Origin of the sequence: Sutcliffiella horikoshii (genome assembly GCF_021991925.1) — a bacterium.
Classification (GTDB): domain Bacteria; phylum Bacillota; class Bacilli; order Bacillales; family Bacillaceae_I; genus Sutcliffiella_A; species Sutcliffiella_A horikoshii_F.
The window spans coordinates 1-57,671 of record NZ_RXZI01000013.1 but is presented as its reverse complement, the minus strand read 5'-3'; the positions used below and the strand labels follow the sequence as shown (position 1 = coordinate 57,671).

Genomic DNA, 57,671 nt, shown 5'->3' with positions numbered 1-57,671 from the left:
AGCTCCGTAAGATTACCATTCCGAAAATATTTTCTTAAAACATAACAAAGTTGAAAAGTCCTCTGAGGGCTTTTATTTTTTGGCTCTTTTCGTAAACGTAGTTGTTTTTACGTACTCAAAAAACGACCGTCAAATTGCTTACTTTCTTGCTCTTTTCCCAGTTGTGCTAAAAATACTACTTGCATATTAAGAGTATGTAAGCAACAACCGATTGTCCACTAATGAATACGAACAATCCTTGAGAAAAGAGCCTATTTTTTTATTCAGAAAGCAGGGCAACTATAAGTCTAACGGTCTATCCGTTATAATGGTAGTAGATCAGCTTATAAAGGTTAAGCAGGAAAAGGTTAGTTAGAAGGTGGGCTAATGTTGGACCAAAAAAGGACACCGCTTTTTTCAGCGCTTAAAAGGCATTGGGAGGCTTCTCCGTTATCCGGACATGTGCCTGGGCATAAATTCGGGGATGTTTTCCCTGCTGGAGCAAGGGGTTATTTTGAGGATATATTGAAGTTGGATGTAACGGAAATCTCAGGGTTGGATGATTTACATGACCCTGAAGGTATTATAGAAGAATCACAAAAATTGGCGGCGGAACTTTACGGGGCAGAGGAAACCTTTTTTCTTGTGAATGGGTCGACTGTCGGGAATCTTGCAATGATTATGAGCACATGTACGAGGGGCGGAAAAGTGCTTGTACAGAGAAATTGCCATAAATCCATACTGAGTGGTGTGGAGCTGGCTGGTGCGGAGCCTATTTTTATATCGTGTGAAGTGGATGAGCGTATGGGAGTGGCTGTCTCCATCAAGCCCGCTCGGTTAAAGGAAGCTTTGGAAACCATTGATGGCATAGAAGCGGTTGTTTTAACAAATCCAAATTATTATGGTGTCGCCATGGAATTGGATGAGCTGGTTGCGATGATTCATGCGTATGATATACCGGTGCTAGTGGATGAAGCACATGGTGCACACTTTGTTCTGGGGGAGCCTTTTCCTAAAACGGCATTGGCCTCTGGTGCGGATATTGTGGTTCAATCTGCACATAAAACCTTGCCGGCCATGACGATGGCATCCTACCTGCATGTGCAGGGGGAGAGGGTAAAGAGGGATAGGGTTGCTTATTACTTAAAAATGCTGCAGTCGAGCAGTCCTTCTTACCCGTTGATGGCGTCTTTGGATTTAGCGAGGTTCTATCTTGCTTCCTTGAATGAACAAGATGTGAAACATGTATACGATGACATACTAGCCATCCATCGGGAGCTTGAGAAAATCGAAGGGGTGGAAGTGGTTGTTCCAGAAGGTGGACGGAAGGTGGATCCACTAAAGTTGACGCTTCGGTCTTCCACTGGATTAAGTGGGTACGCCCTACAGGAGCTTCTTGAAAAAGAAGGTCTCTATGTCGAGTTGGCAGACCCCCAGAATGTATTAATTATATTGCCACTGGCGGTTCAAGATAGAAAACATGATATGATAGAGAGAATAGTACGAGCATTATTGGGCCAAACAAAGGATGAACTAGAAAAGGCACGGCTGGTCATTCCGGCATTTCCTGCAGAAATAAGCCGATTGGCCATCCCTTTTGGGGAGCAATACGCCTATAAAGTGGTCAAATGCAGCTTGGAGGAGGCAGTCGGGGAGGTTGCGGCTAAACCGGTTATTCCATATCCTCCAGGTATCCCCCTGCTTTTAAAGGGGGAGAGGATTACACGTGCCACATTGGAATCTATCAAGGTACTAGATCAGCTCGGTGCCAGATTTCAAGGAAGCGAATGGTTAAAGAGAAATTATATGTTCATATATAAGAAGGAAAAGGAGTAACAAGCTTGTGAAGGGATTATTTATTACATTTGAAGGGCCAGAGGGTGCGGGGAAAACGTCTGTCATCCAGAAGTTGGCAAAAGAACTGGAGGATCAGGGGTATCCCATCATCTTGACAAGGGAGCCTGGAGGCATTGCCATTGCAGAGCAGATCCGAAGTGTCATATTGGATTGTGATAATACAGAAATGGATGCGAGGACAGAGGCATTGCTTTACGCTGCGGCCCGTCGCCAACATTTAGTGGAGAGGGTCATTCCGGGCTTGAAGGAAAATAAGATTGTCCTGTGCGACCGTTTTATTGACAGTTCTTTGGCCTACCAAGGATATGCACGAGGAATAGGGGTAGAGGATGTGCTCGGCATCAACGAATTCGCAACGGAAAAAATGATGCCATCTTTGACCGTATACTTTGATATTGAGCCCGAAGCAGGACTTGAGCGAATTGCAGCGAATAATAAACGTGAAATCAATCGCTTAGATCAGGAGAAGCTTGATTTCCATTACAAAGTAAAAGAAGGCTATGATCTGGTGAAGGAGAAGTATCATGACAGATACGCTGTTGTCGATGCATCCAAAGATTTTGAGGCCGTTTGCGAGCAGGTAAGGGAAATTCTCGTTCCTTTTTTTACAGAGCATGGATTTTAAGGAATGGAAATATTTATTCCTGACGACGAAGTAATGAAGTAAGACATATTTAATGGTAAAATAAAGGAGGCGCTATATATGAAGATGATAATGGCCGTTGTTCAAGATAAAGATAGCAATAGATTAATGAATGCCTTGGTAGAAAACAATTTCCGTGCCACCAAACTCGCTAGTACCGGTGGATTCCTGAAATCGGGAAATACGACCTTTATGATCGGTACGGAAGATGTTCGTGTACAAAAGGCTTTGGATATTATAAAAGACAACTGCCAGCACCGTCAGCAGTTGGTCGCACCAGTATCACCCATGGGGGGGAACGCGGATTCCTATGTTCCTTATCCAGTGGAGGTTGAAGTTGGCGGCGCCACCGTTTTTGTATTGCCGGTGGAGCATTTTCACCAATTTTAATATGGGAAAGTAGCTCAGGGGCTGCTTTTTTAGAAGCCTGTTTTCACCACTAAGGTATGGGCCAAAGGAAAGGGACGTTCAGCATTGAAAATATCAACCGATCTCAGAACAAGTGTAGATAAAGGAAGAGTGGATTCAAGAGGCGGCAGCACCTCTAACATTGCCTTTGGTGAGGTCATGCAAAAGCACTCCAATAAATTGCATTCCGAGCAACTTCACCGGTTAATGAAGGATATGGAAATGGTAGGGGACCGTTTGGGAAATTCACGTTCTTTTCAGGACTTGGCAAAATATAAAACACTGGTAAAGCGTTTTATGGAAGAAGCAGTTGAGTTTGGGATGGAGTTGAACCAGTCCCACCATTGGACATATGATGGACAGTCCAGACATCTTCATGTGGTGAAGCAGGTTGATGAAGCGCTGATTGGTTTAACCGACAAGGTAATGAATCAAGAGGAACCAAGAATAAACATATTGAGCAGTATTGGTGAGATAAAAGGACTGCTCATCAATTTATATATGTAAGTTAGTGAGTGATGATGGTGATTAAAAGTTGGTCTGATCTACAAAGCCAGCCTACTGTTGCAAGGATTGTAACAAATAGTTTAGAGCGGAACAGGATTGCTCATGCTTATTTGTTGGACGGGATGAAGGGCACGGGAAAGAAAGAGGTCAGCTATCTTTTTGCCAAAAGTCTGTTATGCAAGGACCGAAAAGGGGTCAATCCTTGTCAGGCCTGTTCTAATTGTAAGCGGATAGATTCTCGCAACCATCCGGATGTACATGTACTTGAGCCGGATGGGAATTCTATAAAAAAGCAACAGATTCAATATTTGCAAGAGGAATTCACTAAAACAGGCTTGGAGTCTAAGAGAAAGATTTATATCATTGAGCATGCAGATAAAATGACTACAAATGCGGCCAACAGCCTGCTGAAGTTTCTTGAGGAACCGAACCAGGAAACGTTCGCATTCTTGCTGACAGAAAACGTCAATCAGATGCTGAACACCATCATTTCAAGGTGCCAACCCCTTTCGTTCCGGGCTTTAACGTCAGAAGGCCTGGTGGATAAGCTGATGGCAGAAGATATTTCGCTTCCTTTGGCAAAGTCGGCTGCGTCCCTGACAAACAGTTTAGAGGAAGCAGTAGAATTATGTCGAGATGATTGGTTTGCGCTGGCTAGAAATTTAGTGATAAAATTGTATGAAGCGATATTTAATCGCCCTCAAGCATCATTGCTGTTTATACAAGAAAAGTGGATGCCCCATTTTTCCGATCGAAAACAGCTCGAGATAGGTTTAGATTTAATGCTATTCATTTATAAAGATATGCTGTATGCTCAGTTATCCAAAGAGGAGCAGATGGTGTTTGTCGACGAAAAGGAATTGATCCAGAAGTTGGCTCTCCAGACGACTCAACAACGAGTGACCGAGCATTTATCCTATATATTACAAAGCAAGTCTCGGTTAGCATCGAATGTGAATCCGCACCTTCTCATGGAACAATTAGCGTTAAACTTGCAGGAGGGATATTAGTTTGTATGAAGTAGTGGGAGTTCGTTTTAAAAAAGCAGGGAAAATATACTATTTTGACCCAAATGGGCTTGATATAAAGGATAATGAGTTTGTCATTGTCGAAACGGTAAGAGGCGTGGAGTTCGGAAAAGCTGTCATCGGTCAAAAGAAAGTCGACGAAAATGATGTCGTACTCCCGTTGAAAAAAGTGCTCCGTATTGCTGACCAAAAAGATCGTCTTATTGTCGATGAAAATAAGAAGGCGGCAAAAGAAGCGTTTGATGTTTGTTTTACAAAAGTGAACGACCATGGTTTGGATATGAAGCTGGTGGATGTGGAATATACATTCGATCGGAATAAAATCATTTTCTACTTCACCGCAGATGGCCGAGTGGACTTCAGGGAGCTCGTAAAGGACCTTGCCTCCATTTTCCGCACCAGGATCGAACTCAGACAAATCGGAGTCCGCGATGAAGCAAAACTACTAGGCGGTATCGGTCCATGTGGGCGCATGTTGTGCTGTTCCACATTCCTGGGTGATTTTGAACCGGTATCCATCAAGATGGCAAAGGATCAAAACCTGTCCCTGAACCCTTCCAAGATATCCGGGTTGTGTGGCCGTTTGATGTGTTGCCTGAAGTATGAAAATGATGAATACGAGTCCGCTAAAGAGCAATTACCGGATCTGGATGAAGTAATCAAAACACCGAACGGAGTAGGACGTGTGGTCGGACTGAATCTTCTGGAACGCGTGCTGCAGGTGGAGTTATCCGGAAAAGATCGAGTGGTGGAGTATTCTCTAGATGAATTACTCCAAGAAGGAGCCGTTTCGCAAGCCACAGATTAAGAGGTGGAAAACTTGGACAAGAAGGAAATATTTGATTCTGTCAGCAATATGGAAGAACAGATCGGACATTTATATAAACAGCTTGGCGATTTAAAGGAGCACCTAGCCCTTATTATCGAAGAGAACAACAGTGTGCTGGTGGAAAATAGCCATCTTCGTAAGCGTCTCGAACAGATGACGAAAGAAGAGGAGCAAGCTTCCACCATCAAACAGAAGCACAAGAAAAAACAACAGGAGCAAAATAAGCAAACCGATGTAGGAGAGGGCTATGATAACTTAGCCAGGCTGTACCAAGAAGGGTTTCATATTTGCAACCTGAATTTCGGCAGTCCGAGAAAAGAAGGGGACTGTATGTTTTGCTTGTCTTTCCTAAATAAAAAGTAAAAAGTCGCTTTTCCGTTAATCGGATGGCGGCTTTTTGTTTTGTGAAAATATACAAGCAAAAGCTTAAGTATTTAGAATCTATAGATTTTGATTGGAACACAGGAGAAGACTCCGGCGGGAGGTAGCGGCCACTGAAAAACCCAATAACTTATCTTTTTTATAAATTTCTAGCTGTTGATTGCAGCAATAGGCGAAGACTCCTGCGGGGGGATAGCGACATTCTTGAGACCCCGCAGGGCGTAGCCCGAGGAGGCTCAAGGTCGCCCTCTGGATAAGCGAAGCCGTTTGCAGAAATCAACAGCGGTGTTAAACAGATTATCAGAATTATGTACTTTTTCAGTGGCCTTGGGAGGTAGCGGTAGTCTTAAGGCCCCTGAAGCGTTGTGAGAAGGTTAAAGCACTACCACGCGGAGAGTCGCTAAGCCCAGTGGAAATCCAAAAGCAGCGATTAACAGAAACTAAATATATTCGCTCCATCGCATCTTATGTTTTTCCCAGGGATTACGTTATAATAGGGAAAGATTATGGTACGAAAGGGTTTTGTTAGATGGTAGATCTTATAGGTGATGAGCGGCTCGATTATTTATTTGCGGAGAATTTACGGATCATACAGAGCCCATCCGTGTTTTCCTTCTCCTTAGATGCGGTTCTTTTGGCACAGTTTGCGTATGTTCCGATTCAAAAAGGCAATATCATTGATTTATGTACAGGCAATGGGATTATCCCTTTATTGTTAAGCAAAAGGACAAAAGGTTCCATAACGGGTGTGGAGATCCAAGAACGCCTTGCTAATATGGCGAAAAGAAGCATTGACTACAATGGATTGACAGATCGTTTGAGTATTATGAACATGGATCTAAAGGACTTGCCCGCCCTGATAGGAAACAAAAAGTACGATGTGGTGACATGCAATCCTCCTTATTTTCCGTTGACAGAGAACGAAGAGAAAATAAATAGTAATAAGCATTATGCAATAGCAAGGCATGAGATAGAATGTACATTAGAAGATGTAGTCCGTGTTAGCAGTCATGCTGCTAAGCAGGGTGGGAAGGTGGCATTTGTCCATCGTCCAGGACGACTTCTCGATATCATCACTTTAATGAGGAAATATCGCCTAGAGCCAAAGCGCTTGCAATTCGTCCATTCCAAACTCGGAAAGCCGGCAAATACACTACTGATCGAAGGCATAAAGGACGGAAACCCAGACCTAAAAATCCTTCCACCACTCCTTGTATACGATGAGAACGGCGAATACACCATCGAAGTAAGAAAAATGCTTTTTGCGGAATAAAATATAAGCAAAGTTCTTTTATATACTAGACGCTGAGTAAGTAGCCTAAAATAAATGAGGGATCCAACATGGAATTATGGCAGCAAAACAGTTTTTCAGAATCATATACACAAGGAAGGCTATATTTGATTCCAACACCTATAGGTAATTTGGAGGATATCACCTACAGATCACTTAGAATGTTGAAGGAAGTAGACTATATAGCAGCAGAAGATACAAGACAAACCAAAAAACTATGTAATTATTTTGATATAGCAACACCGCTTATCAGTTATCATGAACATAACAAAGAACAAAGCGGCAGGAAAATAATCGACCTCTTAAGAGATGGGAAGGACATAGGCCTTGTTAGCGATGCAGGCATGCCATCCATATCAGATCCTGGTTATGAAGTAGTAGTGGAAGCACTCGAAGAAAATCTTTATGTGGTACCACTCCCAGGAGCAAATGCTGCTCTTACGGCTTTGGTCGCTTCCGGTCTGGTCTCACAGCCGTTTTATTTCTACGGCTTTCTGGATCGCCAGAAAAAAGAGAAGAAAAAAGAACTCGAGCGGCTGAAAAAGCTTATGGATACATTTATTCTTTACGAATCCCCCCACCGCTTGAAGGATACACTCAGCTTAATGCTTGAGATCCTTGGGGACCGGTCGATTGTCGTAAGCCGGGAGCTCACAAAGAAATTCGAAGAGTTCACAAGGGGCAGTATCTCTGATGTACTGGCTCTCTATGAAGAGCAAGGAATCAAAGGGGAATGTTGCATTATAATAGAAGGAAGTGGTGAAGAAGCCAAAGAGGAGGAAGAAGCCTGGTGGAAAGAACTTTCCCTTTTAGAGCATGTGCAACAAGTGATGGACAAAGATGGCTGTTCCTCGAAAGAAGCCATCAAACAAGTATCCAAAGAACGTAATATACCAAAGCGAGATGTGTACCAAGCATTTCACGTTGAATAGTAATTAAATTTAAACCTCCATGAAGAGAAAGGAACCAGTGCTTAAAGAATAGGCGCTGGTTTTTTTATGGATGGATTAGTTTGGAGGGCGGCTCATGAAGACAATTGGGTGATGAGACCTATATTGAACGTGTCTTCATCATCAGAAAGGGTTTCTTGGCACACACAGCCTTCTTCATCATAGTTAAGCAAAAAAAGAGGGTGCCGCAGCACCCTCTTTTGTGTGTCATTTAATTATTTTGTTTGCAAGTTGTTTTGGATCTCTTGGATAATTTTCTCTGCACCTTCACGGCTTAAGATGATTTTTCCATCAGCAAGTGTAAGGTTGTTGTCAGAAACCTCACCAGTTACTTGGCAAGTCATGTTTGGCTTGTATTTTTTCAAGATGATCTTTTCGTCATCTACGTAGATTTCTAAAGCATCTTTCTCAGCGATTCCTAACGTTCTGCGAAGCTCGATAGGAATAACCACGCGGCCTAACTCGTCAACTTTACGTACAATACCAGTAGATTTCATAAGAAAAATACCCCTCTCTCAAATTAAAATTATTTAATATTAATAATCTATCATTTTCGTCATTATTCGACAAATCTAACGTGATTTAATCATAACAATATTTACAAAATCCGTCAACAATTATGTTTGAAAATATTTGTATTTCTTTTAAAAAATGTATTCCAAAAGCGGGAAAACCGCTCTATAATAAGGGTTTACTGGAATGAGGGTCTGGTTAACACTTACAATAAATGACTAATTTTCAATAGAATACAAGTATTATTATAATCATTATTCGACAAAATTCAACTGTTGTTTCGACAAATTTTTCGACAAATGTCGATTTGAAGGATGATGGATTATTAAGTGGAATGGAATTGGGAGGGGATGAGAAAAAGTTTTTGTTCAATCCTTAACAATACCGGCCCAAACCATGTATAATAGGTATAAAAAATAGGTTATGATGTTGATATATATAATTTTAGAAGTAAACGCTGATCGCTCTCGTCCATCGGGCGGGAGTTTTCTACTTTTATATGTTTCGATTATAGGGAGGTAATTTTTGATGGTAGACGATAAAAAAACTTTTTACATTACAACACCTATCTATTACCCGAGTGGTAATTTACATATTGGCCATGCCTATACGACAGTGGCAGGGGATGCGATGGCCCGTTACAAACGATTAAAAGGGTATGACGTGATGTACTTGACAGGTACAGACGAGCATGGCCAGAAAATCCAGCGTAAAGCGGAAGAAAAAGGTGTTACGCCTCAACGCTATGTTGATGACATTGTTTCAGGAATCAAAGACTTATGGGAGAAGCTTGACATTTCCTATGATGATTTCATCCGCACAACAGAAAACCGCCATAAAGAAGTGGTGGAAAAGATATTTAAGCAATTGCTCGATCAAGGGGACATCTATCTTGATGAATACGAAGGCTGGTATTCGGTACCTGATGAAACTTACTATCGTGAACACCAACTTGTCGATCCGATTAAGGAGAATGGCAAAGTAGTAGGTGGAAAGAGTCCAGACAGTGGACATCCGGTGGAATTGGTAAGGGAGCAATCCTACTTCTTCCGCATGGGCAAGTATGTGGACCGTCTGCTTCAGTATTATGAGGAAAACCCTGAGTTCATCCAACCGGAATCCCGCAAGAACGAAATGGTCAATAATTTCATCAAGCCTGGCCTTGAAGATCTTGCGGTATCCAGAACATCCTTCGATTGGGGCGTCAAGGTACCTGGGGACCCTAAGCATGTTATTTACGTTTGGATTGATGCGTTGTCCAACTACATCACAGCGCTTGGATACGGTACAGATAATGACGAGAAATACATGAAATACTGGCCAGCCGATGTTCACTTGGTAGGAAAAGAAATCGTCCGTTTCCATACTATTTATTGGCCGATCATGCTGATGGCGCTGGATCTGCCATTACCGAAGAAAGTCTTTGCACATGGTTGGTTGCTCATGAAGGACGGCAAGATGTCCAAATCAAAAGGAAATGTAGTGGATCCTGTTACCCTGATTGATCGTTATGGTCTTGATGCACTGAGATATTACCTGTTAAGGGAAGTACCATTTGGAGCGGATGGCGTTTTTACACCGGAAGGCTTCGTGGAAAGAGTGAACTTTGACTTGGCCAACGACCTTGGGAACCTGTTGAACAGAACGGTGGCCATGATTGACAAATATTTCAGTGGTGAGATTCCTGTTTATAATGGGAAGGTGACAGAGTTTGATCAGACGTTAAGTGAGCTTGCGGTAAATACGGTTCAGCAGTATGAGAATGCCATGGAGAACATGGAATTTTCCGTAGCGTTATCCTCTATCTGGCAACTTGTAAGCAGAACAAATAAATATATTGATGAAACACAGCCATGGGTTCTGGCGAAGAGTGAAGAGACAAATGATCAATTGGCTTCTGTTATGGCCCATCTGGCAGAATCATTGCGTTTCATCGGAATCCTCTTGAAACCGTTCCTGACAAGAACACCTGGAAAGATATTCGCACAACTGGGTGTGGATGATTCACTTGCAGCATGGGAAAGCTTATCAAGCTTCGGGCAGATCCCTGCTGGTACGAAAACAGTGAAAGCAGACCCTATTTTCCCTCGTCTTGATGTAAAAGAAGAGGTGGAGCATATCAAACAAGTAATGCAACCAGCTGCTCCTGCTCAAAAAGCGGAAGAAAAAGTGGTCGAAGAGGCGCCTCCAACATCCGAGGAAATTACATTTGATGATTTTATGAAAATAGATTTACGTGTTGCAGAAGTGACACATTGTGAGCCTGTGAAAAAAGCAGATAAGCTTTTAAAACTTCAATTAGATCTTGGCTATGAAAAAAGACAGGTGGTTTCCGGAATTGCCAAGTTCTACAAACCGGAAGAGCTGGTAGGAAAGCGTGTCATTTGCGTAACGAACTTGAAACCTGTTAAACTTCGTGGTGAGCTCTCAGAAGGAATGATCCTTGCAGGACAAAAGGATGGAGTGCTATCCTTGGCTTCTGTTGATGCAGCCTTACCTTTAGGTGCAAAAGTAAAGTAATTAGTTTTTGGATAAAATAATTTTTATAATGGAAGAGGTGTTTCACGTGTAACAACGGGTTGCACCTCTTTGTTTCTTTAACGATATATTATTTGTTTATATTATTTTAAAAAAGTACATGATGGCTACTTGTTAAAAGTCCTTCTGGGTGTTCGCTTTCCGCGGGGCGCTGCTTGAGCCTCCTCACAACGCTTCAGGGGTCTCAAGTCTACCGCTACCTCCCGCCGGAGTCTCACACCTTGCACTACAGGCAACAGGGAGGTACCTTAATTTATGTAGGTGGAACTACCGAATTTTAAAAAACAGGAGGGTTACATATGTTATTTGATACACATGTCCATTTGAATGCGGATCAGTATGAGGAAGATTTGCAGGAGGTAATTGATAGAGCCCGTCAGGATAAGGTAGACAACATGGTAGTGGTAGGATTCGATCGTAAAACCATAAACCGGGCAATGGAACTTGTGGAGAAGTATGATTTTCTTTATGCGGCTGTGGGGTGGCATCCTGTTGATGCTATAGACATGACGGATGAGGATTTGGCATGGATCGAAGACCTTGCTTCTCATGAGAAGGTCGTGGCAATCGGGGAGATGGGCCTTGATTATCATTGGGATAAATCACCGAAAGATGTGCAAAAGGAAGTATTCCGCAAGCAAATTAGACTGGCGAAAAAAGTGAAGCTTCCGATTGTCATCCATAACAGGGACGCAACGGCGGATGTGGTGGAGATACTGAAGGAAGAAGAGGCGAAGGAAGTAGGGGGCATCATGCATTGCTTCACTGGAAGCTTGGAAGTGGCAAAGGAATGCATGGATATGAATTTCTACATATCATTCGGAGGGCCGGTCACTTTCAAAAATGCAAAAAAACCGAAAGAAGTAGTCAAGGAAATCCCGATGGATAAACTGCTAATAGAAACAGATTGCCCTTATCTGACACCTCATCCATACCGAGGAAAAAGAAACGAACCGGCATATGTTCGTCTGGTTGCAGAACAGGTAGCGGAACTGAAAAATGTAACAATAGAGGAAGTAGCAGAAAAAACAACAGCAAATGCTAAGAAATTATTCGGCATAAATTGACAAAGAAACATGTCAAAAATCGCTGATACTTGTCCAAATTCGAGTAAAAACAAATAAGTTCTACCTATCTTCTTCTCTTCATAGGATAATCGTGTCGATAGTTTTCACTTCCCTTTTGTGAGAATTTTCTGCATAATAGACATTACGGTCGAGCCGATGGTAAGGGTTGACAAGTTACATAACTGTCTATATAATCCATTCGAGGAGAAGGAGGCGTTTTTTTACATGTTAAATAGCATGAAAAAACTGTTTTCTGGTTCGTTGAGTAAGACGAAACTGGCGATGGTTATTACTAGTTTCATAGTCTTCTCAACTATACTTGGCTTTGGTGTCTTCCATGGCACAAAGGCTGCTGTAACAGTGAATGTGGACGGTGAGGAAGTCACGGTACGCACACACGCAAAAACTGTAGCGGATATTCTGAAAGAGCTGGACATTAAAGTCCATCCCGAGGATCGACTGGAACCTTCAAAGGATACCGTGGTCAGTGACGCCATGCAGATTGTCTGGAATCCGGCGAAAGAAGTGAAACTTGTCATCGATGATAAGGAGCGCTCCATCTTTACGACAGCAGAGACAGTACAAGAATTCTTAGCAGAAGAAGATATAGATATACAAGAGCACGATAAGGTAAGTCAAGGTTTAAATACCCCAATCAAGGATGATTTAGTCATTGCCATCGAAAAGGCATTTGAAGTTACCTTGAATGTAGGGGGGGAAAAGCAACAAGTATGGTCTACTTCGACTACGGTCGCTGACTTTTTAGAACAGCACGATATCACAGTAAATGATCTTGACCGAGTGGAGCCTAGTCTAGAAGAATTGGTAGCAAAAGATGCTGTAGTAAATATTACTAGAGTTGAAAAAGTCACCGATGTAGTGGAAGAGCCTATTGAATTTGGTGTTGTAACAAAAAATGATGATACCCTCGATAAGGGGAATGAGCAAGTGGTCCAGCAAGGTCAAGAAGGGACTGTTGCGAATCATTATGAAGTCATTTTAGAAAATGGCAAAGAAGTGTCCCGTGAATTGGTGAAAACAGAGACGGTGAAAGAATCCTTGGATCGCATCGTTGCTGTCGGAACAAAAGCTCCGCCACCACCACAGCCTAAACCTCAACAGGTTGTGTCACGTAGCACGGAAACAAGCTCTAAGGAATTTTATGTTTCATCAACGGCATACACGGCATACTGTAATGGATGCAGTGGTGTAACAAGCACGGGAATTAATTTACGATCTAACCCAGGAGCAAAAGTGATTGCAGTAGATCCTAGTGTCATTCCTTTAGGTACAAAAGTGTATGTGGAAGGCTATGGATATGCTGTTGCTGGAGATACCGGTGGTGCGATCAAGGGCCACAAGATCGACGTATTCTTCTCGGATAAGGATGCTGCTTATCGTTGGGGAAGGAAAAAAGTAAAAATTAAAATTCTAGACTAATTGGCTAGAGATTCAGCAGGGGTTTTTTTAAGCCTCTGCTTTTTTATGTTTGTTCTGGTAAAATAAATATTAGTCAAGAAAGACAAAATAAAGTAGAATACATACTATTGTTTGTTTTTACATCTTCGTTTCAATAATTAGACGTTTATCATAGAGGAAAAGTTTCACCCTTTTGGAGGAAAAAATGAAAATAAAAGAAATTATCGTGGTGGAAGGAAAAGATGATACAGTAGCTATCAGAAGGGCTGTGGACGCAGATACCATTGAGACGGGCGGTTCTGCCATCAACGAGGAAATTTTAAGCCGAATCAAACATGCACAGGACACAAGAGGGGTCATTGTATTCACAGATCCTGATTACCCTGGCGAAAAAATCCGCCATACGATCAGACAAGCCATTCCCAACTGTAAGCATGCTTTCCTGTCAAAAGATAAAGCACGCGGTAAAAATGGAAAAGGAATCGGTGTGGAGCATGCCACCGTGAAGGATATCCAAGAAGCGCTTGAAGGACTGCATCAGGAATATGAGCAGGAAACAGAAAAAATCCCGTTTGAAGCGCTTGTTTACTATGGACTGGTTGCCGGCCCTGCGGCAAAAAGTAGGAGAGAGCGACTCGGTACGGAGCTTAATATAGGCTATACAAATGGCAAACAATTGCAAAAGCGCCTGCAGATGTTTCATATTTCTTTGGATAGATTGAAACAAGCGATAACGAAAATAGACCAGGAGGAGCAATAAATGCATAAAGATATTGCCACACCGAAAAGAACGAAGGAAATACTGGATAAGTACGGCTTCTCTTTTAAAAAGAGCTTAGGGCAGAACTTTCTCATAGACACCAATATACTGCGCAACATCGTGGAATATGGAGAGGTATCGGAAAAGACCGCGGCGATTGAGATTGGACCGGGGATCGGTGCGTTGACGGAGCAGATTGCCAAAAGGGCGGGCAAGGTCTTCGCTTTTGAAATAGATCAGAGACTCCTGCCAATTCTAGAAGACACCCTATCTCCATATGACAACGTGACTGTCATCCACAAGGATATCCTTAAAGCGGATGTAACCGCGCTGATCGGGGAAGAGCTGAAGGCATATGAGGATGTAAGAGTGGTTGCCAATCTTCCCTATTACGTTACTACCCCAATTATCATGAAGCTGTTGCAGGAAGGATTGCCACTAACAAGCATTACCGTCATGCTGCAAAAAGAAGTGGCGGAGCGGATGGCTGCGAAGCCTGGATCCAAGGAATACGGATCCCTGTCCATTGCCGTACAATATTATACGAAAGCGGAAACGGTGATGATCGTCCCGAAAACGGTCTTTGTCCCACAACCGAATGTTGACTCTGCAGTCATTCGTTTAATTGTACGCGACGAGCCGCCTGTAAGGGTAAAGGATGAGGAATTCTTCTTTGAAGTGGTCCGCGCAAGCTTTGGACAAAGAAGAAAGACGATCCTGAACAATCTTACCAGTCATCTTCCGGACGGCAAGGCGAAAAAACAGGATATAGAAGCGGCGCTTTCCAATAGCTCCATTGATCCAAAAAGGCGTGGAGAGACCCTTTCCATTGAAGAGTTCGGTGCATTGAGTGATGAGCTATATATGGTGTTTAAAACAGAAACGGCCTGATAAGGGCCGTTTTTTTGATGATTAGGCATTGATAGGGGGCGGATCGGGCTGGACTTGGCGAGTTTTAGAGAGCTGGTTGATGAGGGAGATGCCTGTATTTTGGCTGTGAAAGTGGTTCGGACATTTATTTTGTTTGTTTGGACAATTAAGCCTGTATTTTCAAGAGGTTCGGACAAAGTACTGGGTAGTTCGGCCACTTTTTACTAGATGTTTGGACATTGTAATTTTAGGTTCGGTCAACTATCGGAAAACTTTTGACAACTATGCAAAGTCTTTGGACAAGAACCCGAAAACTTCGGACATTCGAGAGAAATGCCTCTAAGAATGATCCAAAACACCATTCATCGCGAGCACCACCGGCAACTAACCATGCTTCCTCTCTTTCTAATCTCAAGTGTGCTACAACCTGCTACACACCAAGAAAAACGCTCACACACGTTCGGCAAACTGCATACTCTAGGTTAGATAGACCGTTGGGGTAAATGCCTTCTCCCAGTTGGAGGGAAAATATGATGCTGAAAATTGGAGACATTGTTGCGCGAAAGTCTTATAATTATGATCTACTTTTTCGCGTGATGGATATACAGGAGAATGAATTAAAACAGCGAGTAGTTTTATTATATGGGGAAGATGTCAGGCTGATGGCTGATGCCCCATACGATGACCTGAAAGTGGTGGACGGAAAAGAGCAGATGACCAGAAAGCAAAGAGCGGAGTCCAAGGTGAACAGGTCTTTACAGCTCTTGCAACAAGACTACCAACTTATTCGGGAAAAAAATGAATACGAGGCAACAGGTGGCTATAGTACAGAGCAGGACTATTTTCAAGTGCCAGGAAAGGTTTTGCATTTGGATGGAGATCCTTTGTATTTAAAAAAGTGTCTGGAACTCTACGAGCGAATTGGCGTGCCTGTCCATGGGGTGCATGCGAACGAGAAGGAAATGCCCCTTAAAATCACCGAACTGATGGAAAGATATCGACCTGATATTCTTGTTGTCACAGGGCATGATGCCTACTCAAAGAGCAAAGGGAAAGCCTCTGATATCAAAGCATATCGGCACTCATGGCATTTTGTGCAAACGGTGAAAGAGGCGAGGAGGATCCAGCCGAACCTGGATCAGCTGGTCATCTTTGCAGGAGCATGCCAGTCCCATTTTGAATCGTTGATACAGGCAGGAGCTAATTTTGCAAGCTCCCCCTCCCGAGTAAATATTCATGCTTTGGACCCTGTATATATTGTGGGCCGTATTTGTTTTACCCCATTTATGGAGCGAGTGAATGTCTGGGATTTATTGCGGAATACATTAACAGGTGATAAAGGATTAGGTGGAATAGAAACAAGGGGGGTCCTGCGAACGGGAATGCCATTCAGGCCATACAAGGAAGATGAAGATGAAGAAGACGAAAACTCTTAACGATGAAAAGTTAAGGGTTTTTTGTCGTATTTCCACCACTATATCAACCTGTCCAATCCCTTGATTTATAAGGATATGTAGCTGTTTTGAAATTTTATACATAATATTACCGATTATTGTACAAAGTAAATGTAGACATATGAAGATAATTGTAGACAGAAATATATTGACAGGTTGCTTTTGTGGTTGTTATAATTTTAAGTTTTATTTGATTTTTGGTTAAAATTATGTTACACTAGTTATAGTATAGTGAGGTGGAGTAAAATGGGAAAAACGTTAGTAGATATCAAAAGAACGTTAGATTCTAATTTAGGTAAAAAGTTAACTCTTCGTGCTAACGGTGGTCGCAGAAAGACAATCGAACGTATTGGGATATTAGCAGAAACTTATCCATCAGTATTTGTAATAGAACTAGATCAAGACGAAAATGCTTTTGAACGTGTATCCTACAGCTATGCAGATGTCCTCACAGAGACGGTACAACTTACATTTTTCGAAGAAGGAAATATGGCCATAAGTGGGCAGTAGACAACTATGTTTGCTGCTTTTTATTTTGCCCAGAAGCAACATAGCTGGTGATTGGAGCGACTCCTGCGGGAGGTAGCGGTAGATTGAGACCCCTGAAGCGGTGTGAGGAGGCTCAAGCACCGCCCCGCGGAAAGCGAAGCCTGGCGCGAAGATCAACAGCGACGCTTAAAGTAATCCATACAAATACATATATATCCGCTTATAAAAACACAAAAGCCTCCCAATACTAATGATGTCGCAACTATTGATCATTAAAGGGGGCTTTTATCATGAGCAGACGACGAAGCATGATGTCTCATCAGTTAAAAGAAGAACTCGCAAAAGAGCTAGGCTTTTATGATGTGGTTCAACGTGAAGGCTGGGGCGGAATAAAAGCGAAGGATGCCGGCAATATGGTCAAACGTGCAATAGAATTGGCGGAGCGACAACTTGTACAAAACCAGCAGAAATAATGGCGAATGCAAAACCGAAGTGGGAACCACTTCGGTTTTTTGGCAAATGCTTGAATAAATAGTAGCCAGAAACATAATATTTCCCATCCATGGAGATATTTCTAACCTGGAATATGGTACAATACATAGATAATTGGAGACGAATAAAGTAGGTGAAGAAAGTGAGACTGTTAGAAAAAGCACCAGCGAAAATCAACCTGTCGCTAGATGTGCTACATAAGCGTCCAGATGGATTCCATGAAGTGAAAATGATCATGACCACCATCGACCTGGCGGATAGAATCGAACTATCAGAGCGTAAGGATGGTCAAATCAGTATCATTTCCCATAATCGCTATGTGCCGGACGATAATCGAAATTTGGCTTATCAGGCTGCCTCTCTATTAAAAGATAGGTATAACGTGCAACAAGGTGTATCCATTGCCATTACAAAGGTGATACCGGTTGCGGCGGGATTGGCTGGCGGAAGCAGTGACGCTGCAGCGACTCTACGAGGTTTAAACAAGCTGTGGAAACTGGGCCTGACGCTCGATGAGCTTGCAGAGATTGGAGCAGAGATTGGTTCTGATGTTTCTTTTTGTGTCTATGGTGGTACCGCTCTTGCCACAGGAAGAGGGGAGATTATCAAACATATCCCTGCACCTCCTCATAGCTGGATTGTGCTTGCCAAACCGACCATCGGAGTTTCAACGGCGGAAGTGTATAACAACTTGAACCTTGATAAAGTGACACATCCGGATGTGGATGGGATGCTTGAAGCGATCTATGAGAATGATTATGCAAAAATGATCGGACTTGTAGGCAATGTTTTAGAAAGCGTGACACTTAAGCTTTATCCAGAGGTGGCACATATTAAGGATCAGATGAAGAAATTCGGTGCAGATGCAGTATTGATGAGTGGAAGCGGACCGACTGTCTTCGGAATTGTCCAATATGACTCGAGAATGCATCGTATTTACAATGGACTAAGAGGCTTTTGTGACCAAGTATTTGCCGTCAGAATTCTTGGGGAGCGGAACAGCCTTGATTAAATCCGTATATTAATGTTATATTTACATTAGAATATTCGGATTTTAGGAGGAAGAAGCATGAAATTACGTCGAAGTGGTCGTCTTGTGGACATGACACATTACTTGCTGCAACATCCACAAGGGTTAGTTCCGCTTTCCTTCTTTGCAGATCGTTATGGGTCAGCGAAGTCTTCCATCAGTGAGGATTTGGGAATCATTAAACAAACATTCGAACAGCAGGGGATAGGCACGCTCGTTACTGTACCTGGTGCTGCGGGTGGTGTGAGATATATTCCATATGTAAGCCATGAGGAAGCGGAAACATATCTGGAGGAACTTTGTGAGATGATCGCAAAACCGGAAAGGTTACTGCCTGGGGGCTACCTTTATATGACTGATATACTGGGGAACCCGAAAGTGTTAAACAAAGTAGGAAAGATGTTCGCAACGGCATTTAGTCATAAAAAAGTGGATATTGTCATGACCATGGCCACGAAAGGCATTCCACTTGCTCATGCAGTGGCAAGCTTCTTAAATGTACCGGTTGTGATCGTCAGACGTGACAGCAGGGTGACGGAGGGTTCCACGGTAAGCATCAATTATGTGTCAGGTTCATCCAAGCGGATCCAAACCATGGTTCTGGCGAAACGAAGCTTGGAAACTGGCTCCAATGTACTAATCATCGATGACTTCATGAAGGCCGGTGGGACGGTCAGTGGAATGGTGAATTTGCTTGCTGAATTTCAAGCGAACGTAGCTGGCATCGGGATCTTAGTAGAGTCAGAAAACATCGAAGAGCGCCTCGTCGATGACTATGTATCCTTGGTCAAGCTGGAGAAGGTAAGTGAAAGAGACCGACAGATTGAAGTGCAACAAGGGAATTACCTTGAACATGTCAAGGAAAATATTACATTAAAATAGGCTCTGTTAAATTAATTCTTGCAGCAACCTAGCTGTTGATTGGAGCAATAGGCGAAGACTCCTGCGGGGGGATAGCGACATTCTTGAGACCCCGCAGGGCGTAGCCCGAGGAGGCTCAAGGTCGCCCTCTGGATAAGCGAAGCCGTTTGCGGAAATCAACAGCGGTGTTTAACATAGCCTTAAAATAAAGGGAGTGTAAGAAATGAAAGTAGTTCATACAGACGCTGCTCCAAAGGCAATAGGACCATACTCACAGGGAATCATCGTCAACAATCTGTTTTACAGTTCCGGACAGATCCCGTTAATGCCGAACGGCGAATTGCTAGAAGGGGATGTAAAAGCACAAACGCATCAGGTGTTCCAAAACCTGCAAGCGGTATTGGAAGAGGCCGGAGCATCTTTGGAAACGGTAGTGAAAGCGACCGTTTTCATTAAAGATATGAATCAATTCGGGGAAATCAATGAAGTGTATGGGGAGTACTTTCACACGCACAAGCCTGCAAGATCTTGTGTAGAAGTGGCCCGGTTACCGAAGGATGTCCTAGTAGAAATCGAAGTAATCGCCCTAGTTAAATAAAAACTATTCTTTTTCCACCACTTTGCCCAAAATTTTCAAAAAAATTTTTGAAAATAAGAAGGAGTTCTAGAAAATTTAGAGAATTTATAATACTAAGTTTTTTTATTGGGACAAAAGGTGGTGAACAGAATGGAAGTAACTGACGTAAGATTACGCCGCGTAAATACCGATGGTCGCATGAGAGCTATCGCATCCATCACATTGGATCATGAATTCGTTGTTCATGACATCCGTGTAATCGATGGAAACAACGGCTTGTTCGTTGCGATGCCAAGTAAACGTACGCCCGATGGAGAATTCCGTGATATTGCGCATCCGATCAATTCCGGAACGCGTGGAAAGATCCAGGAAGCGGTTCTAGCAGAGTACCACCGCTTAGGCGAATTAGAAGTAGAATACGAAGAAGCAGGTGCTTCTTAATCGATAGAAGGTGAAACAGGCTGTTTTAAAATGCGGCCTGTTTTTCTTTTTGGGGAGAAAAGGGTGTGGGAGATCCCTTTAGAGCAGGTAAATGTCACAATAACCTTCGGAAATGTCGCAATAACCATGAAATTAGTTACAATAACCCCGGGAAAACTCACAATCACCATGAAAATAGTTACAATCACCCCATAGTATCCTTCATCGCCCCTGTAGAAGTTTCAAAAATCCCACGAAGCCAACAAACTTTCATAAGATGAAACGCCCATACCGTCTCCTTTTTTGTCAAAAAAATGTACTTTCGCGTACTTCCTTGAAATGGGCACAGTTTTAGGATATATTCGTAATGGATAATTAGGTGAAAATGGAGGCCGTTATGATAAATCGATATGCCGTAATATTAGCAGCTGGTCAAGGTACACGGATGAAATCAAAACTATATAAAGTGTTACACCCTGTTTGTGGCAAGCCGATGGTACAACATGTTGTCGACCATGTTTCTGCACTGAACTTCGAGAAGATCGTGACAGTGGTTGGACATGGAGCGGAAACGGTAAAGAGCCACCTTGGAGAAAAGAGTGAATATGCCCTCCAGGCAGAGCAACTCGGAACGGCACATGCTGTCATGCAAGCAGCACCGGTGTTACAGGATAAAAAAGGGGTAACCTTGGTTATTTGTGGAGATACTCCACTTATCACACCGGAAACGATGCAAGAACTGCTTGACTTGCATGAAAACACGGGAGCGAAGGCTACGATTCTGACAGCTTATGCAGAAGACCCTACTGGTTATGGACGCATTATCCGTAATGGTGAAGGACATGTCGGAAAAATCGTGGAGCATAAGGATGCAAGTGAAGAAGAGCGTAAGGTGACAGAAATCAATACTGGCACATACTGCTTTGATAACGAAGCTCTTTTTACAGCGCTCAACAATGTATCTAATGATAATGTACAAGGTGAGTACTACCTACCCGATGTCATTGAGATCTTGAAAGAACAAGGCGATATCGTTTCTGCCTACCAGACTTTGGACTTTGATGAAACACTTGGAGTCAATGATAGAGTAGCGCTTTCGCAGGCCGAAAAAACCATGAAGAAAAGAATCAATAAAAAACATATGATCAATGGAGTAAGCATCATCGATCCAGACAATACGTATATTTCTGCTGATGCGGAGATTGGTAGGGATACTGTCATCAACCCTGGTACCGTCATCTTAGGGGCTGCGAAAATCGGGGAAGATTGCATCATCGGTCCAAACTCTGAAATTAAGGACTGCGAAGTCGGAGACCGTACAACCATTCGCCAATCTGTTGCACATGACAGCGCAATTGGGAACGATGTAAATATCGGGCCATTTGCTCACGTCAGACCGGATTCCAACATTGGGAATGAAGTGAAGCTTGGAAACTTTGTAGAAGTGAAAAAGGCGACCTTCGGAAACGGAAGCAAGGCTTCTCATCTTAGCTATATTGGAGATGCGGAAGTTGGAGCGGATGTGAACCTTGGTTGTGGTTCCATTACCGTCAACTATGATGGGAAAAAGAAATATTTAACTAAGATTGAAGATGGTGTTTTTGTAGGCTGCAACTCTAACTTGGTGGCACCTGTGACTATCGGCAAAAATGCCTATGTTGCAGCAGGATCTACCATAACGGAAGATGTACCTGGAGAAGCACTGTCGATTGCTCGTGCTCGCCAAGTGAACAAAGAAAACTACGTAAACAAACTTAATAGTAAATAATCCCCTGTTTCATAGAGTTTTACAGCTGTTGATTGAAGCATAGGGCGAAGACTCCTGAGGGAGATAGCGCTAGGTGGAGACCCCGCAGGCAAAGCCGAGGAGGCTCCACCAGCGCCCCTAGGAAGCGAAGCCCGGAGTGGAAATCAACAGTGTTGCAATAACGAAGTCACTTAAAAAAGCCATTAAATAAACCTAGCGGAGGGTTCTAGTTATCATGCCAAAGTATGCCGATTCTAATTTAAAGATTTTTACGTTGAATTCCAATACAGCCTTAGCAGAAGAAATTGCACAACATGTGGGTGTTCCAATCGGAAAATGCTCGGTAGCTCGTTTCAGTGATGGAGAGGTACAGATCAACATCGAAGAAAGTATCCGTGGTTGTGATGTATATGTCATCCAATCTACAAGCGCACCAGTTAATGAACATATCATGGAGACACTTATCATGATTGATGCACTTAAACGTGCTTCTGCCAAAACGATCAATATTGTGATGCCATACTACGGTTACGGCAGACAGGACCGTAAAGCACGAGCTCGTGAGCCGATCACTGCAAAATTAGTGGCAAACCTTCTTGAGACTGCTGGAGCAGACCGCGTCATTACACTAGATCTGCATGCACCTCAGATCCAAGGTTTCTTTGATATCTTAATTGACCACTTAATGGGTGTTCCTATTTTAGCGGAGTACTTTGACAGCAAAGAACTAGAGGACCTTGTTATCGTTTCACCTGACCACGGTGGGGTAACGAGAGCAAGAAAATTAGCCGATCGTCTAAAGGCACCGATCGCCATCATTGACAAGCGCAGACCTCGTCCGAACGTCGCGGAAGTCATGAACATTGTTGGTCATATCGAAGGAAGAACGGCAATCTTGATTGATGATATGATTGATACTGCCGGAACCATTACATTGGCGGCGAATGCCCTGATTGAAAATGGAGCAAAAGAAGTATATGCATGCTGTACACATCCAGTCTTATCAGGTCCGGCAATTGAACGTATCCAGAATTCTAAGATTAAAGAATTGGTAGTCACTAATACTATTTCTTTACCGGAAGAAAAGAAGATTGAAAAGATTACACAACTATCCGTGGCAGAACTTATTGCAGAAGCGATTATTCGTGTGCATGAAGAGAAATCCGTCAGTACTTTATTTGATTAATCGTCAAAATTATGTTTAACCTTCCGTAAATTGGGGAAATTGAATGAGAGACAAGTATTTTATTTCCCCAGGAAGGTGATAAGAATGTCAGTATTACATGCAAATGAACGTACAGAATTCAGAGGATCTTCAAAAACCAAAATCCGTGAGGAAGGATTAATTCCAGCGGTTGTTTACGGGAATGATACAGAAAATAAATCTATTACTGTTGATAGTAAGGAATTTATTAAAACGATTCGTGAAACAGGACGAAACGGCATCATTTCGCTTGAAATTGGCTCAGACAAACGCAAAGTAATGCTTTACGATTATCAGGTCAATCCCCTGAAAAGCCTAGAATTCGTACATTTGGATTTCCATGTCGTTGATTTTAAATCAGAGATTGATGTGGATGTTACAGTGCACGTTACAGGTGATGCAAAGGGAGTGAAGGATGGAGGAGTCCTGCAACAAGTTCTCCATGAAGTATCCATCAAAGTACTTCCAAACAACGTCCCGGATTCCATTGACGTGGATGTAACGGAACTTGACGTAAATGAAAATATCACAATCGGTGACTTAAATACATCGGGTAAATATAGCTTCAATCATGAAGATGTTGAAGTGGTTGCTTCCATCTTACCTCCACGACAAGAAGAGGAAATCGACTCTGGCGAAGAGCAAGAACCAGGCGAGCCTGAACTTGTAGAAGGTAGAGAAAACAATGAAAGCACAGAGGAGGAGGCGTAACCTTTAAGGTTACGTCTTTTCTCTTGTTAATGGAAAGTTGTTACTTGGGTAGTAAGCGGAATAATGGAGTTTTCTTTATCCCCCCCCTTCCTATTTCCTTTTCGCTCCATGTTCAAGTAAAATGGTAGATAGCGAATAGGTTTGTGGGAGGTATCCATGAAAAATTTTTTGCGATCCTTATTTAGTAAACAGGAAGAGGCTTCAGGAGGAAAAATAATGAAAGTTTTTGTAGGGCTGGGAAATCCAGGCCGTCAATACGAAGAAACAAGGCATAACATCGGCTTTATGGTAATAGATGAATTAGCGGACAAGTGGAATATCCCCTTGACGCAATCCAAGTTCAAAGGAATATTTGGACAGGGTGTCATAAACGGGGAAAAGGTACTGTTGGTGAAGCCTCTTACATATATGAACCTCTCAGGGGAGTGTGTTCGCCCGTTATTGGACTTCTACAAGCTGGATGTAGAAGATCTGGTGGTGATCTATGATGACCTTGATCTGCCTGCTGGGAAGCTGCGCTTGCGCCAAAAGGGCAGTGCAGGGGGGCATAACGGGATCAAGTCCTTAATCCAACACTTGCAGACACAAAACTTCAACCGGATCAGGATGGGTATCGATCGTCCAAAGAATGGTCCGTCCATTTCTGATTATGTATTAGGCAAATTCCATTCAGAGGAACGTCCCGCAATAGATGATAGTATTAAGAAAGCGGCCGAGGCGTGTGAAGAAAACTTGTCCAAGGATTTTCTCCAGGTAATGAATACATTCAATCAGTAATAAAATGTATAGGTGACTTTCCCGTAGTTTGATACATGAAGTCCGACTTTGTATAACAATGTTTCCCTCTGTTTATACTAATGGTAAAAGAGGCCATTTTTTCTCGTTTGGAAAGTGCCTTTAGAAAGTGGAGGGAAGATGATGGCTATCCATTATCATTGCAGGCATTGCGGCTATAAAGTCGGGACCATCGAATCCAAATCGGTGTTCACGGAAGAACTGGGTTTTCATCAACTAACAGATACCGAACGACATGAAATGATAACATATCAACAAAACGGTGATGTACATGTTAAAACGATTTGTGAGGATTGCCAGGAGGCGCTTGATCGCAACCCTGATTGGCATGATCAAGAACGGTTCATACAATAGATTAGCTTTGGTGGAAAACCAAAGCCTTTTTGCGTCTAAGGAACGAGAAAATAAATGTAGGGAAGCGATCGAGAGAGGAGGGTGCTGACATGAAAGGGTTCATTCCATATTTTAGTGAAAATGATGATTTCCAATCGGTTCTTGTCGGTTTGGAGGAAGGCTTGCAGGAACAATTGGTTTCTGGAATATCCAATTCCGCACGATCCATGTTGATCGCGGCGTTATATGAAGAGAGAAATGCGCCGATTTTGCTTATTACTCATAATCTGTACCATGCTCAAAAGGTATATGATGACCTAGCTGGTTTTCTACCTGATGATGAACTATATCTGTACCCAGTAAATGATGTATTGGCTGCCGAAATCGGCATAGCAAGTCCGGAACTAAAGGCACAGCGGGTCGAAGCGCTTAATCACTGGGCCTCTAAAAAGACTGGCATCGTTATTGCACCTATTGCGGGCTTGAAGCGTATCCTCCCTTCAAAGGAAAAATGGCAGCAAACCATGTTGACCATTGAAGTGGAAAAGACGATGGAGCTCGATAACCTGGCAGAACGTCTGGTGCGATTTGGTTACCAGCGTGTAGGGATGGTGGCAACCCCGGGAGATTTCAGCATCAGAGGGGGAATTATCGATATTTACCCGATTACAGAAGAATATGCGGTGCGGATTGAGCTTTTTGATGATGAGGTGGAGTCCATCCGCTATTTCACAGTGGAGGATCAACGCTCTCAAAAGAGTATGGATCAAGTCACGATCGGACCTGCCACTGAAATGCTCCTTACTGATCAGGAGCTTATCAATGGACGTGAAACCCTGGAAAGTGAATTGGCGAAAAGCCTTAAAAAAGTAAAAAATGAAAAAGTGAAACAGCTGCTAACAGAAAACATTTCGTATGAAATCGAACAGGTTCGCAATGGCCAAGTGTTTTCAGAGCTGTATAAATATCGTTCTTTCTTTTATAGCAGTCCAGCTAGTTTACTAGATTATCTTCCTGAGGGCGGATTGGTCATCATGGATGAGGTCAGCCGTATCCATGAAACGGCCGAGAGTCTGGATAAAGAGGAAGCGGAATGGCTTGTGGAGCTTTTGGCAGAAGGGAAAGCAGTACATGATCTCACGTTCTCGCATTCCTTTGCTCAGATTGTACATAGCAAAAAACAACCGTTCCTTTATTTATCGCTGTTCTTAAGGGCGGTACCACATACGCACCCGGAGAATCTAATCAGTATGTCCTCCAAGAGCATGCAGCACTTTCATGGGCAAATGCATCTCTTGAAATCGGAAATAGAGCGCTGGAGAAAGTCGAATTATGCCATCGTGGTGCTTGCGTCCAACCAAGAGCGGATGGAAAAGCTGGAGACCGTTTTTGCAGACTATGAAATGGATATCCGGAAACTATCGAAAGGGTCCGCTTTTGCTCATGGCGAAGTTCAGCTTGTAGAGGGTGATTTGCACTCCGGTTTTGAATTGCCGATGCAAAAGCTTGCGGTCATTACAGAGGAAGAGCTTTTCAAAAAGAAAGCGAAAAAGCCGAAGAACAGGCAGAAACTCTCCAATGCGGAGCGGATTAAAAACTATACGGAATTGAATGTTGGCGATTATGTTGTCCATATCAACCACGGTATAGGGAAGTATTTGGGAATTGAAACACTTGATATCAATGGTCTTCATAAAGATTATATTCATATTAAATATCAAGGCTCCGATAAGCTCTATGTACCTGTTGAGCAGATAGATCAGGTGCAGAAATATGTGGGGTCCGAAGGAAAAGAACCGAAAGTCTATAAGTTGGGCGGAACGGATTGGAAAAAGGTCAAAAATAAGGTGGAATCTTCTGTTCAGGACATTGCCGATGACCTTATCAAGCTGTATGCCGAAAGGGAAGCAAGCGTGGGGCATGCTTTTTCACCGGACGGAGAGATGCAACGGGAGTTCGAGGCGACCTTCCCTTATCAGGAGACAGAAGATCAGCTCCGCTCCATCCATGAAATCAAGCTCGACATGGAAAGAACGCGTCCTATGGACCGCCTGCTATGCGGGGATGTGGGCTATGGGAAAACAGAGGTAGCCATCAGGGCCGCTTTCAAGGCAATAACAGATGGCAAGCAGGTGGCCATATTGGTGCCAACGACCATCCTGGCCCAGCAACACTATGAAACCATCCGGGAAAGATTTCAAGACTATCCGATCAATATCGGCCTGATGAGCCGCTTTCGTTCTAGAAAACAACAGACGGAAACGATGAAGGGTCTTGCGAATGGAACCGTCGATATCGCCATTGGCACCCATCGATTATTATCAAAGGATATTAAATATAAAGACCTAGGATTACTCATCATTGATGAAGAACAGCGTTTTGGTGTTACACATAAGGAAAAAATAAAACAGCTGAAAGCCAATATTGATGTCCTTACATTAACAGCAACTCCGATCCCGCGGACACTTCACATGTCCATGCTTGGTGTACGAGATCTTTCCGTCATTGAAACACCGCCTGAGAACCGCTTCCCAGTCCAAACCTATGTGATGGAGTATAATGGCAATCTGGTGAAGGAAGCCATTGAACGGGAACTCGCACGCGGAGGTCAGGTTTATTTCTTATATAACAGGGTGGAAGATATCGAGCGGAAAGCGGATGAAATATCCATGCTCGTCCCAGATGCCCGTGTGACATATGCCCATGGAAAAATGACAGAAAATGAATTGGAATCTGTCATGATTCAATTTCTTGAAGGAGAAGCGGAAGTGCTTGTCAGTACGACCATCATCGAGACAGGTGTCGACATTCCGAATGTGAATACCTTGATTGTCTTTGATGCCGACCGCATGGGATTGTCTCAGCTTTATCAGTTAAGAGGTCGTGTTGGGAGATCCAATCGTGTGGCATATGCCTACTTTACCTATCGAAAAGATAAAGTGCTGACGGAAGTGGCCGAGAAACGGCTGCAGTCCATCAAAGAGTTCACAGAGCTTGGTTCTGGATTCAAAATCGCTATGCGTGACCTGTCCATCCGTGGAGCGGGTAATTTGCTTGGTGCCCAACAGCACGGCTTTATCGATTCGGTCGGATTTGATATGTATTCCCAAATGCTTAAAGAGGCGATCGAGCAGCGCCAAGGGCCGAAAGATACGAAAAAGACACACGAAATCTCCATTGACGTGGAGCTTGATGCCTATATTCCGGAAACTTACATTTCAGATAGTAAGCAAAAAATCGACATGTATAAGCGTTTCAGGGGACTCGAAGAACCGCAAGACCTCGCAGAGCTTCAGGATGAAATGAAGGACCGTTTCGGGAACTACCCAAAAGAGGTCGATTATTTGTTCCAAGTTTCCGAAATGAGGGTGTACGGCCTTAAGGAGAAAGTAGATTCCGTCAAGCAAACAAAGCAAGAGCTTGTCATCCTTCTTTCAGAGGAAGCAAGCGGAATAGTAGATGGGCAGAAGCTGTTCTTGCTCGGAAATGAGTTTGGCAGAATGGTCAGCCTTGGCATGGAAGGAAAGAAGCTGAAAATCGTCATCCAGACGAAGCGCGCATCGACAGAAGAGTGGATCCAAGTTGCCATATCCATGATAAAAGGACTAGAAAAAGTAAAAAAAGAAAGCGTGAATGCGTCCTGAAAGGTTTGAGTTTGTGAAGAAACGTCTATATAAATACTGGGGGAATTTACTATCAGAAAAAAACTTTTCCAACATGTATATAACTCCCTGAGTGTAGGATACTAACTTCAACGAATGGTGAATTCTTCAAAAGCAGGACATCTTGATCAATTCCACCAATTTAACTCATCTCTTTTTATCATCGGATGAAGGAGGCAACCTAAGAAATGAAAGCAACTGGTATTGTTCGTCGTATTGATGACCTCGGTCGCGTTGTAATTCCTAAAGAAATAAGAAGAACCCTGCGTATTCGCGAGGGTGACCCGCTTGAGATTTTCGTCGATCGGGATGGAGAGGTTATCTTGAAGAAGTACTCTCCAATTAGTGAACTTAGCGACTTCGCTAAGGAATATGCGGAAGCTCTCTATGATAGCCTTGGACACCCTGTATTAATCTGTGACCGCGATACGTTTATTGCTGTCGCTGGTAGCTCCAAGAAGGAATATCTAAACAAGAGCATCAGCGAAGTAGTGGAGAAATCCATGGAAGACCGCAATTCCGTATTAAAAACGGAAGAGCAACAAATGGCTATTGTCGATGGACACACAGAAACACTTGCATCCTATACCATTGGACCCATCGTGGCAAACGGAGATCCAATCGGTGCAGTCGTTATCATGTCCAAAGATAAATCGCTTGGCGAAGTGGAACAGAAAGCTGTGGAAACAGCTGCCGGTTTCCTCGCTAGACAGATGGAGCAATAATTTATAGTGGGAGCAGCAGACATGCGTGTCTGTTGCTTCTTTTCATGTAAAGGTGAATGGTTGAGGAAAGAGCCTTTCTTCATAAAATATGCTATAATTATACAATTGTACGAATACCTTTAAGGCGGGCTTTTTTATGAACGAATTATCACCACACTCCTATCAAAAGGTCTGGAAAGGTGCTATGATCCTGACCATTGCAGGCATCCTCACCAAGATCCTCAGTGCAGCATATCGGGTTCCTTTCCAAAATATCGTAGGAGATGTCGGTTTTTATATTTATCAGCAGGTATATCCTTTCTTCGGAGTGGCTATTATTTTATCTACATATGGATTTCCGGTCGTGATTTCCAAAGTCATTGCAGAACATCCGGAAGAGGTTAGAGAGCAGGCAGCAAGAAAGATCCGATGGGTCTCCTTCTTTTTTCTTACGTTGCTGGGAATGATCTTTTTCCTTCTTCTTTATGTTGGTGCCCCGCACGTAGCTGCCCTTATGGGAGATATCGAGCTTGCGATACTGATTAAAATTGTTGCCTTCTCCTTTCTCTTGCTGCCATTGGTCTCCGTATGGAGGGGAAGCTTTCAGGGCCTTGGAGAGATGGCCCCTACGGCCGTTTCCCAAGTAAGCGAACAGTTGATCAGAGTAGCAACGATCCTCGTGCTTTCTTACCTGCTCGTCAACGCAGGCTTTTCCCTTTATGAAGTTGGCGCAGGGGCCATATTCGGTTCGGTTGCAGGAGGGTTTGCTGCAGTATTGGTACTATTGGCCTTTTATCAAAAAAGGAAAAGAGGCCAAAGACTTTCGGTTGCACCTTCAAACCTGCTTCCGTCTTCGAAATCTATTATAAAGGTCCTCCTGCTACAAGGCTTCACCATTTGTATCAGCTCTCTCTTGCTGATCCTTTTTCAAATGGTGGACGCGTTTACCATCTATGCGTGGTTAGTAGAGGCAGGGGTTGATGCGCAAAGCGCCAAAGAGCTGAAAGGTGTTTACGATAGGGGACAACCCCTTATCCAGCTTGGAACAGTGGTAGCAACGGCATTCTCGTTATCCCTTGTCCCCTACATCATTCTTTCTAAGGGGAAGGAAGAGGAAGTGAAAGAGAAAATAAGCCTTTCCATCCGTGTCAGCATCGGAGTGGGTGCAGGGGCAGCTGTAGGGCTTGCCTGGCTGATCAAACCGGTGAATACCATGCTTTTCTCCAATGAAAATGGTTACCAAGTTCTACTGGTGCTTGGTTTATCGATTCTCTTCTGCAGTATTGCCCTGACAGGTGCCGCTATCTTGCAGGGGCTTGGCAACCCATATCTTCCTGCCTTTTTCGTGGGAATGGGCATAGGAATGAAGTATTGGCTGAATGTCATCTTGATTCCCTCCTATTCGACAATGGGAGCGGCAGTCAGTACATTACTGGCATTTGCCTTTGTTGCCATCATGATGGTCCTGTCGTTGAAAAGGAAAACAGGAACCTCCATTTTTGAGAGAATGCCAACCATTCCTTTGCTAGTGAGTATTGCCATGATGTCGGCTTCACTTGCGATTTATCTTTTACTAACAGACTCATTTATTGGCGACAGCCGAACACTGGCGACCGCCCAGAGCATCCTTGGAGTAGCAATCGGGGGAACCGTCTACTTATTGATCTTGATAAAAAATCATTTCTTCACCAAAGAAGAACTGCTGCTCCTTCCCTTTGGCAAAAAACTGGTGAAGATAGTAAAGCTCTAATAGATTTACACAGTCTCCCTGTTAACTGTAGTAAGGTGTGAGACTCCGGAGTCAGGTAGTGGTAGCTTGAGACCCGTGAAGCGTTGCGCGGAGGCTCAAGCATCGCACCTGATAGAAGCGAACACCTGGAACGAAAGGTAATAGGGTCAATAAAACAAAAAGTTGGTGTCCATATATGAATGTTATAAAGGTTCTAGGCCTTGGGGCAGGTGACCTCGAACAACTTCCCATGGGAGTGTACAAGCAATTAATGAAGGCTGAGCACCTTTTCCTCCGCACAAAAGAGCACCCCGTAATAGCGGAGCTCGAAAAGGAAGGGCTCACCTACCAATCATTTGATGCCATTTATGAGCAGGAAGGCACATTCGGCACGGTATATGAAAGAATAGCAGAAGAGCTGATAACGCTTAGCGAGCAACAAGAAATTGTATACGCTGTTCCAGGGCATCCGCTCGTGGCGGAAAAAACGGTGCAGATCCTACTGGATAAAGAAAAAGAGGGCATCATCAAGCTCGATATCAAAGGTGGCCAAAGCTTCCTAGATCCGATGTTCACGGCGGTCGGGCTTGATCCAATCGATGGCTTCCAGTTTCACGATGCTACAGCGCTTGTGAAGGAGGCAATCCAACCGACACAAGCGATGATATTCTGTCAGGTGTATGATGCATTCATCGCATCAGAAGTGAAGCTAACCTTGATGGAGATGCTGCCTGATGACTACCCTGTAACAATTGTGACGGCAGCTGGATCCTCTATGGAGCAGATTACAGAGGTGCCACTGTATGAATTGGACAGGGTGGCTGAAATCAATAATCTGACGAGCGTGTATGTTCCTGCAGTGACAGAGGAGGAATTGCTTTATAAACAATTCTCTTCATTTAGAAAAACGATCGCCACATTAAGAGGGCCAGGCGGCTGTCCATGGGATCAGAAACAAACCCACGAATCCTTGAAGAAATATTTGATAGAAGAAGCATATGAATTGCTCGATGCCATTGATGAAGAAGACACGGATGGAATCATCGAAGAGCTTGGAGATGTCCTCTTGCAGGTGATGCTTCATGCACAGATCGGGGAGGATGAGGGCTATTTCAGCATAGAGGATGTAATTGAAGGGATCAATGAGAAGATGATACGCAGGCATCCCCATGTCTTCGCCGACACTTCAGTGGAAGATGCAGAGGATGTCGTCACCAATTGGGAAGCGATCAAAGCCGAGGAAAAAGGGGAAAGGGCGGAACAGTCCATCCTCGACTCGGTTGCCAAAGGACTTCCTAATCTCACAAAAGCATATCAATACCAGAAAAAAGCCGGCAAGGTTGGATTTGACTGGGACGACGTGGAACCCATGTGGGAAAAGGTAAAAGAAGAAATACAGGAGTTGCAGGAAGAGCTTGCTCAAGATGCAACTTCAGATCGTGTGGCGGCAGAATATGGGGATGTACTTTTTGCATTCGTCAACATTGCGAGATATTATAAAATCGACCCGGAAGAAGCGGTGGCCCTGACCAATCGGAAATTTTATCGCAGGTTTACCTTTATTGAAAAGAAGGTAAAGGAATTAGGGCAGCCTTTCGAGAATCTTTCCTTAGAGCAACTCGATGCCATATGGGAAGAAGCGAAAAAGAAAGGGTTATAATTCGGATGTGGCAGCAAGTTCGGAAGTCACCAGCGAAGTTAAAGGGAGTCAATATTTAGGGGGAGAAAGACTATGCGTTTAGATAAATTTTTAAAAGTATCGAGAATCATTAAGCGACGTACACTTGCAAAAGAAGTGGCCGAACAGGGCCGTATCTATATCAACGATGTACAGGCGAAGGCAAGCAGCAATGTAAAGGCGGGAGATGAACTGAAAATCCATTTTGGCCAGAAGATCGTGACCGCCTCCATCGATAACGTCCAAGAAAATGCAAAAAAAGAAGAAGCGGCGATGATGTATACAATCGTGAAAGAAGAAAGAGTGGAACAAACAGAAGAGTAGGCGGCAGGCTTGTTCTAAAAATATTTCCCTCTCATATACATGTACTATCTTCAAGTAATGGATAGGTGAGGGATGAATATGAATCAATACTATGATCCGAATCAAGGAAATAAGCAGACTGTCCAAGAGCAAGACATCGTGATGAGAAGTCGCAGAATGTTGGATATCACAGGTGTAAAGCAAGTGGAAAGTTTTGATAACGAGGAATTTCTGCTCGAGACCGTCATGGGATTTCTCTCTGTGAGGGGACAAAATCTCCAGATGAAAAACCTTGATGTCGAACAAGGCGTCGTTTCCATCAAAGGGAAGATCATGGAGATTATCTATCTCGACGATCAACAGGGGGAGAAAGCTAAAGGGTTCTTTAGTAAGTTGTTCAAATGACATTAACCACCCAGCTGTATACAATGCTTGCCATGATCGGTGTGGGGGCATGGTTAGGAGTGGCCATCGATACGTATGGCCGTTTTCTGAAGCGGGAAAAAAGAGCCAAATGGATTGTCTTCATCCATGACATCCTTTTTTGGCTCTTGCAAGGCCTTATCGCCTTCTATGTCCTGCTCATGGTTAATGAAGGAGAACTTCGCTTCTATATCCTCATTGCACTTGTTTGTGGTTTCGCAGCCTACCAGAGCCTTTTCCGCTATTTCTACCTGAATTTACTTGAAACTATCATTCAACTTGTCATCAACCTATACCGTTTCCTAGAAAAGGTTGTTAGGATGCTAGTGGTTAAGCCTATACAATTATTAGTACAAGCCATTATTATCATTTTGCTAGGCATCTGGAAATTCGTCTATTCCACAATCCGCTTCCTGCTCCTTGTAATTTGGCGTATTATTAAGATAGGTGCATTACCCTTTAGATGGATTGGCATGCTATTATGGAAGCTGGTCCCTAAGGTTGTGAAAAAATATTTACACATGTTTTTCAAAAAACTTGAAGGATTTTTCACACTAGTAAAGAATAGGAAACATAGTATAATGAATAGAGTAAAGAACTTTTGGAAAAAGCGCTAGGAGAGGAATGATAAGATGAGCGCGGCAAAAAATGAAAAGGTGGCAAAAATCCACTCCGACTATTCCAAGCAAAAACAGGACCAGCAGTTAAAACAACAGAAAAGACGCCGTGGACTTTATCGCCGATTATCATTATTCTTTTGTTTAGCCTTAGTCTTTGGGATACTAATGGGGAAAACACTCTTAGATCAACGTGCCATTCTCCAGGAAAAAGAGGATAGGAAAGAAGTCGTTGAACAAGAGCTGGCAAAATTGGAAAAAGAACAGCAGCGTTTAGAAGAGGAAATTGTAAAACTGAACGATGATGATTATATTGCGAAGATCGCACGTAGGGATTATTTCATGTCAGAAGAGGATGAAATCATCTTCAATATACCAGACGATTCGTCCTCAGATTAGTCGTCATATTGACACCTCAATTTTGCTCTAGGTATAATGGTAGGTAAAGTGATTTATTTTTTATGATTTTAAGGAGGAGCATTTTTTTTATGTCAATCGAAGTAGGCAGCAAGTTACAGGGAAAGGTAACAGGTATAACTAATTTTGGTGCGTTTGTTGAATTGCCAGGAGGAACAACTGGTCTTGTTCACATCAGTGAAGTTGCAGACAACTACGTAAAGGATATCAACGACCATCTTAAAGTTGGTGACGAGGTACAGGTAAAAGTAATCAACGTGGAGAAGGATGGCAAAATCGGCTTATCCATTAAGAAGGCAAGCGACACATACCGCGAGCCACAACCGCGTTCTGCAGCACCGTCCCAACGTCCGAACAATCAACAACGCTCAAATCAACGCCCACCACGAGGAAAAAGAGAAGAGTTCCGTCCAAAGGAAAACTTCGAACAGAAGATGGCAAGATTCTTAAAAGATAGTGAAGATCGTTTATCTTCCCTGAAGCGCAACACGGAATCAAAACGTGGAGGTCGTGGAGCAAGTAGAAAGTAACTTGCTGCTGAAAATCTCATATATAAAACGTTACGTTTGAACACGCCCTTAGTTTTTGAGGGTGTGTTTTTTTAATGCTTAAAAAATGAAGGGATTGAAGAGCGGTTGATTTCCGTTCCAGGCGCTTCGCTTTCCTGCGGGCGGTCCGTGAGCCTCCTCGGCCTTGCCTGCGGGGTCTCCCTTGTCCCTTCCTCCCGCTGGAGTCTTCGCGCCTTCCACTACATTCAACTGGTTTTCGCAATGTATATAGATGAATTTAGAGAAATGAGTGGATTGGAGCGGAAGTCACTCGACTCCGGCGGGAGGTAGCGGTAGACTTGAGACCCCTGAAGCGAAGTGAGGAGGCTCAAGCACCGCCCCGCGGAAAGCGAGTGACTGCAGCGAAAAGGAACGTTCAAACTTTACATGTAATAACAATGATTTTAGAAAACACAAAAAAGCTGCCACAGACTCAAGGATTACCCTGAAGCTGTGACAGCTTTTATATTATGACCCATACGGGATTCGAACCCGTGTTACCGCCGTGAAAGGGCGGTGTCTTAACCGCTTGACCAATGGGCCTTATAAAGTTGGTAGCGGCGGAGGGGATCGAACCCCCGACCTCACGGGTATGAACCGTACGCTCTAGCCAGCTGAGCTACACCGCCATAAGTTATAAGTGTTTCATAAAATTCACAGGCACCAGTGCTACTGGTCCGTGTCCCTTCCTCTGCAAGTAAAGCCAGGAAGTGAATCCGTCGGGACAACTCGTAGTAAATTCGTGGAAGTGTTGCTCGTCGCTACACCGCCATAAGTTATAAGTATTTCAACTCGTAGTAGATTCGTGGAAGTGTCGCTTGTCGCTACACCACCATGAGTCATCTCTCACGAGACACAAGAATTATCATACTAACTTATCATACATATGTCAATACGTTTTAAAAATGTAAGAATAATTAGAACATTTTCCTCGCAATTACCTAGTGAATTTACAAAAACTGATGAGAGGGATTAGCAAATGTGATGATATCGTGACAGCTTTTCCCTCTTTTCCTTGTAATAAGTCGAACTTTTCTTCGGTTCAGATGGGTTCGTTTGACAAATCTTTTCCTTTTCAGCTTGTATAATGACCCCAATAGATAAAATATGGGAGTGGATATCATGCAGGGACTAGAAAGGGAAATGGGGGAGCCGGTTTCCAATGTTCAGTTGGGAAAACTCAGAACAACGATCATGAAGTCGATGCATTCGACGAAGACAAAGCTTACGACGATACTTTTCCACCAAGGGTTTCTTTTGGTCTTTATCGGATTTTTACTTGGACGAGCTTTGATCCTGAATGAGTTAACACCATTTGCGCTACCGTTTTTCGCAGCAGTATATTTTATGAAAAAGAATCGGGCTGGTCTTACACTGATGGCCTTGATGATCGGGTCGGCTACCATATCCGCTTTAACGGCAGCATACGTATTGGGCGGGATGATACTTTTTGTTCTTCTTTTCAAATGGGCAAGGGTATTGAAAATCGAGCCGCTTAAATCTATCCCGTTTCTGGTATTCGCATCCGCCTTTCTATCGAAGACGACGATGATCTACTTTACGACAGGCATTGTCACCTATGATTGGCTGATGATCGGTGTGGAGGCAGGGCTGGGGTTCATCCTGACACTTATCTTTTTCCAAAGCCTTCCGCTTATTACCATGAGAAAGAAGAGACAGGCTTTTAAAACCGAAGAAATCATCTGTCTCATTATCCTGCTTGCTTCGGTACTGACCGGAACGATTGGTTGGACAGCTTATGACCTGTCCGTTGAACATATATTATCGCGGTATCTTGTATTGATTTTCGCCTTTGTGGCGGGGGCGACCATCGGATCCACCGTTGGAGTGGTGACAGGTCTTATTTTAAGCTTGGCCACGGTCTCCAATTTATATCAGATGAGCCTGCTTGCTTTTGCGGGATTGTTGGGAGGTCTTCTGCGGGAAGGAAACAAGCTCGGCGTATCGGTGGGACTGCTTCTTGGTACGTTACTTATCGGCATTTATGGGGAGGGGATGACGCTGCTTGTTCCTACTATCATGGAATCGATGGTGGCTGTTGCTATCTTTTTACTGACCCCTCAGAAAGCGATCTCCAACTTGGCGAAGTTCATTCCCGGAACAGCCGAATATACAGCGGAGCAGCAGCAATATATGCGGAAGGTCCGTGATGTTACAGCAAATAGAGTGGAACAATTTTCACACGTTTTCCAAGCGCTTTCTAATAGTTTTTCAAAATTCCAGTTTGAACATTCCAACTCGGAGAAGGAAGTCGATCTTTTCTTGAGCAATGTAACAGAGAAGACGTGTCAAAATTGCTTTAAGAAGGAACAGTGCTGGACACAAAATTTCCAGAAAACCTATGATTATATGACTCATTTAATGGAGGATACAGAGGAAGGGACCATTAGTCTGAACGTCAAACTACAAAAGGAGTGGGATCGCCATTGCGTAAAATCCGAAAAAGTGAAGACCGTTATCAAAAACGAGCTAGCCCAGTTCCACGCGAGTGAAAAGCTGAAAAAACAATTAATGGAGAGTAGGAGGTTGGTAGCCGATCAATTGATGGGAGTATCACAAGTGATGGAAGACTTTGCAAGGGAAATTCAGCGAGAGAGGGAGAATCATTATGTTCAGGAAGATCAGATCCTGGACGCCCTCCAAGCATTCGGAATTGAAATAGAACAGGTGGAAATATACAGCGTCGAGCAGGGGAATGTGGATATTGAAATGACCGTTCCTTATTGTGAAGGACGTGGTGAGTGCGAGAAACTCATTGCCCCGATGCTTTCAGATATATTGCATGAGAACATTATCGTGAAAAAAGAAGAATGCAATGCAGATAACAATGGTTATTGTCATGTATCTTTCGGCTCTGCAAAAGCGTTTGTAGTCGACACAGGCGTTGCGCATGCCGCAAAAGGAGGAGGACTGGTATCAGGGGATAGTTATTCCACCATAGAGTTGGGTCACGGGAAGTACGCCATTGCCATCAGTGACGGAATGGGAAATGGTGAACGCGCGCACTATGAAAGCAAAGAAACATTAAAGCTGCTCCAAGAGATTCTACAGTCCGGAATAAAAGAAAAAGTAGCAATCAAATCGGTTAATTCGGTCCTATCATTAAGGACGACCGATGAAATTTTCACTACGCTCGATCTAGCGATGATTGACCTTCAAGATGCTTCTGCAAAGTTTTTGAAAGTTGGTTCGACTCCAAGTTTTGTGAAGAGGGGAGATAAAGTAATCAAAATTGAAGCAAGTAATCTACCCATGGGGATTATTCAGGAATTCGATGTGGACGTCGTGAGTTCCCAGTTGAAAGCTGGCGATTTACTGATTATGATGAGCGACGGAATTTTTGAAGGACCAAAGCATGTAGAAAACTATGATTTATGGATGAAACGGAAAGTATCCGAAATCAGGACGGACGACCCGCAAGAAATGGCAGATATCATTATGGAGGAGGTCATTCGGACAAGATCAGGTCAAATTCAGGACGATATGACAGTTGTGGTAGCAAAGATAGAGAGGAATATTCCGAAATGGGCAGCCATTCCTGCCTATCACTATTTATCCAAAAACCAAGGAATGAAGGAGGCACTTTAAATGTTGAAAATTTTATCTAAAATGGTAACGGGTCTTGTGAAAGAAATGGGTGGCCGTCGTGAGATTGTGGAGGTAATGGAGAATAAGAATGTTGATGTGGTGTCAGGGAGTCCTAAGAATATGCTGGGTAGACAAGCTCTGAAACTTGTAAACAGTGCGGAGATCATGCTAGGTAGATCGGCCAACGAGCTGGTGAATGCCAGAAGTGTGATGAGGAGGAAAATGAACACGCTGGCAGTGATTGCCCGAAATGTGATGGACAAAGAGATTAGTCTTTTATCCAGAATGAAAGCAGCGAACAAGGATGGAAAAGAAAAGATTACAGCTATTATGCCGAAAAAATCATTGGGAGTGAAGGAACGAATAAGCCAACTCTTTAAACTGCCAATCTATCTACTATCAGAGTTCAAGTTTGCCCTATCATTACTGAGTAAAAAAGAAGTGCTTGGGGTGAATACCTCTTAGAAGGTAAATTGTGTACAAAAGGTATAATTTAAACCCGTTTCGTCCATGATGGCTAATGTAAATTATACGCATTAGGAGGGGACGAAACGTGTATAAAGGAACGTTGAAACAGATTCTATTAATTACGGATGGATGCTCAAATTCAGGGGACGACCCAATTGCCATGGCAGCCCTTGCAAAGGAGCAGGGAATATCAGTAAACGTAATCGGTGTGATGGATGAGGATACGATAGATGAAAGAGGGATGCAAGAGATAGAGGGGATCGCGATGTCTGGTGGTGGAGTCAGCCAGATTGTGTATGCCAAGAACTTATCTCAGACAGTCCAGATGGTGACCAGAAAAGCGATGACCCAAACGTTACAGGGGGTTATTAATAAGGAGCTTCAACAAATCTTGGGATCTGACACTTCCATGGAGGACCTTCCACCGGAAAAACGGGGGGAAGTGATGGAAGTGGTCGATGAACTGGGTGAAACGGTTTCCCTGCAGGTGCTGATTCTAGTCGATACCAGTGCAAGTATGAAGTCCAAGCTTCCAACCGTCAAGGAAGCACTTTTGGATTTGGCACTGAGCTTGAATGCAAGAATCGGTGATAACCAGTTTTCAGCCTTTGTTTTCCCGGGAAAACGACAAGAAGTGGAGAAAATCCTGGATTGGACACCAAAATTGGAATCGCTGTCCAGCATTTTTCCAAAACTATCGACAGGTGGGATCACACCGACCGGTCCTGCTATTCAAGAAGCCATTCCTTATTTTAAAGAAACGCGTAACCTAAGGAGTTTGATTTCCGATGATGAACAATACTATGAAGAATCCGGTAGGTAATCTGCCTCAAGGGAAGACCATTATCGGAAAATGGCATAAAGAAAGCTACACCATTGTCAGAACGCTCGGTTACGGCGCGACGGGGTATGTATATCTTACTAGGAGTTCCAAGGGCTTAGCTGCATTGAAAATAAGTGAAAACAGCATGTCCATCACTTCTGAGGTTAATGTCCTGCGTCATTTTTCGAAGGTCCGAGGGTTCTCCCTGGGGCCTTCTTTGTTAGATGTCGATGATTGGGAGTGGTTGAAGGGAAAACAATCTTACTCATTCTATGTGATGGAATATTTAGAAGGGGAGCCCCTTCTCTCTTTTGTGCAGAAGAGAGGGATGGAGTGGGCCGGTATTCTTACCCTTCAATTACTGACAGATCTTGAAACCCTCCACAAAGAGGGATGGGTGTTCGGGGATTTGAAACCGGATAATTTGATTGTGACGGCAAGCCCTCCAAAGGTCCGCCTTTTGGATGTAGGTGGGACAACCATCAAGGGCCGTGCCATCAAAGAGTTCACAGAATTCTTTGATAGGGGGTATTGGGGGCTTGGTTCGAGAAAGGCAGAAGCCTCTTATGATCTGTTCGCAGTGGCGATGATCATGATCCATATTTGTTACCCAAAACAATTCCAAAAGAGCGGGGAGGGGGGACTTAAACAGCTTGAGGGTCATATTGAAAAGAATAGCTGGTTGAAGAGATATAAGAGAGTCTTGATGCGGGCACTATCCGGTGAATACCAATCTGCAAATGAAATGAAGGACGGAATGCTGGCTATGATGAGCCAACGGACATCAATGACTTCACAGCCTGCGGCGAAGCAGCCGGGAAGTCAACGGGCCAAAGCCAATTCTTCCGTTAGGACAAGCCGAACAGCAAATGCTGGTGGTGGGGCAGCAGTGAAGGCCGCTCCTCGTAAAACGTCAAGCGGTGGTTGGATGGAGACCGCAGTGCTTTTATCTGTCATCCTTGTTGCCTATTTCTTCTATTTATATGGCCAAGTAATGTAGGTTTGAGCGTTTTATGGCTGTGTTTGAGGGTATAAAGCAGTATGGATGTTTTTGGATAAGCATCTATTTTTGCAGGAGAAGATGTCAAATGGTAGGATAAAATAGAAATTATACGCGTAGATTAAAGGAATGGGTACACTGTATGTGGGAAACTGTCTCGACTTTCATAGATAAATATGACTTGCTGCCAAATCATTCCACTGTGGTGGTTGGCGTCAGTGGTGGAGCAGATTCCATGGGTTTGCTTCATTATTTGGATTCTATCAAGGATGCTAAAAGCCTAAAGCTAATAGTAGCGCATGTGGATCATATGTTCCGGGGCATGGAATCGGAAGAAGATATGAGATTTGTCCAAAAGCAATGCGAAGTGAGGAATTTGACTTTTGAAGCTGAACAGATGGATGTGGCAGCCTATCAAATGGAAAAGAAGCTCAGTCTTCAAGTTGCGGCAAGGGAATGTCGATATGATTTTTATGAAAGGGTGATGGATAAACACGATGCAGGGGTGTTGGCACTAGGTCACCATGCAGATGATCAAATCGAAACCATTTTAATGAGGCTTGGAAGAGGCTCATCCATGGCGGGATATGCCGGGATCTTACCTAAACGAGCAGTTGGAAATGGCGTGATCGTTCGTCCGTTTCTATCTATTACGAAGGAAGATATCTTGGAATTCCTAAAGCTCCATGACGTGCCATTCAGGCATGACCCGAGCAATGATAAGGACGACTACCGAAGAAACAGGCTGCGTCATCATGTTCTGCCTCTACTGAAAGAGGAATTTCCAGGTCTTCATGAGAAGTTCCAGGCCTTCAGCGAGCAGGTACAGGAATATGAACAATACATAGAGGCATTAATAGAAAAGGAATGGAATAACGTTATTAGAAGTAAAGCGAAAGATAGAGTGGTATTAAGTAGAAAACCTTTGCTTTTCATGGCTAAACCTTTACAAAGGCGAGGGATTCAACTAATATTAAACTATCTCTATAATAATGAAATTCCTCCATCTCTTTCCTCTATACATATTGATAATTTATTATCCTTATTGGAAAGTGAACACCCTTCTGGAAGGCTACATTTCCCACATGGCTTACAGGTTTTCAGATCCTATAATGAATGCACATTGACATTTGATAAGGATGAATGTGATAAAACCTACAAGCAAATGCTTGAAGTCCCTGGTAATGTGAAGCTGCCAACCGATTTTATGATCACCAGCGAGATTTGGACACAAGATAAACCACGAGATATCAAAGAAAATCAAGCAGTGATCGATTTATCGAAGGTCATCCTTCCACTATATGCGAGAACCCGTCTTGACGGCGATCGAATGAAGCTGAAGGGGACAAACGGCTCCAAAAAAATCAAAAGCATTTTCATTGAAGGTAAAATACCTCTGCAACAACGGGATACTTGGCCTTTGATCGTCGATGCCAACAATGAGATTTTATGGATGCCCATGCTTAAACGTTCCGCTTTTGAAGCAACAGAGGAAACGGTGGGTCCTGTTTTAGTATTAACTTGCAAGGCGAGTCAAAAAGTTTGGGAGGCAACAAAGAAATGAACAAAGATATCGAAAAAGTACTCTTTAGCGAAGAAGAGCTTCAAGTAAAGGTTAGAGAATTAGGTGCACAATTAACAGAGGACTATAGCGATCGTTTTCCTTTGGCCATCGGAGTGTTAAAAGGCGCAATGCCTTTCATGGGTGACCTGATCAAACGTATGGATACATATTTGGAAATGGATTTCATGGACGTATCAAGCTACGGAAACTCCACTGTTTCCTCCGGCGAAGTGAAAATCCTGAAAGACTTGGATACTTCCGTGGAAGGAAGGGACATCCTGATCATTGAGGATATCATCGACAGCGGTTTGACACTAAGCTACCTGGTGGAACTGTTCCGCTACCGCAAAGCAAAATCCATCAAGATCGTTACACTACTTGACAAGCCAAGTGGAAGAAAAGCGGATATCACAGCAGATTATGTTGGGTTTATCGTACCAGATGAGTTCGTGGTAGGATATGGCCTAGATTACGCTGAAAAATATCGTAACCTTCCGTATATCGGAGTATTGAAACCTGAAATTTATTCTAACGTAGAAGAATAAGCTATCCCAATACAGATTCCTTGAATTGGATTAATTTACTATGTTACTATTGGTTTAGTTTGGCTATCGTGGGAGGAGGTAAGGGATGAACAGAATATTTCGTAATACCATCTTTTATTTATTAATATTTTTAGTGGTCATTGGTGTTGTGAGCTTTTTCAATAGCCCCAACACGAGCGAAAAACCGATCACCTATAATACATTCATCCAGCATCTTGAAGAGAATAAGGTGAAGGAATTCACCATTCAACCAACGCGATCTGTCTATGAGGCGCGTGGTACATTGGAAGGTGCTGAAGAAGGAGAGACCTTTGTAACGGTTTTCCCTAACAGTGCCAGTGCACTTGACCGTGTCGAGAGCATCGCGGAAGAGCAAAATATTTCATTGACTGTAGAAAAAGCGGAAGAAACGAGCGGTTGGGTAACCTTCTTTACTTCCATCATTCCTTTTGTCATCATCTTTATTTTATTCTTCTTCTTACTTAATCAAGCACAGGGCGGCGGAAGTCGTGTGATGAACTTTGGTAAAAGTAAGGCGAAGCTGTACAGTGAAGAGAAGAAAAAGGTTAAATTCAAAGACGTTGCCGGTGCAGATGAGGAAAAGCAAGAGCTTGTCGAGGTAGTGGAGTTCTTGAAGGATCCACGTAAATTCTCCGAGCTTGGTGCGCGTATTCCTAAAGGGGTACTCCTTGTGGGACCTCCAGGTACAGGTAAAACGTTACTTGCACGAGCTGTTGCTGGAGAAGCGGGCGTTCCGTTCTTCTCAATCAGTGGTTCTGACTTTGTGGAAATGTTCGTCGGGGTCGGTGCATCCCGTGTGCGTGACCTTTTTGAAAATGCGAAGAAAAATGCTCCATGTATCATTTTCATCGATGAAATTGATGCAGTGGGACGTCAGCGTGGAGCGGGTCTAGGTGGAGGTCACGATGAGCGTGAGCAAACCTTGAATCAATTGCTGGTGGAAATGGACGGTTTCGGAGCGAACGAAGGGATCATCATCGTTGCAGCGACGAACAGACCGGACATTCTGGACCCGGCATTATTGAGACCTGGTCGTTTTGACCGTCAGATTACCGTAGATCGTCCTGATTTAAAAGGCCGTGAAGCAGTACTGAAAGTTCACGCAAGAAATAAACCTATCGATGATAGTATCAATATGAAGACAATTGCGATGCGTACCCCTGGATTCTCAGGGGCCGACCTTGAAAACTTGTTGAACGAAGCGGCACTTGTAGCAGCTAGACAAGATAAAAAGAGCATCGATATGTTGGATATTGATGAAGCAATCGACAGGGTCATTGCCGGACCTGCTAAAAAGAGCAGGGTCATCTCTGAAAAAGAGCGCAATATCGTTGCTTATCATGAAGCGGGTCATACCATAATTGGTGTCGTATTGGATGAAGCGGACACGGTACATAAAGTGACAATCGTACCTCGCGGACAGGCTGGCGGTTATGCTGTCATGCTTCCAAAAGAAGACCGTTACTTCATGACAAAACCAGAGCTCCTGGACAAAATCACCGGTCTTTTAGGTGGACGTGTAGCGGAAGAAATCACATTTGGGGAAGCAAGTACTGGTGCCCATAATGACTTCCAGCGCGCAACAGGAATAGCTCGTAAAATGGTAACCGAATACGGAATGAGCGAAAAGCTTGGACCGCTTCAATTCGGTCAAGCTTCAGGGGGGCAAGTCTTCCTTGGGCGTGATATCCAAAATGAGCAAAACTACAGTGATGCAATTGCACACGAAATTGATATGGAGATTCAGCGCTTCATCAAGGAGTGCTATGAGAGAGCCAAGCAGATCCTTACGGAAAACCGTGATAAGCTGGAGCTTGTAGCTCAAACTCTATTAGAGGTTGAAACACTTGATGCCGATCAGATCAGACATCTATATGACAAAGGGAAGCTTCCAGAACTTCCTGTAAAAGCTGACGGAGCCGAAGATGTAAAAGTGAACATCAACTCTAAAAAAGATGCGGACAAAACAGAATCGACAGACGAGAAAAAACCTGAATAAGCAAAAGGTGCCTGGAGTAACACTCGGGCACCTTTTTTATGTGATTTTGGGGTTTGTGTTTCAAACTTGCATTAATAGAATAATTAATGTTCTAATAGTTTCGAGCTGTTGATTGGAGCAAAAGACGAAGACTCCTCGAAAATGCTACGCATCTTCTTCGTGCGATGTTTCGCTGTCGATGCCTTCCTTGTCCTGAGGGAGATAGCGCTAGGTGGAGACCCCGCAGGCTTGCCGAGGAGGCTCTCGTCAGCCCCTAGGAAAGCGAAGCCATTTCCGGAGATCAACAGCAGTCGTTAACGTAATCAGTAGAATCTTGTCGAATCATGATTTCCCAAGGAATAATTATTTCTATTGGGTTTGTTAGGTTACCATATAGTATAATGAAACTAATTTTAAAGCATGGTGGGGGATATAGATGTTATTTGTGTTGGATGTTGGAAACACCAATACCGTAATTGGTGTATATGAAGGAGAAGAACTGAAGCATCACTGGCGTGTAGAAACCAGTCGAAATAAGACAGAAGACGAATTCGGAATGATTTTTAAATCGCTTCTTGAACATGTGGGCTTGAGCTTCAAAGACTTTGAAGGGATCATCATCTCTTCCGTTGTACCGCCAATCATGTTCTCCCTAGAGAGAATGTGCCAAAAATATTTTCATTTGAAACCGCTGATTGTCGGACCTGGGATCAAAACAGGTCTAAACATAAAGTATGAAAACCCGAGAGAAGTGGGGGCAGATAGAATCGTCAACGCTGTTGCGGGTATCCATTTATACGGAAGTCCGTTGGTGATCGTGGATTTCGGTACTGCCACCACTTATTGCTATATCAATGAACACAAGCAATACATGGGGGGAGCAATTGCTCCTGGGATCAGCATTTCCACAGAAGCCCTTTATTCGAGGGCATCAAAGCTCCCAAGAATCGAAATAGCACGACCTGATGATGTTATCGGCAAGAATACCGTGAGTGCGATGCAGGCAGGAATCCTTTTTGGGTATGTTGGGCAGGTTGAGGGCATCGTAAATCGTATGAAGAAGCAAAGTGACGTGACTCCAAAGGTTATCGCAACAGGAGGACTTGCTGCACTTATTGGAAATGAATCAGATGTCATTGATATTGTCGATCCTTTCTTGACGTTAAAAGGGTTGCATTTGATTTACATGAAAAATACTAAAGAAGATTGAACTTTGAAAGGAGCAAACTAACATGTCAGACTACCTCGTAAAAGCGTTGGCTTTTGAAGGACAAGTTCGTGCATATGGAATCAGAACAACAGATACTGTGGGAGAGGCACAAAAGCGCCACCAGACATGGCCTACCGCTTCCGCTGCATTGGGACGTGCCATGACCGCTTCCGTCATGCTCGGCGCCATGCTGAAAGGCGAAAATAAACTAACCGTAAAAATAGATGGTGGTGGACCGATCGGGGCGATCCTTGTCGATAGCAATGCCAAAGGACAGGTGCGAGGGTATGTAACCAATCCGCAAACACACTTTGACTTGAACCAGCACGGCAAGCTCGATGTGGCACGTGCAGTTGGAACAAATGGAACCCTTTCTGTCGTAAAGGACCTGGGATTAAGGGAACACTTCTCCGGTCAGACCGAACTTATATCAGGAGAGCTTGGTGAGGATTTCACTTACTACCTCGTGTCGTCCGAACAGGTTCCCTCTGCAGTGGGAGTTGGTGTCCTTGTTAATCCGGACAACACGATTCTTGCTGCGGGCGGTTTTATTATCCAGCTTTTACCCGGAACTTCAGAAGAAACCATTACAGTCATTGAAGAAAAAATAAATAATATGACTCCTGTTTCCAAGTTGATTGAAAAAGGCTTGACCCCAGAGGAGCTTTTAACGGAAATCCTTGGAGAAGGCAATGTTAAATTCCTGGAAACCATGCCGATTGAGTTCAAGTGTACTTGCTCCAAGGAGCGCTTTGAGCAGGCTATCATTTCCTTGGGAGAAAAGGATATTACGGAAATCATCGAGGAAGACGGTCAGGCGGAGACGCACTGTCATTTTTGTAATGCAAAGTACCTTTTCAGTAGAGAGGAACTTGAAGCGATGAAGGAGCAAGTAAAAGGCTAGGGGGCACATATGAACCAAAAGCGGAGATTAAAGCAAAAGTGGGTATGGAATATCATTTTTGGTCTTGTGATTATAAATTGCCTCACATTAGCTGTGGTGGTTAAACAAAGCTTCTCTCTAAAAGAAGCGGCAGACGCAAGCGCGTTTGTCAATGGGCAGGCGAACATTGTCGCAACGGTTGGGGATACCGTCATTACAAGAAAAGATATGCTACAAGAGCTTGAAGGAATGTACGGGCAGGAAATGCTTACGAAAATGATCAATAAAGAAGTGGTCAAACAGATCGCGGAAAAATACAAGGTTACCGTTTCCGAGCAGTCCGTGGATCGTGAATGGAAAATGATTAAAACGATGTATAGCAGGTCTCCTTTGCATGCTAATTCCTCCGAGGAACTGGTCAAGGAACAAATCCGATCCAGCTTATTGCTAGAAGAGTTACTTGTAAAGGATGTGGCCATTCCCGAGTCGGAGCTTGAAAGCTTTTACCAAGAGAACAATCAGCTCTATACAATAGAGGATGCCTTTCATCTTTCCCATATTCTTTTAGAGACCAAGGAAGAGGCGGACACAGTAGTAAAGGAACTAGAAGATGGATCGAATTTCACCTCTCTTGCGATGGAAGTGTCGACGGATGAATTGACGGCAAATCAAGGGGGAGACTTAGGTTTTCTTACACATGAATCTCAAGTCTATCCACCTGCCTATCTGACAGAGGCTGCGAAGTTGAAGGAGAAATCGTGGAGTGAACCCATTTCATTGGACGGAAAGTATGCGGTCATCTATCTTCATGAAAAGATGGATGGAGTCACTTATTCTTTTGAAGAGGTAAAAGATCAAATTCGTAGACAACTGGCACTGGAACAAATGGACGGATCGGTGGATGCCTCCATTTTCTGGGACGAGGTCGGGGTGGAATGGAACCTTCCCACTGCGCAATAGGTCGAACCAAATAAATTGACAATTCAGATTTAATGGTGTTAAATGGGATTAATCCGACAAAAACACTAAGTTTTAAAGGCAGGGGGAAAGATAATGGTACGAGTAGCAAATTCTATTGATGAGTTAGTCGGGAAGACTCCCGTCGTAAAGCTGAATCGAATTGTAGAAGAAGACATGGCTGATGTGTATCTGAAGCTTGAATTCATGAACCCGGGAAGCAGTGTGAAAGATCGTATTGCGCTGGCGATGATTGATGCTGCGATGGAAGAAGGGAAATTGAAAGAAGGCGACACGATTATCGAACCGACAAGTGGGAACACCGGCATTGGCCTTGCGATGATCGCGGCAGCAAAAGGATTGAAGGCCATCCTGGTTATGCCTGAAACCATGAGTCTGGAAAGAAGGAACCTTCTTCGAGCATATGGAGCGGAACTGGTACTGACACCTGGACCTGAAGGAATGGGTGGGGCAATCCGTAAAGCGGAAGAGCTTGCAAAAGAGAAAAGTCTGTTCATGCCACAGCAGTTTAATAATCCTGCAAACCCTGACATCCATAAGAGAACAACAGGTAAAGAGATTGTAGAACAGTTTGGTGATGGGCTGGATGCTTTTGTATCTGGTATTGGAACAGGCGGTACGATTACAGGTGCAGGAGAAGTCTTGAAAGAAAACTTTCCTGACATTAAAATTGTAGCAGTTGAGCCAGCCGACTCTCCGGTACTTTCCGGTGGGAAGCCGGGCCCGCATAAGATACAAGGAATTGGTGCCGGCTTTGTTCCATCGATCTTGGACACAAAAATCTATGATCAGGTCATCACTGTGAAAAATGAAGAGGCGTTTGAGTATGCACGACTTGCGGCGAAGCAGGAAGGGATACTTGGCGGTATTTCATCAGGAGCTGCCATTTCGGCTGCGTTGCAAGTAGCGAAGGAGCTTGGAAAAGGTAAAAAGGTCCTCGCTGTCATTCCAAGTAACGGGGAACGCTATTTGAGTACACCATTATATCAATTTGAAGAATAGGTTATCTTAAAGGGAAACAGTCTGTGGAGCTGTTTCCCTTTTTCTATAGACGATAGTTATATCTGTTAAACACCGCTGGTAATTTCCGCACTGGGCTTCGCGGAAAGCGAACACCTGGAACGTAAATCTACAGGTGTCAAAGGAGCAACCAATGCTGTGCATCCATTCCAAAAAATCAATCTGTTTTTTATCGTGCATCCCTACATAAATTTCATGTAATATAAGGGTAGTATGCAATTTAGGAGCGTGACAGCAAGAATGCAAAAAGTGCCTGTAGGTCTTAAGATAAAGTTAGAAGAAAATAAATGGTTTGCCAGGTATAAAACACTTGCCAAGGACAAGCCGTACCATGTTCTGTTGGAGAGCGGACGCGGGGGCAGATACCATATTATCGGACTGGATCCTGTGGCGTCCGTCCATGGTAAAGGCGAAGGACTGCAAATAGATTACCTGGATGGGAAAAAAGAAAAGAGAAGCGGAAATCCTCTACTGCTATTGCAGGAAGTCATTTCTGAACGATCTATTGGGAAGGTGCCGGGGTTCCCGGATTTTACAGGAGGGGCAATCGGTTATTTAACATATGATTGTGTACGTTATATCGAGCGGCTTCCGGAAACCGCGGATGATGATCTGGGATTGCCTGATTTGTATTTCTTGCTATTTGACGATGTGTTCGTTTATGACAAAGAAGAGAAGGTACTCTTTTTAATCACCTATTCACCTGAAGGAGAGGAAGAGTCGGCGAAGAAACTTCTAGAGCGATATCGCAAGCAATGGGAAGGACAAAGCGTAGAAACTATCTATCCATACAATGCGGAAAAACAAGCCGTGTCAGAAAGAGAAGTTTCTTTTACAGAAGAAGATTTTATGAAAGCTGTTAAGAAAGTGCAGTCCTATATTGCACAGGGAGATGTTTTCCAAGTGAATCTTTCGGTCAGGCAGGCGGAACCCCTGAAAACCCACCCAATGGAAATTTATACGGCACTCAGAAAAATCAACCCTTCCCCATATATGGGGTACCTGCAGTTCCCGGAATTCCAGCTTGTCAGCGGGTCCCCGGAACTTTTAGTCAAGAAAAAGGGCGATATCGTAAGTACGCGTCCAATCGCAGGGACAAGGTCCCGTGGTATGACAGATGAAGAGGACCGTCAGCTTGCTCAAGAGTTGATCGACAATGAAAAAGAGCGAGCAGAACATGTGATGCTGGTGGACCTGGAGCGGAATGACCTGGGCCGGGTCTGCGAGTACGGCACGGTGGAAGTGAATGAGTTCATGGCCATCGAAAAGTATTCCCATGTGATGCATATCGTCTCGAACGTCCAAGGGGTGTTGGCGGAAAACAAAAGTATTTCCGATATTATTGAAGCGACTTTCCCGGGCGGTACGATCACCGGCGCGCCAAAGGTAAGGACGATGGAAATCATTGAAGAGCTTGAGCCGGTTAGACGTTCTGTATATACTGGTTCCATAGGGTGGATCGGTTATGATGGAGAAATGGAACTGAACATATCCATCAGGACGATGATTGCCAAAGAAGGCATGGCCTATGTGCAGGCTGGTGCCGGGGTGGTCATTGATTCGGTGCCGAGGCGGGAATACAAGGAATCCTTGAAAAAGGCCGCGGCCCTATGGAAAGCAAAAGAGCTGAGTGAAGAAGAGCAAAAAAAACGAGCAGAGGTGAGAGCATGATATTGATGATTGATAACTATGATTCTTTTACGTACAACTTGGTTCAATATTTAGGGGAGCTTGGAGAGGAACTGGTGGTAAAGCGAAACGATGAAATTACCATTGAGGAAATAGAAGCACTAAACCCTGAATTTTTAATGATATCCCCTGGCCCTTGTTCTCCGAATGAGGCAGGAATCAGTTTAGAAGTGATCAGGCATTTTGCCGGGAAGAAACCGATCTTTGGCGTATGCCTTGGACATCAGTCCATTGCCCAAGTATTCGGAGGCGATGTGGTGCAGGCGGAAAGGCTGATGCACGGGAAAACTTCTGAGATGCACCATAATGAGAAAACGATATTTAAAACCTTGGCGAATCCTTTCGTGGCAACAAGGTACCATTCCTTGATTGTGAAAAAGGAAACATTGCCGGATTGCTTTGAAATTACGGCATGGACGGATCAGGACGAAATCATGGCTATCCGCCATAAGGAGCTTCCGATCGAAGGGGTGCAATTCCACCCGGAATCCATCATGACATCGGTAGGGAAAGAGTTGCTCCGAAACTTTATCGATACCTACTCCACGAAAAAGGTGTAAGTATGATTGTCTATAAGGATGGAAACTGGCAGCCGATAGAGCAAACGAGCGTCTCCGTCATGGACCACGGTTTTCTCTATGGGGTGGGGCTGTTTGAAACATTCCGTACGTATAATGGTGTGCCATTTTTATTTCATGATCACCTGAGTCGTTTGAGAAAGGGGCTCGAATCCGTCTATATCGATTGGCAGGAATCAAACGAGCACCTAGAGGAACTGGTGACGGAAGCTCTTAAGAAGAATGAGTTGACAGATGGCGTGATTCGTCTGAATGTCACAGCAGGCATCAGCAACTGGGGTCTTCCGGTTGATACCTACGATGCCCCGTCCCTGCTTTTGTTTACCAGGCCCGTTCCGCAAATGGCAACAAAAAGCAAGGATGCGGTGTTCTTGGAACTGAGGCGTAACACCCCGGAAGGTGAGACCCGGTTGAAATCGCATCACTACTTGAATAATCTTTTAGGCAAAAGGGAGCTCGGAGCGAGAACCGATGTAGAAGGAATATTCCTGACTGGGGAAGGGTATGTGGCAGAGGGTCTTGTCTCCAATATCTTCTGGATAAAAGGGGACACCCTCTATACCCCAAGCATCTCGACTGGTATTTTGAACGGGGTAACAAGGAAATTCATTCTGCACCTAAGCGGGCTTATAGGACTAGATGTGAATGAAGGCATGTTCACCCCTGAAGAGCTTCTTCAAGGGGATGAGGTCTTCATCACAAACTCCACCCAGGAAATAATTCCGGTGGCCCAGTTGGATGCCAAAGTATTTCCTGAGCGGGAATCTTCCTGGCTCACCTGTCTGAGAAATCTATATACTAAAAGTACAGAACGACAACTCTTGTCCTATCAACAAGTAAAGAAGGTTGAAGTGAATAATGGGAAATACGAACTTATATCAGACTAAACTGACATGCGGACCATATGAACTGCCGCTAGGGCAAAAAACCTTGATCATGGGGATCTTGAATGCCACGCCAGATTCTTTTTCGGATGGCGGAAAGTACAACGGGGTGGAGAGGGCTATTATGCGTGCCAGGGAATTGGTGGCGCATGGCGCGGATATCCTTGATATCGGCGGGGAATCGACAAGGCCCGGAGCGGAGAAGGTGACTCTTGAGATGGAGCTAGAGCGGGTTATTCCCGTCATCCAGGCCATCTCAAAAGAGGTGCAGGTGCCAATCTCCATCGACACCTATAAGGCAGAAGTGGCGAAGCAGGCAATAGAAGCCGGTGCCCACATCATCAATGATGTCTGGGGGGCAAAGGCGGACCCCGACATGCCCGCTGTTGCAGCAAAGTTTCAAGTACCGATCATCCTCATGCAAAACAGAAAAGAGCGGGACTATCAGCAATTAATCCCGGATATGATCAGTGACCTGTTTGAGAGCATCACCTTGGTCAAGCGTGCCGGCGTGAAGGACGAGAACATCATCCTTGATCCCGGGATAGGATTTGCCAAAACGTTTGAAGATAACTTGAAAGTGATGCAGCAACTCGAGCACTTCCATACACTCGGATACCCGCTGCTCCTTGGCACCTCGAGGAAAAGGTTCATCGGTCATGTCTTAGATCTTCCGGCCGAGGAAAGAATGGAAGGGACAGGTGCCACCGTGTGCCTTGGCATACAAAAAGGCTGCCAGATCGTCCGTGTGCACGATGTGAAAGAGATTGCACGTATGGCAAAAATGATGGATGCCATGCTGACAGAGGGAGGGCTTTCCTATCGATAAAATATATGTGAACCAGATGAAGTTTTACGGTTACCATGGGGTATTTCCAGAAGAAACAAAACTTGGACAACGTTTTATGATCGACTTGACGGTAGAATTGGATCTTTCCAAAGCAGGTAAATCTGATGACCTTACACAATCCGTCAACTACGCGGATCTTTATAATACGTGTAAAAAAGTAGTTGAGGGTGAAACCCATAAGCTGGTGGAAACCGTGGCTGAGCGGGTGGCAGAGGAAATCCTTGCTTCCTTTGGACTGATAGAACGTTGTACGGTCAAAGCGATCAAGCCAGACCCGCCTATTCCGGGACACTATGATTCGGTTGCGGTGGAGATTACAAGGGGCCGCGTGTGATGAATACAGCATATATTGCACTGGGGTCCAATCAAGGGGACCGGTCCGGGTACCTTTGTAAAGCAGTGGAGGAGATCGGTCGTCACGAACAAATCACAGTCGAGAAAGAATCTTCCATCTATGAAACAGATCCTGTCGGCTTCACCGAACAGGATAGATTTTTAAATATGGTAATTAAAGTAAAAACGCGGTTAGCACCTGTTGATCTATTAAAGGTGTTACAAGGTTTTGAGCATTTTTTTGGCCGAGAGAGAGTGATTCGTTGGGGGCCGCGAACTTTAGACCTTGACATTTTATTGTATAACCAAGAAAATATTGAAACAGAAGAGCTTATTGTCCCTCATCCGAGAATGTGGGAAAGGGCTTTTGTTTTTATTCCTTTAATGGAGATCGCGGAAAGTAAAGAGCTGCCCGTAGAAATAAATAGAAAAGAACTTCTTGCAAGACAAGATAGAGAAGGGGTACATGTATGGAAGCCGAAAAGTGGGGGAGACGTATCCGAGCTTACCGAAAGCTAAAAGGATATACTCAAGAATCGTTTGCGAAGAATCTTCATATATCGGTCTCTGTGTTAGGAGAGGTTGAACGGGGAAACCGCGTTCCTTCAGAGGACCTGGTTCAGTCGATTGCACAAGAACTGAACATTACGGTGGAGGAACTACAACCACCAGAATTAAGAAGAGAGGAGGTCAATAACTGATGTTGAAAATTGGTGATATCACCATGAAAAACCAAGTGGTCTTGGCACCGATGGCCGGCGTGTGTAATGCAGCATTCCGCCTGACGGTCAAAGAATTTGGGGCGGGCCTCGTGTGTGCCGAGATGGTAAGTGACAAGGCCATCCTTTATAAAAATGCCAAAACGATGGGCATGCTCTATATCGACGAGCGTGAAAAGCCACTGAGCCTGCAAATCTTTGGCGGCGAAAAAGATACGCTTGTAGAAGCGGCGAAGTTTGTGGACAAAAACACGACTGCAGACATCATCGATATTAATATGGGATGCCCGGTGCCAAAGATCGTCAAGTGTGACGCAGGCGCAAGATGGCTGCTAGATCCCAACAAAATCTATGAGATGGTATCAGCGGTGGTGGATGCAGTCGATAAGCCCGTTACCGTAAAAATGCGTACCGGCTGGGATGATGAACATATCTATGCAATCGAGAACGCCCGTGCCGTTGAGCGTGCCGGCGGTCAAGCGGTAGCGGTCCACGGTCGCACAAGAGTTCAAATGTATGAAGGACATGCAGATTGGGACATCATCAAGCAGGTAAAAGAGTCCGTGAACATCCCGGTCATCGGAAATGGTGATGTTCAAACTCCCCAAGATGCTAAAAGAATGCTAGAGGAAACGGGAGTCGACGGTGTCATGATTGGTCGCGCGGCCCTCGGAAATCCATGGATGATCTACAGCACTGTACAATACCTGGAGACAGGTAAATTGGTCGGTGAACCATCTGTTCGTGAAAAAATGGATGTCTGTAAGCTGCACCTCGATCGACTTATTGACCTTAAAGGAGAAAATGTGGCAGTACGTGAAATGCGTAAACATGCTGCATGGTACCTTAAAGGCATCCGGGGTAATGCAAAAGTCCGCAATTCCGTCAATGAATGTAACACCCGTCTCGATCTAGTAAGCCTGATCGACAACCTTGTGGAAGAGTCGGAACAAAAAGAAGCTATGAGTTCACAGGCGATCTAAAGATTAGTACGGCTATTGTACCCCTCTGAACATATAGGAACTGCCAGTAAGTTGTTACTGGCAGTTTTAGCTTTATTTATAGTTGGAAAGTCTATATGATAGATAAAAGAAAAGGCTACATAATTAAGTAGATAAATTTCTAGTTGGAGTTGAATAGAATGAGTCAAGAAGAATTGAACTTGAATGACCAGTTGATGGTTAGGAGAGAAAAGCTACAAAAACACCGTGACAAAGGATTAGATCCTTTCGGTTCCCGCTTTGAGCGTACTAATGATTCCAAAGAACTGATCAATCAGTACGGGGAAATCGAAAAGGAACAATTGGACGAGCAGGAAATTGCCGTTACACTCGCTGGCCGTATCATGACAAAACGTGGCAAAGGGAAAGCGGGCTTTGCGCATATCCAGGACCTAAAAGGCCAAATCCAATTATATGTCCGTAAAGATGCTGTAGGAGAAGAGGCATACGAAATCTTCAACTCAGCGGATATCGGGGACATTGTCGGAGTAACAGGCTTTGTTTTCAAAACCAAAGTGGGAGAACTTTCTATCAAAGCGACTTCCTTTGAGTTGTTAACAAAAGCGCTGCGTCCCCTTCCCGAAAAGTACCATGGCCTTAAAGACGTCGAGCAACGCTACCGTCAACGTTATCTGGACCTGATCACAAACCCAGAAAGCAGGGAAACATTCATTGCACGTTCTAAGATCATCCAAGCAATGCGCCGCTACCTGGACGACCACGGCTACTTGGAAGTAGAAACACCAATGATGCATTCCATCGCAGGAGGAGCATCCGCCCGCCCGTTCATCACGCATCACAATACTCTGGACATGACATTGTACATGCGTATTGCGATTGAGCTTCACTTGAAGCGTCTGATCGTCGGCGGACTGGAGAAAGTCTATGAAATCGGACGTGTCTTCCGTAACGAAGGCGTATCCACTAGACATAACCCTGAATTCACCATGATTGAATTATATGAAGCCTACGCTGACTATAAGGACATCATGAGCCTTACAGAAAACCTCGTAGCTCATATTGCGAAAGAAGTATTGGGCAGCACAAAGGTTCAATATGCAGATAGTGAAATTGATTTGACTCCAGAGTGGAAGCGACTGCACATGGTAGATGCCGTTAAAGAGGCAACAGGTGTAGACTTCTGGCAGCAGATGACAGATGAAGAAGCGCGTGCCCTTGCAAAAGAACACGGAATCCAAATCACAGAGCATATGCAATTCGGTCATATCCTAAACGAATTCTTTGAACAGAAAGTGGAAGAGACGTTAATTCAACCTACCTTCATTTATGGGCATCCGGTAGAGATCTCCCCACTTGCCAAGAAAAACGCAGAAGATCCACGCTTCACGGATCGGTTTGAATTATTCATTGTAGGCCGTGAGCATGCAAATGCATTTACAGAGCTTAATGACCCAATCGATCAAAAAGAGCGTTTCGAAGCACAGCTTAAAGAAAAAGAGCAAGGCAACGACGAAGCACACGAAATGGATCATGACTTCATTGAGGCATTAGAATACGGTATGCCGCCAACAGGTGGACTTGGTATCGGTATCGATCGCCTTGTTATGTTGCTGACAAATTCTCCTTCTATTAGAGACGTGCTGTTGTTCCCGCAAATGAGACACCGTTAATTCTATCTAGTAGCGCCGCCCATCTATTAAAGAAGGGCGGCGTTTTTAATTAGGTTTTGAACTATTCCCTTTGATAGTTGAGAGTAGGTGATCCAAATGAAAACCAGCACTGAATAATAAGACTATTACAACATTATCATTTTAAGAAAATAATCGAAAAAACCTATTGCCTTTGTATTCTAGCGATGGTATATTAATATTCGTTGTCACAAACGACATCACTTCTTCGAAAAAAAGAAATGAAAAAAGTTGTTGACACAAAAAGATAGATTTGGTAAGATAATAAAGTCGCCTTGAGAGAGACGACAGAGTAAATGATCTTTGAAAACTAAACAAAACAACAGCGTCATAACGTCGGTTCTACGGAACGCGACAAAATGATTTTAAGTAAGACAAGCTAGCAAATTTTGAGCAAAAGCTCAGACTCTTTATTGGAGAGTTTGATCCTGGCTCAGGACGAACGCTGGCGGCGTGCCTAATACATGCAAGTCGAGCGGACCTTTTAAAAGCTTGCTTTTGAAAGGTCAGCGGCGGACGGGTGAGTAACACGTGGGCAACCTGCCTGTAAGACTGGGATAACTTCGGGAAACCGGAGCTAATACCGGATAATATAAGGAACCTCCTGGTTCTTTATTGAAAGATGGTTTCGGCTA

57 protein-coding genes, 2 tRNA genes and 1 rRNA gene (1 of these 60 running past the window's edge) are annotated in these 57,671 nt (G+C 43.9%); 57 read left to right on the top strand and 3 right to left on the bottom strand.

Annotated elements, in window-relative coordinates:
- The 10 genes from EKQ44_RS20515 to rsmI all read left to right on the top strand — a co-directional run.
- Positions 1-38, top strand: partial view of a sigma factor G inhibitor Gin gene (locus EKQ44_RS20515; protein WP_237665379.1) — the final stretch only. Its footprint begins 163 nt before the window's first position; 38 of the gene's 201 nt are visible here — the last part of the coding sequence; its start codon lies off the left edge, out of view; the stop codon is at positions 36-38.
- 331 nt (positions 39-369) lie between these two features.
- Entirely contained in the window at positions 370-1,815 is a 1,446-nt protein-coding gene (locus tag EKQ44_RS20510) for an aminotransferase class I/II-fold pyridoxal phosphate-dependent enzyme (protein WP_237665386.1), read from the top strand.
- Positions 1,816-1,822: 7 nt separating this feature from the next.
- Positions 1,823-2,461, top strand: a complete 639-nt coding sequence (tmk, locus tag EKQ44_RS20505; RefSeq protein ID WP_237665378.1) for a dTMP kinase — start codon at positions 1,823-1,825, stop codon at positions 2,459-2,461.
- A gap of 78 nt (positions 2,462-2,539) precedes the next feature.
- Positions 2,540-2,869 carry a cyclic-di-AMP receptor gene (locus EKQ44_RS20500; RefSeq protein ID WP_237665377.1) on the top strand — a complete coding sequence of 110 codons (330 nt, stop codon included), beginning with the start codon at positions 2,540-2,542 and terminating at the stop codon, positions 2,867-2,869.
- 84 nt (positions 2,870-2,953) lie between these two features.
- A complete protein-coding gene (locus EKQ44_RS20495; protein WP_237665376.1) occupies positions 2,954-3,394 on the top strand; it encodes a YaaR family protein in 441 nt (146 codons plus the stop codon).
- 17 nt (positions 3,395-3,411) lie between these two features.
- Positions 3,412-4,404, top strand: a complete 993-nt coding sequence (gene holB / locus EKQ44_RS20490; protein WP_331254679.1) for a DNA polymerase III subunit delta' — start codon at positions 3,412-3,414, stop codon at positions 4,402-4,404.
- Position 4,405: 1 nt separating this feature from the next.
- Positions 4,406-5,230, top strand: coding sequence for a PSP1 domain-containing protein (locus EKQ44_RS20485; RefSeq protein WP_237665375.1), 825 nt, complete (start codon positions 4,406-4,408; stop codon positions 5,228-5,230).
- 12 nt (positions 5,231-5,242) lie between these two features.
- Positions 5,243-5,614, top strand: a complete 372-nt coding sequence (gene yabA, locus EKQ44_RS20480) for a DNA replication initiation control protein YabA (RefSeq protein WP_237665374.1) — start codon at positions 5,243-5,245, stop codon at positions 5,612-5,614.
- Between the two features lie 547 nt (positions 5,615-6,161).
- Entirely contained in the window at positions 6,162-6,905 is a 744-nt protein-coding gene (locus EKQ44_RS20475; RefSeq protein ID WP_237665373.1) for a tRNA1(Val) (adenine(37)-N6)-methyltransferase, read from the top strand.
- 68 nt (positions 6,906-6,973) lie between these two features.
- Positions 6,974-7,855 carry a 16S rRNA (cytidine(1402)-2'-O)-methyltransferase gene (rsmI, locus tag EKQ44_RS20470; protein WP_237665372.1) on the top strand — a complete coding sequence of 294 codons (882 nt, stop codon included), beginning with the start codon at positions 6,974-6,976 and terminating at the stop codon, positions 7,853-7,855.
- A gap of 233 nt (positions 7,856-8,088) precedes the next feature.
- Here the strand turns inward: rsmI and EKQ44_RS20465 are convergent, their stop codons facing one another.
- Positions 8,089-8,370: an AbrB/MazE/SpoVT family DNA-binding domain-containing protein gene (locus tag EKQ44_RS20465; protein WP_064097636.1), complete on the bottom strand. Its 282-nt coding sequence runs from the start codon at positions 8,368-8,370 to the stop codon at positions 8,089-8,091.
- 544 nt (positions 8,371-8,914) lie between these two features.
- Between EKQ44_RS20465 and metG the strand changes: the two genes are divergently transcribed.
- The 26 genes from metG to EKQ44_RS20335 all read left to right on the top strand — a co-directional run bounded on the left by metG (position 8,915) and on the right by EKQ44_RS20335 (position 35,216).
- On the top strand, positions 8,915-10,906 hold the full coding sequence (gene metG / locus EKQ44_RS20460; RefSeq protein WP_237665371.1) for a methionine--tRNA ligase: 1,992 nt from the start codon (positions 8,915-8,917) through the stop codon (positions 10,904-10,906).
- Between the two features lie 317 nt (positions 10,907-11,223).
- Positions 11,224-11,991 (top strand): TatD family hydrolase, encoded by a 768-nt coding sequence (locus EKQ44_RS20455; protein ID WP_237665370.1) that lies wholly within the window; start codon positions 11,224-11,226, stop codon positions 11,989-11,991.
- Between the two features lie 225 nt (positions 11,992-12,216).
- Positions 12,217-13,431: a G5 and 3D domain-containing protein gene (locus tag EKQ44_RS20450; protein ID WP_237665369.1), complete on the top strand. Its 1,215-nt coding sequence runs from the start codon at positions 12,217-12,219 to the stop codon at positions 13,429-13,431.
- A gap of 184 nt (positions 13,432-13,615) precedes the next feature.
- Positions 13,616-14,170: a ribonuclease M5 gene (gene rnmV / locus EKQ44_RS20445; RefSeq protein WP_237665368.1), complete on the top strand. Its 555-nt coding sequence runs from the start codon at positions 13,616-13,618 to the stop codon at positions 14,168-14,170.
- The gene (gene rsmA, locus EKQ44_RS20440; protein ID WP_237665367.1) at positions 14,171-15,061 is read left to right on the top strand and encodes a 16S rRNA (adenine(1518)-N(6)/adenine(1519)-N(6))-dimethyltransferase RsmA; all 891 of its coding nucleotides are present in this window, start codon (positions 14,171-14,173) and stop codon (positions 15,059-15,061) included.
- Positions 15,062-15,570: 509 nt separating this feature from the next.
- Entirely contained in the window at positions 15,571-16,476 is a 906-nt protein-coding gene (yabG, locus tag EKQ44_RS20435; protein ID WP_237665366.1) for a sporulation peptidase YabG, read from the top strand.
- A gap of 264 nt (positions 16,477-16,740) precedes the next feature.
- Positions 16,741-17,004 (top strand): biofilm formation stimulator Veg, encoded by a 264-nt coding sequence (veg, locus tag EKQ44_RS20430; protein WP_010191377.1) that lies wholly within the window; start codon positions 16,741-16,743, stop codon positions 17,002-17,004.
- A gap of 269 nt (positions 17,005-17,273) precedes the next feature.
- Complete coding sequence (locus EKQ44_RS20425) at positions 17,274-17,456, top strand: small, acid-soluble spore protein, alpha/beta type (RefSeq protein WP_237665365.1); 183 nt, start codon at positions 17,274-17,276, stop codon at positions 17,454-17,456.
- Positions 17,457-17,617: 161 nt separating this feature from the next.
- On the top strand, positions 17,618-18,487 hold the full coding sequence (gene ispE / locus EKQ44_RS20420; protein ID WP_237665384.1) for a 4-(cytidine 5'-diphospho)-2-C-methyl-D-erythritol kinase: 870 nt from the start codon (positions 17,618-17,620) through the stop codon (positions 18,485-18,487).
- 57 nt (positions 18,488-18,544) lie between these two features.
- Positions 18,545-19,387 (top strand): pur operon repressor, encoded by an 843-nt coding sequence (gene purR / locus EKQ44_RS20415; protein WP_237665364.1) that lies wholly within the window; start codon positions 18,545-18,547, stop codon positions 19,385-19,387.
- A 202-nt stretch (positions 19,388-19,589) separates the two neighbouring features.
- Positions 19,590-19,964, top strand: coding sequence for a 2-iminobutanoate/2-iminopropanoate deaminase (gene ridA / locus EKQ44_RS20410; RefSeq protein WP_237665363.1), 375 nt, complete (start codon positions 19,590-19,592; stop codon positions 19,962-19,964).
- Positions 19,965-20,093: 129 nt separating this feature from the next.
- Positions 20,094-20,384, top strand: coding sequence for a septation regulator SpoVG (gene spoVG, locus EKQ44_RS20405; protein ID WP_010191385.1), 291 nt, complete (start codon positions 20,094-20,096; stop codon positions 20,382-20,384).
- A 376-nt stretch (positions 20,385-20,760) separates the two neighbouring features.
- Positions 20,761-22,131 carry a bifunctional UDP-N-acetylglucosamine diphosphorylase/glucosamine-1-phosphate N-acetyltransferase GlmU gene (gene glmU, locus EKQ44_RS20400; protein WP_237665362.1) on the top strand — a complete coding sequence of 457 codons (1,371 nt, stop codon included), beginning with the start codon at positions 20,761-20,763 and terminating at the stop codon, positions 22,129-22,131.
- A 214-nt stretch (positions 22,132-22,345) separates the two neighbouring features.
- Positions 22,346-23,296 (top strand): ribose-phosphate diphosphokinase, encoded by a 951-nt coding sequence (locus EKQ44_RS20395; RefSeq protein WP_269151746.1) that lies wholly within the window; start codon positions 22,346-22,348, stop codon positions 23,294-23,296.
- A gap of 84 nt (positions 23,297-23,380) precedes the next feature.
- Positions 23,381-24,025 (top strand): 50S ribosomal protein L25/general stress protein Ctc, encoded by a 645-nt coding sequence (locus EKQ44_RS20390; RefSeq protein ID WP_237665361.1) that lies wholly within the window; start codon positions 23,381-23,383, stop codon positions 24,023-24,025.
- Positions 24,026-24,241: 216 nt separating this feature from the next.
- Positions 24,242-24,802: an aminoacyl-tRNA hydrolase gene (gene pth / locus EKQ44_RS20385; RefSeq protein ID WP_237665360.1), complete on the top strand. Its 561-nt coding sequence runs from the start codon at positions 24,242-24,244 to the stop codon at positions 24,800-24,802.
- 141 nt (positions 24,803-24,943) lie between these two features.
- Entirely contained in the window at positions 24,944-25,174 is a 231-nt protein-coding gene (locus EKQ44_RS20380) for an anti-sigma-F factor Fin family protein (protein WP_237665382.1), read from the top strand.
- Positions 25,175-25,263: 89 nt separating this feature from the next.
- Positions 25,264-28,797 (top strand): transcription-repair coupling factor, encoded by a 3,534-nt coding sequence (gene mfd / locus EKQ44_RS20375; protein ID WP_237665359.1) that lies wholly within the window; start codon positions 25,264-25,266, stop codon positions 28,795-28,797.
- Between the two features lie 206 nt (positions 28,798-29,003).
- A complete protein-coding gene (gene spoVT, locus EKQ44_RS20370) occupies positions 29,004-29,540 on the top strand; it encodes a stage V sporulation protein T (protein WP_237665358.1) in 537 nt (178 codons plus the stop codon).
- 136 nt (positions 29,541-29,676) lie between these two features.
- Entirely contained in the window at positions 29,677-31,269 is a 1,593-nt protein-coding gene (locus tag EKQ44_RS20365) for a putative polysaccharide biosynthesis protein (RefSeq protein ID WP_237665357.1), read from the top strand.
- A gap of 175 nt (positions 31,270-31,444) precedes the next feature.
- Complete coding sequence (gene yabN / locus EKQ44_RS20360; RefSeq protein ID WP_237665356.1) at positions 31,445-32,908, top strand: bifunctional methyltransferase/pyrophosphohydrolase YabN; 1,464 nt, start codon at positions 31,445-31,447, stop codon at positions 32,906-32,908.
- A gap of 72 nt (positions 32,909-32,980) precedes the next feature.
- Positions 32,981-33,250 (top strand): RNA-binding S4 domain-containing protein, encoded by a 270-nt coding sequence (locus tag EKQ44_RS20355; protein ID WP_237665355.1) that lies wholly within the window; start codon positions 32,981-32,983, stop codon positions 33,248-33,250.
- A gap of 78 nt (positions 33,251-33,328) precedes the next feature.
- Positions 33,329-33,634, top strand: a complete 306-nt coding sequence (gene yabP, locus EKQ44_RS20350; RefSeq protein ID WP_237665354.1) for a sporulation protein YabP — start codon at positions 33,329-33,331, stop codon at positions 33,632-33,634.
- A complete protein-coding gene (gene yabQ / locus EKQ44_RS20345) occupies positions 33,631-34,269 on the top strand; it encodes a spore cortex biosynthesis protein YabQ (RefSeq protein WP_237665353.1) in 639 nt (212 codons plus the stop codon). Before yabP ends, yabQ begins: the two co-directional genes overlap by 4 nt.
- Before the next feature lie 15 nt (positions 34,270-34,284).
- Positions 34,285-34,668, top strand: a complete 384-nt coding sequence (locus EKQ44_RS20340; protein WP_063559021.1) for an FtsB family cell division protein — start codon at positions 34,285-34,287, stop codon at positions 34,666-34,668.
- An 89-nt stretch (positions 34,669-34,757) separates the two neighbouring features.
- Positions 34,758-35,216: a S1 domain-containing RNA-binding protein gene (locus tag EKQ44_RS20335; RefSeq protein ID WP_237665352.1), complete on the top strand. Its 459-nt coding sequence runs from the start codon at positions 34,758-34,760 to the stop codon at positions 35,214-35,216.
- Positions 35,217-35,705: 489 nt separating this feature from the next.
- Here EKQ44_RS20335 and EKQ44_RS20330 read toward each other — a convergent pair.
- Together EKQ44_RS20330 and EKQ44_RS20325 are read right to left on the bottom strand one after the other, a co-directional pair.
- Positions 35,706-35,777: transfer RNA gene (locus EKQ44_RS20330), tRNA-Glu, on the bottom strand.
- Between the two features lie 9 nt (positions 35,778-35,786).
- A tRNA-Met gene (locus EKQ44_RS20325) sits at positions 35,787-35,863 on the bottom strand.
- 493 nt (positions 35,864-36,356) lie between these two features.
- On the opposite strand from EKQ44_RS20325, the gene spoIIE reads away from it, so the two are divergent.
- From spoIIE to EKQ44_RS20220, 21 genes are all read left to right on the top strand, one after another.
- Positions 36,357-38,843 carry a stage II sporulation protein E gene (gene spoIIE / locus EKQ44_RS20320; protein WP_237665351.1) on the top strand — a complete coding sequence of 829 codons (2,487 nt, stop codon included), beginning with the start codon at positions 36,357-36,359 and terminating at the stop codon, positions 38,841-38,843.
- Positions 38,844-39,308, top strand: coding sequence for a hypothetical protein (locus tag EKQ44_RS20315; RefSeq protein WP_237665350.1), 465 nt, complete (start codon positions 38,844-38,846; stop codon positions 39,306-39,308).
- A gap of 88 nt (positions 39,309-39,396) precedes the next feature.
- Positions 39,397-40,134, top strand: a complete 738-nt coding sequence (locus EKQ44_RS20310) for a vWA domain-containing protein (protein WP_237665349.1) — start codon at positions 39,397-39,399, stop codon at positions 40,132-40,134.
- The gene (locus EKQ44_RS20305; protein ID WP_237665348.1) at positions 40,100-41,134 is read left to right on the top strand and encodes a serine/threonine-protein kinase; all 1,035 of its coding nucleotides are present in this window, start codon (positions 40,100-40,102) and stop codon (positions 41,132-41,134) included. Before EKQ44_RS20310 ends, EKQ44_RS20305 begins: the two co-directional genes overlap by 35 nt.
- A 142-nt stretch (positions 41,135-41,276) precedes the next feature.
- Positions 41,277-42,698 (top strand): tRNA lysidine(34) synthetase TilS, encoded by a 1,422-nt coding sequence (tilS, locus tag EKQ44_RS20300; RefSeq protein ID WP_237665347.1) that lies wholly within the window; start codon positions 41,277-41,279, stop codon positions 42,696-42,698.
- Positions 42,695-43,243, top strand: coding sequence for a hypoxanthine phosphoribosyltransferase (hpt, locus tag EKQ44_RS20295; protein WP_010191424.1), 549 nt, complete (start codon positions 42,695-42,697; stop codon positions 43,241-43,243). The genes tilS and hpt overlap by 4 nt, the downstream gene beginning before the upstream one ends.
- An 85-nt stretch (positions 43,244-43,328) precedes the next feature.
- Positions 43,329-45,263 (top strand): ATP-dependent zinc metalloprotease FtsH, encoded by a 1,935-nt coding sequence (ftsH, locus tag EKQ44_RS20290; RefSeq protein ID WP_237665346.1) that lies wholly within the window; start codon positions 43,329-43,331, stop codon positions 45,261-45,263.
- A gap of 415 nt (positions 45,264-45,678) precedes the next feature.
- A complete protein-coding gene (locus tag EKQ44_RS20285) occupies positions 45,679-46,452 on the top strand; it encodes a type III pantothenate kinase (RefSeq protein ID WP_047972396.1) in 774 nt (257 codons plus the stop codon).
- Between the two features lie 22 nt (positions 46,453-46,474).
- A complete protein-coding gene (gene hslO, locus EKQ44_RS20280) occupies positions 46,475-47,356 on the top strand; it encodes an Hsp33 family molecular chaperone HslO (protein WP_237665345.1) in 882 nt (293 codons plus the stop codon).
- A gap of 9 nt (positions 47,357-47,365) precedes the next feature.
- Entirely contained in the window at positions 47,366-48,295 is a 930-nt protein-coding gene (locus EKQ44_RS20275) for a peptidyl-prolyl cis-trans isomerase (RefSeq protein WP_237665344.1), read from the top strand.
- 93 nt (positions 48,296-48,388) lie between these two features.
- Positions 48,389-49,315, top strand: a complete 927-nt coding sequence (cysK, locus tag EKQ44_RS20270; RefSeq protein WP_237665343.1) for a cysteine synthase A — start codon at positions 48,389-48,391, stop codon at positions 49,313-49,315.
- Positions 49,316-49,573: 258 nt separating this feature from the next.
- The gene (locus tag EKQ44_RS20265) at positions 49,574-51,004 is read left to right on the top strand and encodes an anthranilate synthase component I family protein (RefSeq protein WP_237665381.1); all 1,431 of its coding nucleotides are present in this window, start codon (positions 49,574-49,576) and stop codon (positions 51,002-51,004) included.
- Positions 51,001-51,582, top strand: a complete 582-nt coding sequence (gene pabA / locus EKQ44_RS20260; protein WP_237665342.1) for an aminodeoxychorismate/anthranilate synthase component II — start codon at positions 51,001-51,003, stop codon at positions 51,580-51,582. The genes EKQ44_RS20265 and pabA overlap by 4 nt, the downstream gene beginning before the upstream one ends.
- A 2-nt stretch (positions 51,583-51,584) precedes the next feature.
- Positions 51,585-52,487, top strand: a complete 903-nt coding sequence (pabC, locus tag EKQ44_RS20255; RefSeq protein ID WP_237665341.1) for an aminodeoxychorismate lyase — start codon at positions 51,585-51,587, stop codon at positions 52,485-52,487.
- Positions 52,459-53,313, top strand: coding sequence for a dihydropteroate synthase (gene folP / locus EKQ44_RS20250; protein ID WP_237665340.1), 855 nt, complete (start codon positions 52,459-52,461; stop codon positions 53,311-53,313). Before pabC ends, folP begins: the two co-directional genes overlap by 29 nt.
- Entirely contained in the window at positions 53,306-53,668 is a 363-nt protein-coding gene (gene folB / locus EKQ44_RS20245; RefSeq protein WP_237665380.1) for a dihydroneopterin aldolase, read from the top strand. Before folP ends, folB begins: the two co-directional genes overlap by 8 nt.
- A complete protein-coding gene (gene folK, locus EKQ44_RS20240) occupies positions 53,665-54,186 on the top strand; it encodes a 2-amino-4-hydroxy-6-hydroxymethyldihydropteridine diphosphokinase (protein WP_237665339.1) in 522 nt (173 codons plus the stop codon). Before folB ends, folK begins: the two co-directional genes overlap by 4 nt.
- The gene (locus tag EKQ44_RS20235; protein WP_237665338.1) at positions 54,138-54,368 is read left to right on the top strand and encodes a helix-turn-helix domain-containing protein; all 231 of its coding nucleotides are present in this window, start codon (positions 54,138-54,140) and stop codon (positions 54,366-54,368) included. Before folK ends, EKQ44_RS20235 begins: the two co-directional genes overlap by 49 nt.
- The gene (gene dusB / locus EKQ44_RS20230; protein ID WP_237665337.1) at positions 54,368-55,369 is read left to right on the top strand and encodes a tRNA dihydrouridine synthase DusB; all 1,002 of its coding nucleotides are present in this window, start codon (positions 54,368-54,370) and stop codon (positions 55,367-55,369) included. The genes EKQ44_RS20235 and dusB overlap by 1 nt, the downstream gene beginning before the upstream one ends.
- A gap of 158 nt (positions 55,370-55,527) precedes the next feature.
- Complete coding sequence (gene lysS, locus EKQ44_RS20225) at positions 55,528-57,018, top strand: lysine--tRNA ligase (RefSeq protein WP_237665336.1); 1,491 nt, start codon at positions 55,528-55,530, stop codon at positions 57,016-57,018.
- Between the two features lie 428 nt (positions 57,019-57,446).
- Positions 57,447-57,671 (top strand): 16S ribosomal RNA (locus tag EKQ44_RS20220); the annotation flags it as partial.

Coding starts and splice junctions, on each gene's coding strand:
- cysK (WP_237665343.1), top strand. CDS start 48,389: ATGGTACGAGTAGCAAATTCTATTGATGAGTTAGTCGGGAAGACTCCC.
- ftsH (WP_237665346.1), top strand. CDS start 43,329: ATGAACAGAATATTTCGTAATACCATCTTTTATTTATTAATATTTTTA.
- EKQ44_RS20265 (WP_237665381.1), top strand. CDS start 49,574: ATGCAAAAAGTGCCTGTAGGTCTTAAGATAAAGTTAGAAGAAAATAAA.
- EKQ44_RS20355 (WP_237665355.1), top strand. CDS start 32,981: ATGCGTTTAGATAAATTTTTAAAAGTATCGAGAATCATTAAGCGACGT.
- EKQ44_RS20465 (WP_064097636.1), bottom strand. CDS start 8,370: ATGAAATCTACTGGTATTGTACGTAAAGTTGACGAGTTAGGCCGCGTG.
- yabP (WP_237665354.1), top strand. CDS start 33,329: ATGAATCAATACTATGATCCGAATCAAGGAAATAAGCAGACTGTCCAA.
- glmU (WP_237665362.1), top strand. CDS start 20,761: ATGATAAATCGATATGCCGTAATATTAGCAGCTGGTCAAGGTACACGG.
- lysS (WP_237665336.1), top strand. CDS start 55,528: ATGAGTCAAGAAGAATTGAACTTGAATGACCAGTTGATGGTTAGGAGA.
- mfd (WP_237665359.1), top strand. CDS start 25,264: ATGAAAGGGTTCATTCCATATTTTAGTGAAAATGATGATTTCCAATCG.
- yabN (WP_237665356.1), top strand. CDS start 31,445: ATGAATGTTATAAAGGTTCTAGGCCTTGGGGCAGGTGACCTCGAACAA.
- EKQ44_RS20365 (WP_237665357.1), top strand. CDS start 29,677: ATGAACGAATTATCACCACACTCCTATCAAAAGGTCTGGAAAGGTGCT.
- EKQ44_RS20475 (WP_237665373.1), top strand. CDS start 6,162: ATGGTAGATCTTATAGGTGATGAGCGGCTCGATTATTTATTTGCGGAG.
- pabA (WP_237665342.1), top strand. CDS start 51,001: ATGATATTGATGATTGATAACTATGATTCTTTTACGTACAACTTGGTT.
- EKQ44_RS20425 (WP_237665365.1), top strand. CDS start 17,274: ATGAGCAGACGACGAAGCATGATGTCTCATCAGTTAAAAGAAGAACTC.
- veg (WP_010191377.1), top strand. CDS start 16,741: ATGGGAAAAACGTTAGTAGATATCAAAAGAACGTTAGATTCTAATTTA.
- EKQ44_RS20335 (WP_237665352.1), top strand. CDS start 34,758: ATGTCAATCGAAGTAGGCAGCAAGTTACAGGGAAAGGTAACAGGTATA.
- spoVG (WP_010191385.1), top strand. CDS start 20,094: ATGGAAGTAACTGACGTAAGATTACGCCGCGTAAATACCGATGGTCGC.
- spoIIE (WP_237665351.1), top strand. CDS start 36,357: ATGCAGGGACTAGAAAGGGAAATGGGGGAGCCGGTTTCCAATGTTCAG.
- EKQ44_RS20340 (WP_063559021.1), top strand. CDS start 34,285: ATGAGCGCGGCAAAAAATGAAAAGGTGGCAAAAATCCACTCCGACTAT.
- purR (WP_237665364.1), top strand. CDS start 18,545: ATGAAATTACGTCGAAGTGGTCGTCTTGTGGACATGACACATTACTTG.
- EKQ44_RS20235 (WP_237665338.1), top strand. CDS start 54,138: ATGGAAGCCGAAAAGTGGGGGAGACGTATCCGAGCTTACCGAAAGCTA.
- dusB (WP_237665337.1), top strand. CDS start 54,368: ATGTTGAAAATTGGTGATATCACCATGAAAAACCAAGTGGTCTTGGCA.
- pabC (WP_237665341.1), top strand. CDS start 51,585: ATGATTGTCTATAAGGATGGAAACTGGCAGCCGATAGAGCAAACGAGC.
- spoVT (WP_237665358.1), top strand. CDS start 29,004: ATGAAAGCAACTGGTATTGTTCGTCGTATTGATGACCTCGGTCGCGTT.
- EKQ44_RS20380 (WP_237665382.1), top strand. CDS start 24,944: ATGGCTATCCATTATCATTGCAGGCATTGCGGCTATAAAGTCGGGACC.
- tilS (WP_237665347.1), top strand. CDS start 41,277: ATGTGGGAAACTGTCTCGACTTTCATAGATAAATATGACTTGCTGCCA.
- EKQ44_RS20390 (WP_237665361.1), top strand. CDS start 23,381: ATGTCAGTATTACATGCAAATGAACGTACAGAATTCAGAGGATCTTCA.
- EKQ44_RS20500 (WP_237665377.1), top strand. CDS start 2,540: ATGAAGATGATAATGGCCGTTGTTCAAGATAAAGATAGCAATAGATTA.
- rnmV (WP_237665368.1), top strand. CDS start 13,616: ATGAAAATAAAAGAAATTATCGTGGTGGAAGGAAAAGATGATACAGTA.
- EKQ44_RS20275 (WP_237665344.1), top strand. CDS start 47,366: ATGAACCAAAAGCGGAGATTAAAGCAAAAGTGGGTATGGAATATCATT.
- yabG (WP_237665366.1), top strand. CDS start 15,571: ATGATGCTGAAAATTGGAGACATTGTTGCGCGAAAGTCTTATAATTAT.
- EKQ44_RS20395 (WP_269151746.1), top strand. CDS start 22,346: ATGCCAAAGTATGCCGATTCTAATTTAAAGATTTTTACGTTGAATTCC.
- EKQ44_RS20315 (WP_237665350.1), top strand. CDS start 38,844: ATGTTGAAAATTTTATCTAAAATGGTAACGGGTCTTGTGAAAGAAATG.
- EKQ44_RS20455 (WP_237665370.1), top strand. CDS start 11,224: ATGTTATTTGATACACATGTCCATTTGAATGCGGATCAGTATGAGGAA.
- EKQ44_RS20285 (WP_047972396.1), top strand. CDS start 45,679: ATGTTATTTGTGTTGGATGTTGGAAACACCAATACCGTAATTGGTGTA.
- rsmI (WP_237665372.1), top strand. CDS start 6,974: ATGGAATTATGGCAGCAAAACAGTTTTTCAGAATCATATACACAAGGA.
- hpt (WP_010191424.1), top strand. CDS start 42,695: ATGAACAAAGATATCGAAAAAGTACTCTTTAGCGAAGAAGAGCTTCAA.
- metG (WP_237665371.1), top strand. CDS start 8,915: ATGGTAGACGATAAAAAAACTTTTTACATTACAACACCTATCTATTAC.
- EKQ44_RS20305 (WP_237665348.1), top strand. CDS start 40,100: ATGATGAACAATACTATGAAGAATCCGGTAGGTAATCTGCCTCAAGGG.
- rsmA (WP_237665367.1), top strand. CDS start 14,171: ATGCATAAAGATATTGCCACACCGAAAAGAACGAAGGAAATACTGGAT.
- EKQ44_RS20450 (WP_237665369.1), top strand. CDS start 12,217: ATGTTAAATAGCATGAAAAAACTGTTTTCTGGTTCGTTGAGTAAGACG.
- hslO (WP_237665345.1), top strand. CDS start 46,475: ATGTCAGACTACCTCGTAAAAGCGTTGGCTTTTGAAGGACAAGTTCGT.
- yabQ (WP_237665353.1), top strand. CDS start 33,631: ATGACATTAACCACCCAGCTGTATACAATGCTTGCCATGATCGGTGTG.
- pth (WP_237665360.1), top strand. CDS start 24,242: ATGAAAGTTTTTGTAGGGCTGGGAAATCCAGGCCGTCAATACGAAGAA.
- ridA (WP_237665363.1), top strand. CDS start 19,590: ATGAAAGTAGTTCATACAGACGCTGCTCCAAAGGCAATAGGACCATAC.
- folP (WP_237665340.1), top strand. CDS start 52,459: ATGGGAAATACGAACTTATATCAGACTAAACTGACATGCGGACCATAT.